The sequence below is a fragment of the Parafrankia colletiae genome, assembly GCF_001854655.1.
Taxonomy (GTDB): domain Bacteria; phylum Actinomycetota; class Actinomycetes; order Frankiales; family Frankiaceae; genus Parafrankia; species Parafrankia colletiae.
The window spans coordinates 346,029-403,699 of sequence record NZ_MBLM01000002.1; the positions used below are offsets into that span (position 1 = coordinate 346,029).

General features: G+C 72.5%; 47 protein-coding genes (2 of these 47 cut by a window edge). 27 read left to right on the plus strand and 20 right to left on the minus strand.

Annotated elements, in window-relative coordinates:
- The 7 genes from CC117_RS01535 to CC117_RS01565 all read right to left on the minus strand — a co-directional run.
- Positions 1-275, minus strand: the 5' portion of a protein-coding gene (locus CC117_RS01535) for a recombinase family protein (RefSeq protein ID WP_084131232.1). The gene continues 1,129 nt to the left of window position 1, outside the view; only the first 275 of its 1,404 coding nucleotides appear in the window; the start codon lies at positions 273-275; its stop codon lies beyond the left edge, outside the window.
- A 351-nt stretch (positions 276-626) separates the two neighbouring features.
- Entirely contained in the window at positions 627-1,490 is an 864-nt protein-coding gene (locus CC117_RS01540) for a L,D-transpeptidase (RefSeq protein WP_071081892.1), read from the minus strand.
- Positions 1,491-1,506: 16 nt separating this feature from the next.
- Positions 1,507-1,962 carry a hypothetical protein gene (locus CC117_RS01545; RefSeq protein WP_071081893.1) on the minus strand — a complete coding sequence of 152 codons (456 nt, stop codon included), beginning with the start codon at positions 1,960-1,962 and terminating at the stop codon, positions 1,507-1,509.
- Positions 1,963-2,358: 396 nt separating this feature from the next.
- Complete coding sequence (locus CC117_RS01550; protein WP_071081894.1) at positions 2,359-3,408, minus strand: CobW family GTP-binding protein; 1,050 nt, start codon at positions 3,406-3,408, stop codon at positions 2,359-2,361.
- A gap of 26 nt (positions 3,409-3,434) precedes the next feature.
- Positions 3,435-5,564, minus strand: a complete 2,130-nt coding sequence (locus tag CC117_RS01555) for a protein kinase domain-containing protein (RefSeq protein WP_071081895.1) — start codon at positions 5,562-5,564, stop codon at positions 3,435-3,437.
- A gap of 74 nt (positions 5,565-5,638) precedes the next feature.
- A complete protein-coding gene (locus CC117_RS01560) occupies positions 5,639-6,748 on the minus strand; it encodes an SDR family NAD(P)-dependent oxidoreductase (protein WP_071081896.1) in 1,110 nt (369 codons plus the stop codon).
- Positions 6,748-7,173, minus strand: coding sequence for a nitroreductase/quinone reductase family protein (locus CC117_RS01565; RefSeq protein WP_018640323.1), 426 nt, complete (start codon positions 7,171-7,173; stop codon positions 6,748-6,750). Before CC117_RS01565 ends, CC117_RS01560 begins: the two co-directional genes overlap by 1 nt.
- Before the next feature lie 203 nt (positions 7,174-7,376).
- Here CC117_RS01565 and CC117_RS01570 point away from each other — a divergent pair, with 203 nt between their 5' ends.
- The 4 genes from CC117_RS01570 (at position 7,377) to CC117_RS01585 (ending at position 12,744) form a co-directional block, all read left to right on the plus strand.
- The gene (locus CC117_RS01570; protein ID WP_071081897.1) at positions 7,377-8,954 is read left to right on the plus strand and encodes a kelch repeat-containing protein; all 1,578 of its coding nucleotides are present in this window, start codon (positions 7,377-7,379) and stop codon (positions 8,952-8,954) included.
- Positions 8,955-9,083: 129 nt separating this feature from the next.
- Entirely contained in the window at positions 9,084-9,761 is a 678-nt protein-coding gene (locus tag CC117_RS01575; RefSeq protein ID WP_071081898.1) for a DUF6629 family protein, read from the plus strand.
- A 14-nt stretch (positions 9,762-9,775) separates the two neighbouring features.
- A complete protein-coding gene (locus CC117_RS01580) occupies positions 9,776-12,241 on the plus strand; it encodes an alpha-amylase family glycosyl hydrolase (protein ID WP_071081899.1) in 2,466 nt (821 codons plus the stop codon).
- A 38-nt stretch (positions 12,242-12,279) separates the two neighbouring features.
- Positions 12,280-12,744: an NUDIX domain-containing protein gene (locus CC117_RS01585; RefSeq protein ID WP_071081900.1), complete on the plus strand. Its 465-nt coding sequence runs from the start codon at positions 12,280-12,282 to the stop codon at positions 12,742-12,744.
- A 31-nt stretch (positions 12,745-12,775) separates the two neighbouring features.
- Here CC117_RS01585 and CC117_RS01590 read toward each other — a convergent pair whose 3' ends face one another.
- The gene (locus CC117_RS01590) at positions 12,776-14,032 is read right to left on the minus strand and encodes an ABC transporter substrate-binding protein (protein ID WP_084131238.1); all 1,257 of its coding nucleotides are present in this window, start codon (positions 14,030-14,032) and stop codon (positions 12,776-12,778) included.
- Positions 14,033-14,561: 529 nt separating this feature from the next.
- On the opposite strand from CC117_RS01590, the gene CC117_RS01595 reads away from it, so the two are divergent.
- Positions 14,562-15,005 (plus strand): nitroreductase family deazaflavin-dependent oxidoreductase, encoded by a 444-nt coding sequence (locus CC117_RS01595; protein WP_071081901.1) that lies wholly within the window; start codon positions 14,562-14,564, stop codon positions 15,003-15,005.
- 16 nt (positions 15,006-15,021) lie between these two features.
- Here the strand turns inward: CC117_RS01595 and CC117_RS01600 are convergent, their stop codons facing one another.
- Positions 15,022-15,903, minus strand: coding sequence for a LysR family transcriptional regulator (locus CC117_RS01600; protein ID WP_071081902.1), 882 nt, complete (start codon positions 15,901-15,903; stop codon positions 15,022-15,024).
- 343 nt (positions 15,904-16,246) lie between these two features.
- Between CC117_RS01600 and CC117_RS01605 the strand changes: the two genes are divergently transcribed.
- From CC117_RS01605 to CC117_RS01615, 3 genes are read left to right on the plus strand one after another with little or no spacing between them, the layout of a single operon-like run.
- A complete protein-coding gene (locus CC117_RS01605) occupies positions 16,247-17,068 on the plus strand; it encodes an alpha/beta hydrolase (RefSeq protein ID WP_071081903.1) in 822 nt (273 codons plus the stop codon).
- On the plus strand, positions 17,065-18,930 hold the full coding sequence (locus tag CC117_RS01610; RefSeq protein WP_071081904.1) for a rhodanese-like domain-containing protein: 1,866 nt from the start codon (positions 17,065-17,067) through the stop codon (positions 18,928-18,930). Before CC117_RS01605 ends, CC117_RS01610 begins: the two co-directional genes overlap by 4 nt.
- Positions 18,927-20,303, plus strand: coding sequence for an FAD-binding oxidoreductase (locus tag CC117_RS01615; RefSeq protein WP_071082053.1), 1,377 nt, complete (start codon positions 18,927-18,929; stop codon positions 20,301-20,303). Before CC117_RS01610 ends, CC117_RS01615 begins: the two co-directional genes overlap by 4 nt.
- Positions 20,304-20,407: 104 nt before the next feature.
- Here the strand turns inward: CC117_RS01615 and CC117_RS01620 are convergent, their stop codons facing one another.
- From CC117_RS01620 to CC117_RS01635, 5 genes are all read right to left on the minus strand, one after another.
- Positions 20,408-20,719 carry a hypothetical protein gene (locus CC117_RS01620; protein WP_071081905.1) on the minus strand — a complete coding sequence of 104 codons (312 nt, stop codon included), beginning with the start codon at positions 20,717-20,719 and terminating at the stop codon, positions 20,408-20,410.
- 381 nt (positions 20,720-21,100) lie between these two features.
- Positions 21,101-21,262 (minus strand): hypothetical protein, encoded by a 162-nt coding sequence (locus CC117_RS37800; protein WP_198541683.1) that lies wholly within the window; start codon positions 21,260-21,262, stop codon positions 21,101-21,103.
- A gap of 251 nt (positions 21,263-21,513) precedes the next feature.
- A complete protein-coding gene (locus tag CC117_RS01625; protein ID WP_071081906.1) occupies positions 21,514-22,878 on the minus strand; it encodes an NtaA/DmoA family FMN-dependent monooxygenase in 1,365 nt (454 codons plus the stop codon).
- Positions 22,875-24,101, minus strand: coding sequence for an LLM class flavin-dependent oxidoreductase (locus CC117_RS01630; RefSeq protein ID WP_241829726.1), 1,227 nt, complete (start codon positions 24,099-24,101; stop codon positions 22,875-22,877). Before CC117_RS01630 ends, CC117_RS01625 begins: the two co-directional genes overlap by 4 nt.
- Positions 24,095-25,225, minus strand: coding sequence for an LLM class flavin-dependent oxidoreductase (locus CC117_RS01635; RefSeq protein ID WP_071081907.1), 1,131 nt, complete (start codon positions 25,223-25,225; stop codon positions 24,095-24,097). Before CC117_RS01635 ends, CC117_RS01630 begins: the two co-directional genes overlap by 7 nt.
- Before the next feature lie 203 nt (positions 25,226-25,428).
- On the opposite strand from CC117_RS01635, the gene CC117_RS01640 reads away from it, so the two are divergent.
- From CC117_RS01640 to CC117_RS01650, 3 genes are all read left to right on the plus strand, one after another.
- Positions 25,429-26,298 (plus strand): alpha/beta fold hydrolase, encoded by an 870-nt coding sequence (locus tag CC117_RS01640; RefSeq protein ID WP_071081908.1) that lies wholly within the window; start codon positions 25,429-25,431, stop codon positions 26,296-26,298.
- 10 nt (positions 26,299-26,308) lie between these two features.
- Positions 26,309-27,625 carry a DUF427 domain-containing protein gene (locus CC117_RS01645; protein ID WP_084131333.1) on the plus strand — a complete coding sequence of 439 codons (1,317 nt, stop codon included), beginning with the start codon at positions 26,309-26,311 and terminating at the stop codon, positions 27,623-27,625.
- Positions 27,626-29,058: 1,433 nt separating this feature from the next.
- A complete protein-coding gene (locus CC117_RS01650; RefSeq protein ID WP_241829753.1) occupies positions 29,059-30,033 on the plus strand; it encodes an HNH endonuclease signature motif containing protein in 975 nt (324 codons plus the stop codon).
- Here CC117_RS01650 and CC117_RS01655 read toward each other — a convergent pair.
- From CC117_RS01655 to CC117_RS01665, 3 genes are read right to left on the minus strand one after another with little or no spacing between them, the layout of a single operon-like run.
- Positions 29,997-30,830, minus strand: a complete 834-nt coding sequence (locus CC117_RS01655; protein WP_071081910.1) for an enoyl-CoA hydratase-related protein — start codon at positions 30,828-30,830, stop codon at positions 29,997-29,999. The two genes, CC117_RS01650 and CC117_RS01655, sit on opposite strands and share 37 nt — an antisense overlap.
- 50 nt (positions 30,831-30,880) lie before the next feature.
- Positions 30,881-31,891 carry a DUF2889 domain-containing protein gene (locus tag CC117_RS01660; RefSeq protein WP_241829727.1) on the minus strand — a complete coding sequence of 337 codons (1,011 nt, stop codon included), beginning with the start codon at positions 31,889-31,891 and terminating at the stop codon, positions 30,881-30,883.
- A 50-nt stretch (positions 31,892-31,941) separates the two neighbouring features.
- Positions 31,942-32,949: an LLM class F420-dependent oxidoreductase gene (locus tag CC117_RS01665; protein WP_071081912.1), complete on the minus strand. Its 1,008-nt coding sequence runs from the start codon at positions 32,947-32,949 to the stop codon at positions 31,942-31,944.
- Between the two features lie 196 nt (positions 32,950-33,145).
- On the opposite strand from CC117_RS01665, the gene CC117_RS01670 reads away from it, so the two are divergent.
- The 3 genes from CC117_RS01670 to CC117_RS01680 all read left to right on the plus strand — a co-directional run bounded on the left by CC117_RS01670 (position 33,146) and on the right by CC117_RS01680 (position 35,331).
- Entirely contained in the window at positions 33,146-33,823 is a 678-nt protein-coding gene (locus tag CC117_RS01670; RefSeq protein ID WP_071081913.1) for a DUF308 domain-containing protein, read from the plus strand.
- 137 nt (positions 33,824-33,960) lie between these two features.
- Positions 33,961-34,773, plus strand: a complete 813-nt coding sequence (locus CC117_RS01675) for an enoyl-CoA hydratase-related protein (RefSeq protein WP_071081914.1) — start codon at positions 33,961-33,963, stop codon at positions 34,771-34,773.
- 99 nt (positions 34,774-34,872) lie between these two features.
- Positions 34,873-35,331 carry a hypothetical protein gene (locus CC117_RS01680; protein WP_071081915.1) on the plus strand — a complete coding sequence of 153 codons (459 nt, stop codon included), beginning with the start codon at positions 34,873-34,875 and terminating at the stop codon, positions 35,329-35,331.
- A gap of 18 nt (positions 35,332-35,349) precedes the next feature.
- Here CC117_RS01680 and CC117_RS01685 read toward each other — a convergent pair whose 3' ends face one another.
- Positions 35,350-35,865 (minus strand): MarR family winged helix-turn-helix transcriptional regulator, encoded by a 516-nt coding sequence (locus CC117_RS01685; RefSeq protein WP_071081916.1) that lies wholly within the window; start codon positions 35,863-35,865, stop codon positions 35,350-35,352.
- Between the two features lie 94 nt (positions 35,866-35,959).
- Here CC117_RS01685 and CC117_RS01690 point away from each other — a divergent pair, with 94 nt between their 5' ends.
- From CC117_RS01690 to ftsH, 10 genes are all read left to right on the plus strand, one after another.
- A complete protein-coding gene (locus CC117_RS01690) occupies positions 35,960-37,528 on the plus strand; it encodes a serine/threonine-protein kinase (RefSeq protein WP_071081917.1) in 1,569 nt (522 codons plus the stop codon).
- Positions 37,529-37,560: 32 nt separating this feature from the next.
- Positions 37,561-40,200 carry a bifunctional acetate--CoA ligase family protein/GNAT family N-acetyltransferase gene (locus tag CC117_RS01695; RefSeq protein ID WP_071081918.1) on the plus strand — a complete coding sequence of 880 codons (2,640 nt, stop codon included), beginning with the start codon at positions 37,561-37,563 and terminating at the stop codon, positions 40,198-40,200.
- 243 nt (positions 40,201-40,443) lie between these two features.
- Positions 40,444-41,232 (plus strand): SDR family oxidoreductase, encoded by a 789-nt coding sequence (locus CC117_RS01700; RefSeq protein WP_071081919.1) that lies wholly within the window; start codon positions 40,444-40,446, stop codon positions 41,230-41,232.
- Positions 41,233-41,406: 174 nt separating this feature from the next.
- Entirely contained in the window at positions 41,407-41,598 is a 192-nt protein-coding gene (locus CC117_RS01705; protein ID WP_321572567.1) for a hypothetical protein, read from the plus strand.
- A 257-nt stretch (positions 41,599-41,855) separates the two neighbouring features.
- Complete coding sequence (locus CC117_RS01710; RefSeq protein ID WP_071081921.1) at positions 41,856-43,088, plus strand: metallophosphoesterase family protein; 1,233 nt, start codon at positions 41,856-41,858, stop codon at positions 43,086-43,088.
- Entirely contained in the window at positions 43,088-46,915 is a 3,828-nt protein-coding gene (locus CC117_RS40205; protein ID WP_071081922.1) for an AAA family ATPase, read from the plus strand. Before CC117_RS01710 ends, CC117_RS40205 begins: the two co-directional genes overlap by 1 nt.
- A 155-nt stretch (positions 46,916-47,070) precedes the next feature.
- Positions 47,071-47,934, plus strand: coding sequence for a prephenate dehydratase (locus tag CC117_RS01720; RefSeq protein ID WP_071081923.1), 864 nt, complete (start codon positions 47,071-47,073; stop codon positions 47,932-47,934).
- 6 nt (positions 47,935-47,940) lie between these two features.
- A complete protein-coding gene (locus CC117_RS01725; protein WP_071081924.1) occupies positions 47,941-48,771 on the plus strand; it encodes a PhzF family phenazine biosynthesis protein in 831 nt (276 codons plus the stop codon).
- Between the two features lie 75 nt (positions 48,772-48,846).
- Positions 48,847-49,131: a DUF2277 domain-containing protein gene (locus CC117_RS01730; RefSeq protein WP_071081925.1), complete on the plus strand. Its 285-nt coding sequence runs from the start codon at positions 48,847-48,849 to the stop codon at positions 49,129-49,131.
- Positions 49,132-49,297: 166 nt separating this feature from the next.
- On the plus strand, positions 49,298-51,277 hold the full coding sequence (ftsH, locus tag CC117_RS01735) for an ATP-dependent zinc metalloprotease FtsH (protein ID WP_071081926.1): 1,980 nt from the start codon (positions 49,298-49,300) through the stop codon (positions 51,275-51,277).
- A 51-nt stretch (positions 51,278-51,328) separates the two neighbouring features.
- Here the strand turns inward: ftsH and CC117_RS01740 are convergent, their stop codons facing one another.
- Positions 51,329-52,540, minus strand: a complete 1,212-nt coding sequence (locus CC117_RS01740; protein ID WP_071081927.1) for a metal-dependent hydrolase family protein — start codon at positions 52,538-52,540, stop codon at positions 51,329-51,331.
- 326 nt (positions 52,541-52,866) lie between these two features.
- On the opposite strand from CC117_RS01740, the gene CC117_RS01745 reads away from it, so the two are divergent.
- The 3 genes from CC117_RS01745 (at position 52,867) to CC117_RS38500 (ending at position 56,040) form a co-directional block, all read left to right on the plus strand.
- Positions 52,867-54,279 (plus strand): aldehyde dehydrogenase family protein, encoded by a 1,413-nt coding sequence (locus CC117_RS01745; RefSeq protein WP_071081928.1) that lies wholly within the window; start codon positions 52,867-52,869, stop codon positions 54,277-54,279.
- Positions 54,280-54,382: 103 nt separating this feature from the next.
- Positions 54,383-55,699, plus strand: a complete 1,317-nt coding sequence (locus CC117_RS01750) for an FAD-dependent oxidoreductase (protein WP_071081929.1) — start codon at positions 54,383-54,385, stop codon at positions 55,697-55,699.
- Positions 55,700-55,845: 146 nt separating this feature from the next.
- Positions 55,846-56,040, plus strand: coding sequence for a hypothetical protein (locus CC117_RS38500; RefSeq protein WP_241829728.1), 195 nt, complete (start codon positions 55,846-55,848; stop codon positions 56,038-56,040).
- Positions 56,041-57,149: 1,109 nt separating this feature from the next.
- Here CC117_RS38500 and map read toward each other — a convergent pair.
- Positions 57,150-57,671, minus strand: partial view of a type I methionyl aminopeptidase gene (gene map, locus CC117_RS01760; protein WP_071081931.1) — the 3' portion only. Its footprint extends 261 nt past the window's final position; the window shows 522 of its 783 coding nt (coding positions 262-783); the start codon falls outside the window, past its right edge; it ends in the stop codon at positions 57,150-57,152.

A 57,671-nucleotide genomic window follows, 5' to 3' on the forward strand; every position in this document is an offset into this window, starting at 1 on the left:
TCCTTCGGCTGACGCATCAACCGGTCCGGATGGTAGGCAATCACATGCCGGACCTTGCGCCCCCGCACCACGTCCAACAGGCGATCCCACCCCGGACGCTTCCGGTTCCGCTGCCACGCGGACCGGTTCGGGTCAACGAACACATGTTCGGGGCTGACAACCAGCCCCAGCCGCGCGGCAACCTCCCGCGCGATCTCCCGCTGACGATCCACACCGGTCTGATCGTCATCCTTGATGTGCGAGATCCGGCAGTAGATCGCGGCAGACTCGCCCACCCACGGCCGCCGCTGATCATCGCCATGGCCACCTGCCCGACGCGCGCGCAAGCGAGCACGAACCGCCCGCCCCCGCTCGGTTCCTGACTCCTGATCACCCATGCGCCGTAGTGTATGAATGCACTTTCAGCCCCCCGAGCCCCCACATCCGCGACTGACCTGCGGGCCAGTGGTGTCCGGGCGAGGTCAGGGCTACGCGTGTTCGCGGCTGCGCGTGTTCGCCGACCCGAGGGGCGGCTTCCCGAGGGCCCTCATACCTATCGGGGGGCCAAGCCCCCCGAGCCCCCACGGGGCCGACGCGTCGGCAGGCCGGGATCGGGCCGCAGCCCCTGGGGCCGGGTGGGCCGTCGGTCAGATGGTTGATCCGGAGCGGATCGTGATGGGGGATCCGGCCGGGACGTCGCGCAGGCGTGCGAGGTCGGCGCGCTGCAGGCGGACGCAGCCGTGGGAGACCTGGGCACCGTCCCGGCCGATCGCCGCCTCGCTGCCGAGCGGGCCGTGGATGCCGACGATCGCGTCACCGGACGAGTCCCAGTCGGTGATCGTGGTCGAGTGGGCCGAGGTGACCAGGACGAAGTCGCCGTAGCCGGGGTCGGGTGGCGGGGCGAAGAACGCGACGAAGTACTCGCCGGCCGGGGTCGGATGGTCGTCGACCCCGATCCCGGCCGGCGCGTCGAGCACCTGTACCTCGCGGTCGTAGAGCCGCAGGCGACGCTCCCTGAGGTCGATCTCGATGCGGTGCGAGCTGGTGACGAGTGCGGCGTCGGTGGAGCGGATCCAGGCCACCGACTCGTTCGGCCGCTGCGCCAGCCGCACCCGCAGCCAGCCGGGCTGGCTCTCCAGCACCGGCAGCGCGGACGAGGCGCCACGCCAGCGGCCGGGCACCGTTCCGCGGCGCGGCCCGCCAGGGGTGTCGAACGCGGCGCTGTCCCCGCGCAGCTGCGCGATCGGGGTCAGCGCGACGCCGCCGGCCGCACGGCCGGGCCGGCCGGTGGGGGTGGCTGCGCCGCCGCGCGGTGACGCGGGGCCGTTCACCCCGTCCCGGGTCACGGCGAGGACGAGCGCGGCCACGCCGGATCCCAGCGTCACCGCGGCCGCGCCGCCGAGCACGACCGCCCGACGGGTCACCGCCGGGCCGGACGGCCCCGCGGCGACGGGGGGCTCTGCGGGGCCGGAAGGCTCTGCGGGGCCGGGGCCGGGGCCTGCGTCATGCACGGCTGGTCCGCCGGACTCAGTCGAACTGCACGTTGCGGATGACGCAGCGCAGGTCGTCCCGACCCTCGGCACCGGCGACCGACCAGTCGGCGGACGAGCCTGGCCGGACACCCGGCACCTTGACGATCCTGGTGTCGATGGCCGTGCTGCCCTCGTCGGTGACGAAGTCGACGACGATCGAGTAGGCCCGCGGTTTCTTGCCCCGGTTGTTCACGGTGCCGTCGAACAGCCACTCGCCGTCGTCGCTGCGGTCACAGTCGCCGGCGATGGCCTCGGTGCGCGCGCCCTTCTCAGAGTCGTAGCCGGGGAGGCCGGCGGAACCTGCAGCCTTCGGGGCCGGTGGCGGGCTCGACGGCGAGTCGCCGGAGGAACAGGCGGCCAGCCCGCCGATCGACAACAGTCCCACCGCCGCCACGGTGATGGTGAGTACCGAGGACCGCGGTCGACGGCCCCGTGCCGATGTCCCGCTCATCCAGTGCTCCTTAAGATCCGCTGGTGGCGCACCCGCGCCGGGACGTCCTTCGAAGAAGTCCCGGGACGGGCATTATCAGGCCACAGATACTACTTAGGGTGACGGCTCGCCGAGCACTCAGTCACACTGACCAGTTCACTACCGATCGGGCTGGTCCCGACTGGGGGCAGAGCTCCCCCCGCCGCCGGCACCACCCGCGCCGACACCGACTCCCACAGTGACCGCGCAGCCGCCGACGACCGTGTCACCGCGGCCCGGTCCGCCGTCACCGTCGCCGTCACCGTCGTCACATACGTCGCGGTGCAGGCGGTCCGGCCTGGTCCCGGCCCCGGCTCGGACGGTTTGTGTCACGAGCCGCCGGCAGTACCCGGCTCGACGCTCCGGGTGCTCAGGTGCTCAGGTGCTCAGGCGTCGGTGCCGGGCGAGGCGGCGGACGCCCTCCACCGCAGGGCGGTCGGCGCAGGGATGCAGGGCCGCCTCGAGACGGGCGCGGACAGTCGCCTGGTCGAGATGCACGCCGATCGCGACCAGTCCCTCGGAACCGGCCGCCGCGACGCCGGGCCGCACGGTCGCGGCCATGACGTGGACCTGCCGCCCGACGATGTTGACCACATGGCCGCGCAGGCTCCGCCCGGTGTTCACGGTCACGGTGCCCTTGAGCCGGTAGACGTCCGCGGGAGGGTCCTCGATCAGGTCGGCGAGCCGGCCGGGATCGACCGGGCCGGTGGCCGGCACCGTCACGGCGTCGACGCGCGGATGCGGCCCGTGGTCGTGGTCGTGGTCGTCGTCGTGATCGTCGCGGGCCAGCGCGGCGAGCGGCAGCTCGTCGACCGGGTCGTGCGGGGTGGCGGCGTCGAAGACGAGCTGCGGGTCGACGCGGCCGTGCGCGGTGTCGACCACGTGCACGTGCGGGTTGCTCTCGCGCACCCGGGCAGTGATCCGCGCGACCGTGGTGGCGCGATCCGCCGCCGGGAGCCGGTCGGTCTTGTTGATCACAACGAGCGAGGCGGAGGCGAACCGGGCGGGCGGCAGGCCGCCGGTGTCGACCGTCGCGAAGTAGGCGGCGGCGTCGACCACGTCGACGAGACCACCGGGACGCACCCGGGTCACACCGCTGTAGCCGATGAGTCTGGCCAGTGCCGGCGGGTCGGCCACGCCGCTGGCCTCCACGATCACTGCGTCCAGCCGCAGCCGCGGGTGGGTCAGTTTCTCCAGCGCCGCGTCCAGGCCGTCCGTGTCCGTCAGACAGCACAGGCAGCCACCCGCGATCGAGGCCGGCTCGTCCACCTGGCCGCTGACCAGCAGGGCGTCCACGTTGATCGCCCCGAAATCGTTGATGACCACCCCGAGGCGTGCTCCAGGCGCCTGAAGCAGCCGGTTGAGCACCGTCGTCTTGCCCGCGCCCAGGTACCCGGTAAGCGCGATCACCGGAACCCGCACCGCCATCCCCGCCCTCCCTGCCTTCCTCGTCGTCACGGACTGGCGGCCCAGTGGACGGGCCCACTGGCAGGTCGTTGGTCGAGTTCGCGTTCGCCCGTGCGGTCCGGGTTCATCACCCAGACCGGGCCGGACGCCGCGAAGAAGTCGGTGTGTCCGGCGTCCCGGACGAAGACGAGAGCGCCCTGGGGCGACCAGGTGGGATGCCAGGATCCGGGGCCGGCGGCCTGCCGCAGTCCGCTGCCGTCCGGTTTCACCAGGTAGATGCCGCCGCTCGACAGGCCGAAGGCGATCATGCTGCCGTCGGGAGACCAGGCCGGTTCGACCGCGCCGGCACCGGGCACCGGCGATCCCGTCAGCTTACGGACGGCGCCGTCACCGACCGACAGGATGTACAGCGCCTGGTCGCCGCCGCGGCGCAGCACGATCGTGTCGGGCTGGGACCAGGCCAGGTCGTACGCATCCGTGAGGTCGGCCAGCAGGCGGCGGCCGGAGCCGTCGGCGTTGACCGTGAAGACCCCGCCGGTGTTGCGGGTGTAGGCGAGGGTGCGGCCGTCCGGGGAGAACACCGGGCTGTCCGACGAGCTGTCCGGTTCGTCGGTGATCTGCCGGGGGTCGGAGCCGTCCGGCCGGACGCTGATGATCTCGCCGTCGACGCCGGAGTAGGCGACCCGTCCGGCGTCCGGGGACAGGGTCGGGCTGTCGCCCGTGCCGATCTGCCGCTCGCCGCCGCCGGGGTCCACCACGAAGATCGGGCTGTCGTTGATCGGGCCGCCGTCGTGCCGCCTGAACACCCGCCAGCCACGTGCCTCGGCCAGCGAGCCGTCGCCGACCTGCAGCAGGACGGTGCCGCCCCGCTCGACCCGGGTGCCCGCGACTGGTTCGGTGCCCAGCACCCGGCCCCGCTGACCCAGGCCGCTCGGCCGGGGAACCCGCTGCACCGTCAGCCCGGCGCGCTCCAGCCCGGTGGCGATCTCGTCGGCGTCCTGCTCCCGGTAGTCGGTGAGTATGACGGCCGACCCGGGCCCGCGGCCCGGGTCGGCCGTGGGGCCGCCGGATCCGGCCGTGACCGGCCCGCCACCCCCGCCGGCGGGCGGGCCGGCGTCGCGCTGGCCGAACGGATCCAGCAGCAGCGTCGTGGTGACGGCGGCGGCCAGYAGCGCCAGCGAGCCCAGCGTGACCAGCAGGGCGACGACCGGGCGCCGCGACCACCGGGCCGGTGCCGTGGCACTGCCCGCGGCTTCCGGCGTCCGGGTGGTGCCCGCCGCCGGCGACGGGGTGAGAGGGGGCGGCGGCGGGTGTGAGGGCGGCGGTGGAGAGGCCGGCGGGACGACGCGGTGGCCGCCTTCGGCCAGGCGCAGCAGGAGAGCCGCCGCGGTGGGACGGGCCGCCGGGTCCTTGCTCATCGCCTGCCGGACGAGCGGAAGCAGTGCCGGGTCGAGACCGGTGAGGTCAGGCTCCTCGTAGACCACCCGGAACAGGATCACCGGCGTGGCGGCCTCTCCGTACGGCATCCGCCCGGTCGCGGCGAAAAGGATCACCCCACCCCAGGCGTAGATGTCGGCGGCAGGCGTCAGCGGACGTCCCAGCGCCTGCTCGGGGCACATGAACGCCGGGGTGCCCAGGATGCCGCCCTCGCGGGTGTACAGGGATGTCGTCTCCAGCGCACGGGCGATCCCGAAGTCGATGACCCGGGCGCCGGACGAGGACAGCAGGATGTTGCCCGGTTTGAGATCCCGGTGGATCAGGTTCGCGCTGTGGATCGCGGTCAGTGCGCTCGCCACCGCCACCGCCAGCCGCTCCAGCTCGGACGGGGACAGCGGGCCGCCGCGGCGGACGTGGTCGGCCAGGGTGGGTCCGTCGATGAACTCGGTGACCAGGTAGGGCTCGGCCCCGTCGGTGTCGACGTCGAGCACCTCGGCGGTGCAGAACCGGGCGACCCGGCGCGCCGCCTGCGCCTCGCGCAGGAACCGGGCACGGAACTCCGGATCCCGGGCGAACTCCCGCCGGATGGCCTTCACCGCGACCGGGCGCCCGTCGCCGCCGCGGCCGAGGTAGACCGTGCCCATCCCGCCGGCGCCGAGCCGACCCACGAGCTCGTACCCGCCGATCCGGGTCGGGTCGGCCTCCTCCAGCGGCGCCACCCGGGCAGGGACGTCCGCCATCAACGCTCCCCACCTTGTCCGCCGTGGTCAGAGTCCGCCGGAGTCAGAGTCCGCCGGAGTCAGGTCCGCCGTGGTCAGCCATTTCCCAGTATGCCGGCCCGGCGCCGGGCTCGGCGGGCCGGTTTCTCGCCGGGTGCCGTGACCGGCGCCGGAGTCTGGGCTCCGTCCGCGCCCGGGCCGACGCCGAAGTCGTAGGTCACGCCGCTGAGGCGCTCGGACTCCCGCCACAGTCGGCGCTGCTGCTCGGCGTCGCGGGCCCGGGAGCTGGACCGCGCGGCGGCGGGCAGGCCGGTGCTCCCGAACCAGCCCGACGGTCCGTAGTAGTCCCCGCCGCGGGCCGTGGTGTCGGTGGCGGCGCGAAGCGTGGCCAGCGCCCCCATCTGCGGACTCTGGATCAGCCACGACATCACGGGCGCGGCGCGGACGCCGAGGAACACACGGGCCGGCGGGGCGAGGTTGCGGGTGAGGCCCGTCCGGGCGATGCCGGGGTGGGCCGCCACTGCGAGGGTCGGGGCACCGGCAGCGGCCAGCCGGCGGTGCAGCTCGAAGGTGAACATGAGATTCGCCAGCTTCGACCGCGGATAGTGCAGCCGCGGCCGCGACGGGAGCCGGCCACCCGGCCCCGCGGACCGGGGTGCCTCCGGGGAGACCCGCGGAGCCGGCAGGCGGGCCAGCCCCTCCAGGTCGGCCCGGCCGACGAGGTGGACCAGGCTGCTCACCGTGACGATCCGGGACCCCGGGCTGGCCAGCAGCCGGTCGAGCAGGAGACCGGTCAGCGCGAAATGCCCCAGGTGGTTGACGTAGAACGTCGGCTCGATGCCGGCGGCGACAGCGGCAGCGGCGGAGAGATCCCGCTGCGGTCGCATCAGTCCGGCGTTGTTGATCAGCAGGTCGAGGCGGGGGTGGGCCGCGCGGAGCCGCCCGGCCGCGGCCTGCACCGACGCCGGCGAGAGGAGGTCCAGCTCCTCGATCCGGACGTCGGCATCCGGCACGCCCTTCCTGATCCGTGCAGCTGCCTGCTCGGCCTTCGTCAGGTCACGGCAGGCCAACACGACCGTCGCGCCGCGCTCGGCGAGGACCGCCGCCGTCTCGAAGCCGAGGCCGGAGTTCCCGCCGGTGATCACGGCCGTGCGACCCCGCTGGTCCGGCACGTCGGCGAGCCCCCAGCCGGCCTGGGCGCGCATCAGCGCGGCTCGACCAGGACCAGCGGGATCACCCGCTTGGACCTGGCCTGATAGTTCTCGTACCAGCGGGTGTCGGCCACCCGCGGCCACAGCCGCTCCCGCTCCGCCGGCGTCGCGACCCGGGCGTGCATCGGCTGCCACGCACCACCCCGGAGCCGGACGTCGACGTCCGGATGGGCGCAGACGTTGTGGTACCAGTCAGGGTGCCGGTCATCACCGGCGCGCGACGCGACGAGAACGATCGCTCCGCCGTCCCGCAACGGCGAGGTGAGCATGATCGTGTGCCGGTTGCCGCTGCGGCGCCCGGTCGTCGTGAGCTCCAGGACGGGCATGCCGCCGGCGCGCCAGCCAAGCCGGCCGCGGGTCGCCTTCGTCAGGAGTCTGTGCGTCGCGTTGAGGGCCTTGAACCCGCGCTCGCTCACCATGCCTGGAGCCTACGGCGCAGGTGGGAGCACCGATTGTCGCGTGGCCGTCGCAGGCACCCGCCTCGGGTGACCCACCGAAGTCACGCACAGGAATGACTACTCTCCGGAGCACCGGGAAGACCGTGCGTGCCTGTCACGAGTGTCATCGCGACGACGTCCACCCAACGGTCCGGTCCCGCTCGGGGCCTCGGAGGGGGAAACCCATGAGCTGGTCACGAACATCCCAGCGCTGTGCCTCACGCGCGTTCGTGCTGACCGCCACACTGACAGCAGCCCTGGCGATGCCGGCGCTGCTCGCCCCGGGCGCGGACGCCGCGCCAGGCGCCACACCCACCCGGTCGGCGACCCCGACGGCATCGCCGACCACCAGCCCAACGCAGTCGGGCACCCCGACCGCCAGCCCGACACAAACAGGGACTCCGACCGCCAGCCCGACACAAACAAGCACTTCGACCGCCAGCCCGACGCAGTCGGGCACCCCGGCGCCTGGCGGGGCCGCCGGCGCCACTCCTGGCAGCGCGRCCGGCAAATGCCCCACACTGCCGGACGTCTCCGGGCCGCTGCGCAGCTGGGACGCCGTCGCCGACCTCCCGGAGGCACGCACGCACCTCGCGACGACCACCGCCTGCGACGGCCGCATCTTCGCCCTCGGCGGCGAGACTTCCGCCGGCGCCGGCGGCGCGGGCTCGACGGCGACACCGTCCGCCACGCCGTCGGCGAGCCCGACCGCGACCTCCCCCACGGCCACCTATACCCCGACGGCCACCCCCATCACGCCCACCGGCTCCGCCAGCCCGGGCGAAAGCCCCGGCGTACGCCTGACGCCGGCCGCGTACAACAACGGCGGCCTGCCGACCGAGACACCCGACGACCTCTCCGCCGGTGTGCCGGGCGGGACGTCCCCCACCAGCACCACCAGCCCCACCAGCTCTGCCAGCCCCACCAGCTCCGCCAGCCCGACCAGCTCCGCGTCGGCGAGCCCGAACGGCGGCGCGGGCACGCCGGTGAGCACCGTCCAGGTCTTCGACCCGAAGGCCGGCACCTGGTCGGACGCACCGGACCTGCCGACGGCGCGCAGCCATCTGGCCGCCGCGACCGATCCGGACGGCAGGATCTACGCCATCGGCGGCCGTACTGCCGGTAACGGCGGCAGCGGCGGCAGCGCGACGGACACCGTCGAGGTCTACACGCCGTCGAGCGGCGACTGGACGACCGCGACGTCGCTGCCGAAGCCGATGGCCGACCCCAGCGCCACCCGCGGCACCGACGGGAAGATCTACGTGCTGGACGCCACGACACTGGCGATCTACGACCCTGCCAGCAAGGACTGGTCGACGGCCGCCGCCCCGCCGTCGGCGAACGCCGCTCCCGTCCTGGTGGGCCTGCCGGACGGGCGGATCCTCGCCGCGGGCGGCGTGGAGGGCGGCTCCGGCAAGCACCCCTCGTCCGACGCCTACGCCTACACGCCGGGCTCCGGTGGGTCGGGTGGCTCCTGGGCGGAGGTCGCCAGCCTGCCGACCGCTGTCTCCGACGCCGCCGGCGCGACCGGCCCTGACGGTCGTGTCTACATCGTCGGCGGCCAGGACGGCGACGGGGACGCCGTCGGCAGCACCCAGGTGTTCACCCCGGACGACGACAAGTGGTCCGCCGGCCCGAGCAGTGCGCTGGCGACCCGGACCGGTCATGGTGCCGCCACCGGTGGCGACGGCCACGTCTACGTGACCGGTGGCTCCTCCGACTCCGGCGCCCCGCTGGACACCACCGCGTCGCTGAGCCAGTGACCCGACCGAAGACGCACATCGAATGAAATAAGATCCTCTGTCGGCGCTGTTCCCTGTGGATGTCCATGGGGGACAGCGCCGACGCGCATGCCGGCCGCCGCCCCGCCGCCTGCTGCTGCCGGAGGGACGATGTGCTTCGCACCCGAGGCGGATGTCGTGGCGGCCGTCGCGATCGGCGCGGTGGGGGTCGACGCGCTGCGCCACGTCCGCGACCGCGCTGCCTGGCCGCTCGCGGCGCTCCCGGTCCTGTTCGCGGCGCACACGCTGACCGAGGCGTTCGTCTGGTGGGGGGTGCGCGGGGATTTCGTTGATCCTGGGGCCAGTGCGGCGACCCGGTCCGCCGCCACCGCGGTCTACCTGGCCTTCGCCTTCGTGATCCTGCCGGTGTACGTACCGGTGGTGATGCTGGCGCTGGAGCGCTCCCCGGCCCGGCAGCGGGCCGGCGCGGCGGTGCTCGCCGCGGGCGTGGTGTGCGCCGCCTGGCTGGCGGCCGCGCTGGTGACCGGGCCGGTGCGGGCACGCGCCGACGAGCACCACATCACCTACACGGTGGACCTGTGGGCGGGCAGCGTCCCGATCGCGCTGTACCTGGTGAGCACCTGCGGGGTGCTCCTGCTCTCCGGCCAGCCGTTCCTGCGCCGGTTCGGCGCGGTGAACCTGGTCGCGGTCGCCGCCCTCGCCTGGGTCTCGACCGCCGCCGTGACCTCGCTGTGGTGTCTGTGGGCCGCGGCGACCAGCGTGTCGATCGCCTGGCACCTGCGTGCCCGGGCCGGCGCTCCCGGACGTCCCAACCTCGCGGACAGGTGACATCCTGGACAAAGATGACGACAGAGCACGGCACCGACCCGCACGCGTCGGCCCCGCACACATCGGGCACCGTCCGCGTCGACTTCGTCTACCTGACAGGCACCGGACGGCCCATCGCGGACGAGGCGCTGCTGGTCGGCAGCTGGGACCAGGCCGGCCGCCCCGCCGTGGACTGGTCGTCCACCCCGATGGAGCGTTTCACCGCCCAGGACGGCTGCACCGCCTTCCGCGCCTCGGTCACCCTCGACGCCGCCACCGCGTGGACGGCCGACTGGGGTGTGACGCTGCTCCGTCCCGACGGTTCGCGGGTGTGGGGCATCCCCGCCGAGGTCGCAGACCCGCAGGCCACCACTCAGGTCCGCCAGATCCGGATCGCGCCGGACGGCGGGCCGGTGGCGCGGGCCGAGTTCCGGCTGGCCAGCCACCGTCACAACGGGGCGCGCCGCGTCATCCAGGGGCCCGGTGCGGAGGAGCGGATCCGGTTCCGGGTGTGGGCGCCACATGCCCGCTCCGTGGAGGTGGCCTTCGCCGGGCCGGGCGGCTACATCGCCGACGACGGCCACGGCGAGGACGAGCTCCTCACCCGGCTGCCGATGCGCCGACTGCCGGACGGCTGGTGGGAGGCCGCCGCGCCCGGCTTCGCCGACTGGGTCGGGCGCTGCTACGCCTACCGGGTCGTGCGCGACGACGGGTCGGTGGCCTGGCGGTCCGACATGTACTCGCTGCGCCAGGGCGGCACCGGCGACGTCGACCCGTGCGGTGCCCGCTACGGCGGGCTGGCAGCAGACCTCGACGGGGCCGTGAGCTGCTCGGTCGTCGTCGACACCCGCGAGGACGCGCGGTTCTGGGCGGACGAGTTCGACCCGGCCCGGCCTGTCCCACGCCGGGTCGAGGACCTGGTCATCTACGAGCTGCACGTGGGCGCACTCGGCTTCGGGCACACCGGCGCCGGCACCTTCGCCGACGCCCTGGCGTTCCTGGGCCACCTCACCGAGCTGGGCGTCAACGCCGTCGAACTGCTCCCGATGGCCGAGTTCAGCGGGACGCGGTCCTGGGGCTACGGCAGCTCGCACCTGCTGGCCGTCAAGCAGAGCGCCGGGGGGCGCGAGGCCCTGCGCGGATTCGTCCGGGCCTGCCACCAGCGCGGCATCGCCGTCCTGATGGACGTCGTCTACAACCACTACAGCCCGAACGCACAGCGCAGCGCCTGGCAGGTCGACAGTGTGGCGCCGAGCCGCAACATCTACTACTGGTACGAGGGCGCCGAAGCCGACCATCCGCACCCGGACGGTGGCTATCTGGACAACATCTCCTCCGGCTGGGCGCCGCGTTACCGCGACGAGAACGTCCGGGCGCTGTTCATCGCGAGCGCGGCGGCGCTGCTCGACGAGTTCCACATCGACGGGCTGCGGGTGGACCAGACCACCTCGATCCACGCCTACAACAGCCTGCATGCGGATGGCACCGCCGTTCCCGCGGCGAACATCGCCGGCCGCAAGTTCCTGCGCGAGCTGTGCCAGACGCTGCGCATCATCGACCCGCGGGTGATGCTCGTCGCCGAGGACCACTCCGGCTGGGCGGAGGTGACCAGGCCCGCCGAGGCCGGCGGGCTCGGCTTCGATGCCCGCTGGTACGCCGGCTTCTACCATCACCTGATCGGCGACGGCAGGAACGGGCACGGCCACGCCCGGCTGTTGCACACCGCCGGCAGCGGCCAGGGCGGTCCGCTGGCGATGGGCCAGTTCGCCACCGCACTCACCGCGGCGACAGACCACACAGTGGTCTACACGGAGAGCCACGACGAGGCAGGGAACGCCGAGCAGTCGGCCCGCAACATCCTCATCGCCGTCGACCACGCTCCCCTGCACGGCGAGACCGCCTGGTACGCGTACGCCCGCCTGCGCTGCGTCGCCGCACTCGCCCTGCTCTCCCCCGGGACCCCGATGTTCCTGATGGGCGATGAGCTGGGCGCGGCCAAGCCCTACCTGCATGACCGGTTCGCCGAGGCCAAGGAGGATCTCGCCGGGCTGCGGGCCGGCCCCGGTGCCGGGCTGTTCGCCTGCTACCAGGCCCTGGTCACGCTGCGGCTCACCCAGCCGGCGCTGCGCTCCCGGGCCGTGCAGATCGTCGGCACCGACGACGCGGCCCGGGTCCTGGCGTTCCGGCGCTGGGCCGGGGACGAGGAGTTCCTGGTGGTGGCCAGCCTGCGGGACGAGCCGGCCCCGGGGTTCACCCTGTCCCACCCGGCACTGTCCGGCCCGCGCTGGCGCCCGGTGCTGACCACCGACGCCGCACCGTTCGGCGGGCGGGCCGCCGGCACGGGCGGGCGGGCACTGTCACCCCGCGGGGACACCGTCCGGCTCGACCTGCCCACCCTCGCCGTCCAGGTGTTCCACCGGCGCGAGCGGCGCGGCCTTCTCGGCTGGTTCGGCCCGCGCGGCCGGCGCGGCCGGGGCGGCCGGGGCGGCTCCCGCCGATGAGGGCCCCCCGCGCGGGCCGGCCGGGGGAAGCTGGGCAGATGGAACGCTTCGTCTTCTGCTCCCGCGGCTGCCAGCACTGGGGCGCGCTCGGCGCGGCGGGTGTACTGCTGCGCGCGGCCGCCGCGGACGCCGCGGACGAGCCGCAGTACCTGCTCGTCCTGCGCCATCCACGGTCGCACCAGGGCGGCACCTGGGCGCTTCCCGGCGGCGCGCTCCTGCCCGGCGAGTCGGCGCTCGACGGCGCGCTGCGGGAGGCGGAGGAGGAGCTCGGGCCGCTCCCGCCGCACGTCCCCCGCGGGCTCGCGCCCGCCCATGAGTACGTCGACGACCACGGGGCCTGGGCCTACACCACGGTCGTGCTGAACGTGGAGACCGCGTTCGAGCCCGCGGCGGCCAACTGGGAGACCGCCGACTGGGCCTGGGTGTCGGCCAGCCAGGCGCTCGCGCTGCCGCTGCTGCCGGCACTGCGCGCGGCCTGGCCGGCCCTCACCATCCCCCGCTGACATCCCCCGCTGACGCTGCCCGCGCCGGGGCTCAGCCCGCCGCACGCAGCGGTTGCCCGCAGATCGGGCCGGTACCAACCGGCTCGAAGGCGTCACCGGCGGGTGAGAGGCGGACGAAGTCGGTGCACGGGTCCATCGCCCGCTCGGATGCCGAGAAGTCGATCTTCTGGTTGAGCAGACCGGCACCGTCGTAGGAGGTGATCCCACGCATGCCCTGGATGAACGACGCCCGCGTCGGGCACCCGTCCTGCGTCTCCAGACCGCGTACGAACATGTCCGCGGCGATGTAGCCGTAGATCGAGCTGAGCTGGGTGGCCGGCTGCATCTCCGGCGCGTAGGTGCTCATCGCCGACAGGTAGCTGGTCTGGGCGGGCAGCTTCCGCTCGATCGCGGTGAAGCCCACCGGAGCGTAGGTGCCGGCCAGCGCGCGGGCGGTCTCGGTGTTGAGCAGGCTCGCGTTGTAGGCCATGGGCGAGACTGCCACGGTGAACGGGCGCCCTGCCTCCGACGCCTTCGCCAGCGCGCCCGTGTAGATGTCGAAGAGGGTGAGCGAGATGATCGAGTCCGCTCCGCTGCGGACGATCCGGTCCACCAGCTGGGGGCTGTAGGTCGTGGCGTTGGTGTCCATGTACGCCACCCGGACGCCGGCCGCCTCCAGACTCCTGCGTGCCGCCTCGGCGTACAGCCGGGCCGACGTCGTGATCGACGTGGCGACGACCRCCGCGCTGGTGCCGCCCTGGGCGCTGACGAAGGTGCCCAGTGTCGTCGTCGCGTCCGAGTCGTCCAGCTGGTAGGCGAGCGGGAACATGTTGCTGTTGTCGGCCCAGATCGGCTCGTCCGCGACCCCCAGGACGGGAACGCCCTCCTCGTGGAGCAGCCCGGCGGACTCCTGGGAGTACGCCGTGTACTCCAGGACGGCGAACACGTTGTCGCGGAGCAGGTCACGAGCGGCCTGCACGTTGCCGGCCGGGGTGAACTTGTCGTCACGCCAGACCGTCGTGATCTGCCGGCCGTCGACGCCACCCGCGGCGTTCGCCGCCTTCAGACGGGCCTCGACGCCGAACCGGTAGCCGGTGAACTCCGGCGAGAGCAGGCCGGTGTCCGGGTACAGGATCCCCACCGTGACCTGGTCGTCCGTGACTCCCGGCGAGCAGGTGTCCGCCGTCGCCTCGACGCTGGTGGACCCCCCGGAGCCGCAGGCGGTGGCCATGACGGTCGTCATCACGGCCGTCACCACCGCCGCGCCGGCCGACTGCCGCCGACCGAACCTCTTCCCCAACACCAGCACAGATCCACCTTCCAGATTCCGCATCGTCCAGGAAAACGGACAGCGTTGCCCTCACCCGCGCGCCAGCCCGCACCAGATGCGGGTGAGAGAGCAGGAAGGTGCGCGTCCGGGCAGGCCCCGAGGCCTTGTCGACCGGGGCCGCCAACAGCTGGCAGAACGAACATACCGACCACCCGACTGCCCTCGACCGGACGGCCTCACCTAGCCGACCGGCAGGCCAGCCGGACCGCGACACCCACTCGGGCGGCCCCCTCAACCCCACCCAGAACTCACTAAAAGATCACAAGAAACACCATTGCTCGCAAACCTCATCGCCGCGTTGGCATCTCAACGCCAACCAGCGGAACTCCCACAACGGCCGTACCGCCCGGCCAGCACCCGACGCAGGCCGGGAGTAATGCGACATGCATCACCCGACAGCTCCCCCGTGGCCACACGACGGTCACAGCGGCGTACGAAGCCGACACTCCACGGGTTTCCCGTACGCCGGACGGGAAGGGGCTTCCTACCAGCGGTGTTGACTCACTGCATGCCGTTGACTGGTGAATACGAACCGAGCCCGAGCGAGTGGGTGCGCAAGCAGGTCGAGGAGTACGAGAGCTCCGGAGGGACCCACGGGACGGAGCTGCGCGGCGTCCCGGTGATCATCCTGACCACGGTCGGCGCGAAGTCGGGCAAGATCCGCAAGAGCCCGTTGATGCGGGTGGAGCACGACGGCCGCTACGCGGTCGTGGCGTCCCTCGGCGGCGCGCCGACACACCCGGTCTGGTACCACAACGTCCTCGCCCAGCCGCTGGTCGAGCTGCAGGACGGCCCGACCCGGCAGGACATGACCGCACGCGAGGTGACCGGGGAGGAGAAGGCGCTCTGGTGGGAGCGCGCCGTCGCGGCCTGGCCCGACTACGCCGAGTACCAGAAGAAGACCGACCGGGTCATTCCCGTCTTCGTGCTGGAGCCCGCCGGCGGCAGCTGACACCCGGCGGGGACGGTCAGGCCGGCGCCCGACTCGCCGCGAGCGTGTCGGCGACCGCCGCGGCGACCAGACGCGCCAGCCGCGGTGAGGCCCCGCGACGAAGGCGGACCTGCATCGGCTCCGGGGCGACCGCCGGCAGGTCCGCCCGCCGCTCCAGGCCCTGGGGCGGCGGGCCGACGTCCGCGAGCAGGGCCACCCCCACCCCGGCCCGGGCCGCGTGCAGCACCCCGGCGAGATACCCCGCCTCCCCCACCACCGACGCGGCGCGGCCGGCCCGGGCGAGGGAGGTCAGGGCCTGCGTGCGGATGGTGCACGGCTCGTCCACGGCGACCAGGGGCAGCGGGCGTTCCGGGGGCGGCACGTCCCAGCCAGGGGCCGAGTACCAGGCCAGCGGCAGCTCGCCCGCCGCCTGGCCCGCCGGGCCGCTGGCCGTGCCGACCAGGACGGCGACGTCGAGCGTGCCCCGGTCCAGCGCCTGGACGAGCCGCGCGCCGCGGTCGATACGGAACCTGATCTCCGCCCCCGGGAAGCCCTCCGCGAGGGTCTCCATCACCCGGGGGATCAGGTGGTCGGCGGCGTGCTCGGTGGAACCGACGGCGAGGGACGTCTGCGGGACGGGGGCACCGACCCCCAGCAGGTCGAGGGCGTCGTCGTGCACGGCGAGGATCCGCCGCCCGGCGGAAAGCAGCAGCTCGCCCTCCGGCGTGAGGCGGGCACCCCGGCCGGCCGGCTCGACCAGGGGCCTGCCCACGACCTTCTCCAGCCGGCGCACATGCTGGCTGACGGCCGACTGCGACACGCTGAGCGCCTCCGCGGCGCGGCGGAATCCTCCGCAGTCGGCGATCGCCACCAGGCTGCGCAGCGCAACCAGATCGAGCACAGGGGACACAGCAGCCATAATAGATGATCTATCACGATTACTGATCGTTTCGATCACAGAGCCACGCTTTACAGCCGCGATATTTCCAACCATCCTGATGGACATGCCGGGAAGAGCCCACCGGAGCAGGAGCGGGCTGTTGACGGGGAGCCCCGTCACCCACCTGACCCGCCGCCGGGTCGTCGACTTCGGTCGTGTCAGCTCGACCTGCTGTCGCGTTTCCTGAGTGCTCCGCGCACCCGACCGCGACCGCCCTCGACGCCGCCGCTGCTGCTCTCCCCTGTTCTCGGCCCCGGCCGGTCCGGGGTGCTGCCGCCTGCCCGGCGACGCCCGATCTCTCCCCACGACAGGACAGGCACCGATGACCTCCTCTCCGTTTGTCCAGGAAGCTCCCTCCGCCGCGGTCAGCGCGTGGGACAATCCGCCCGCGGTCGCCCCGCGCGGAACGGTGATCCTCGTCGCCGGCCGCGGGGAGCACCCCGGCGTGTACGAGCGGTTCGGTACCCGCGTCGCCTCCGACGGTTACAAGGTCCGCGTGGTCGGCGACCCCACCGCGGACGAGGCCGGTGTCCGGGCCCGGGTCCGCGAGCTGCTCGACGACCCCGACCTGCCGGGCCCACGGGTGCTGGCCGGCTCCGACGCGGGTGCGGCCTTCGTCGCCGCGCTGGCCGCTGCCGGCACCGGCGCGCAGAACCCCGTCGACGGCCTCGTCCTGGCCGGACTCCCGACCGGGGAGCACGCCGCCTCCGCCGGCAGCTGGGACAGCGAGCTCGCCGAGCGCACTGCCTGCCCCACCCACCAGTCCCGGCTCAGCAACGACCCGCAGGTCCGGCGCGGCTCGCTGCTCACCCCCGTCCCGGCCGACTGGTTCGCGGCCGCCGACCTCGGGCGTGTCCAGGTGCCGGTGCTCGCCGTCCACGGCGCGGCCGACCTGGTCAGCCCGGTCCGCGCAGCGAGGGAGAGCGTCGCGAAGGCCCCGTCGGCCGAGTTCGTGACCATCGCCGGCGGCCGGCACGACGCGCTCAACGACGCCACCCACCGCACCGCCGCCGCGGTCGTCGTCCTCTTCCTGGAACGCCTGCGTGACCTCGCCCTCGCCGCCGGCGAGCAGGGTGTGCCGGCGGCGCTGGCCGGGGTGACCGACCGGAAGCTCCCGGCGATCGCCGCCTGGGCGACCGCATGACCAGCAGGTACGTCATCATCGGCGCGGGCGCCGTCGGTGCCACGGTCGCCGCCCAGCTGTACGAGGCCGGCACGGACGTCGTCCTGGTCGCCCGCGGCGCCCACCTGGAGGCACTACGGGCCAGCGGGCTCCGTTACATCCGTCCCGACTCCGACCGGAAGATCCCCGTCCCGGTCGCCGGCGGCCCGGAGGACATCGACCTGCGGGCCGGCGACGTCCTGGTCCTGGCGACGAAGTCACAGGACTCGGAGGCCCTGCTGGCGGCATGGGCCTGGCGCCCCGTCGCCCCGTCGGGGACCGCCGCCGAGGCCCTCCCCGTCGTCCTCCTGCAGAACGGCCTGGAGAACGCCCGCACGGCGCTGCGCCGCTTCCACACCGTCGTCGACGCCGTGGTGATCATTCCCTCCTCCTACTCGACGCCCGGCGAGGTGGTCAGCCCGTCCGCGCCGCTCGTCGGAGCCTTCTACCTCGGGCTCGCCCCGCGCGGCACGAGCCCGGTGGTCGACCGCATCGCCGCCGACCTGCGCCTCGCCGCCTTCGCGGTGCAGGTCGTCCCGGACGTCGACCGTTGGAAGGCCGGCAAGCTGCTCGGAAACCTCGGCTACAACCTGGACGCCGCCTACCGGCCCGGCCCGGCCCGCGACGCCCTCGCCGAGGCGCTCGTGGCAGAGGCCCGCCAGGTGTTCGCCGAGGCGGACGTCGAGGTCACGGAGGTGATCGGCAACAAGGCCGCGCTCGACCTGTCCGGCCTCGTCCACCACGAGATCGCCGGCCACGCCCGGCAGGGCAGCTCGACCTGGCAGAGCCTGGCGCGCGGCGGCTCCGTCGAGTCGGACTTCCTCAACGGGGAGATCGCGCTGCTCGCCCGCCTGCACGGCACCTCGGCCCCGCTCAACGCCGGTGTGCAGCGCGACATCGCCCGGGTCGCCCAGGACGCGGCCGGCCCGGGTCTGCTCGGCGAGGACGCCGTCCACCGCCTGCTCGCCTCGGCGCGGCCGGCCGCCGGCTCCGGCGCCGACGTCGGCGCCGACGTCGTCCTCGTCGACGCGGCCACGCTGCACGCTGAACTCGTCGCGGAACAGCCACCGGTCCTGCTGGACGTCCGATGGGCCCTCGGCGACCCGCACGGGCAGGACCACTACCTGGCCGGGCACCTGCCTGGCGCTGTCTACGTCGACCTGGACACCGAGCTGGCCGCCCCGCCGACCCCGCAGGCCGGGCGCCACCCCCTGCCGACCGTCGCGGACCTGCAGGGCGCGGCGCGGCGGTGGGGCGTGCGCAACGACCGGCCGGTCGTCGTCTACGACGACAACGGCGGACTGTCCGCGGCCCGCGCCTGGTGGCTGCTTCGCTGGGCCGGACTCACCGACGTCCGCATCCTCGACGGTGCGCTCACCGCGTGGCGCGAGGCCGGGTACGCCCTGGTGCCCGGTGCTGTCACACCCGTGCCGGGTGACGTGGTGCTCGGTTCCGGTCACCTGCCCACCCTGGACGCCGACGCCGCGGCCCGGGTCGCCGGCGGCGGCATCCTGCTCGACGCCCGCGCCCCCGAGCGCTTCCGCGGCGAGGTGGAACCGGTCGACCCGCGCGCTGGCCACATCCCCGGTGCGGTGAGTGCGTCGACCGGTGACAACCTGGACGCCCGCGGCCGGTTCCGCACCCCGGACGAGCTGCGGGAACGCTTCGCGGCCTTGGGGACGACCGCGGGCGACCGGCCGGTCGGGGTCTACTGCGGCTCGGGCGTCACCGCGGCGCACGAGGTCGCCGCCCTCGCCATCGCCGGGGTCGCGGCCGCGCTCTACCCGGGTTCGTGGTCAGCCTGGTCGTCCGACCCGAACCGTCCCGTGGCCACCGGGCCGTGACGGACGTCCGACCGCCACCACTGCCGGACGGGCAGTGGAGCCGACAGGATGCGGTCGTCGACGCACACCGGCTCGACCGCTCCGGCTGGCAGCCGGAAGGACGCCCGCTCGGCGTCGCCTTCGCCCACAGCACCGACGACGTGCGCGCCGTGCTGCGCCACGCCTCCAGGTACGGCATCCCGGTGACGGTCCGGGGGGCCGGTACCGGTCTCGCCGGCGGCGCGGCCGCGCCGGACGGTGCGCTGATCCTCGACCTTCACCGGATGAACCACATCCGCGAGCTCTCCAGGACCGACCAGGTCGCCGTGGTCGAGCCCGGGGTGATCACCGATGACCTCGACCGTGCCGCCCGCGCGGTGGGACTCACCTACTCCCCCGACCCCGCGAGCTCCGCGATCTCCACGATCGGCGGCAACATCGCGACCAACGCCGGTGGGCTGCGGTGCGCCAAGTACGGCGTGACCCGTGAGTCGGTGCTGGGCCTGGAGGTGGTGCTCGCCGACGGCGAGATCATCCGTACCGGCCGGCGCTCCGTCAAGGGTGTCGCCGGCTATGACCTGACCAGCCTGTTCGTCGGGTCGGAGGGAACTCTCGGGGTGGTGGTCGGCGCCACCCTGCGGCTGCGGCCGGCGCCGGTCGGGACAGTCACCCTGGCCGCGTTCTTCGACTCCTTCGGCGCGGCGGTCGACGCCGTCACCGGCATCGCGGCGGCGGGGATCGTCGTGGCCATGGCGGAGCTGCTCGACGGCCCGACCGTCCGCGCCGTCGACGCCGCGACCGGCGGAAACCTCGCCCTTCGTGGGGAGACCCTCCTGCTGGTCCAGACCGACGGCCCCGGGGCGGGCCGTGAGGGTGACGCCGCCGAGGAGATCCTGCGCGGCAGCGCCCGGGACGTGCAGCGCTCGACCGATGAGGAGACCACCCGGCAGCTGCTGGCCGCGCGGCGGGYCGCCCTGCCGTCCCTCGAACGCCTCGGCCGGGTCCTGATCGAGGACATCGCGGTCCCCCGCTCCCAGCTGGCGCAGGCCGCGGCCCGCGTCGCGAAGATCGGTGCGGACACCGGCGTGCAGATCTTCACCATCGCGCACGCGGCCGACGGCAACCTGCACCCGATCATCGTGGTGGGCCGACCGGACGTCGATGGGCCCGGATCCGGGTCGGCCGCGATTCCCGCGGCGGCCTGGCACGCCGCCGAGCGGATCTTCCAGACCGCGCTGGAGCTCGGCGGCACCGTGACCGGCGAGCACGGGATCGGCGTGCTCAAGCGCCACTGGCTCGGAACCGAGCTCGGCGAGACGAACCTGCACCTGCAGCGCCGACTGCGCCGCGTGTTCGATCCGGCCGGGATCCTCGCGCCCGGACACGGCCCGTAGGTCTCGGCCGGACCAGGTGGCCACCCGCACTGCACGACTCGCTCGCCGCGGGTGGCCACCGGCCCTGTCACACGCTCAGCACAAGCGGTGTGGCTGGAGAGAGGCTATGCGCCGAAGCGCTGCCCCTGGATCCCCTGGAGGTTCTGGATGCCGATGCCCTGCCCGGCGCCGACGCCAGCCAGCTCCTGGAGACGGTTCTGGACGTAGCGCTCGCTGTGGTGGGTCTTGTCCGCGATCCGCGCGACCAGGTCGTTCACGTTGGTGGCGGCGTCGAGGTCAGCGGTGCTGACCTGCCCGAACTGGTCCAGGATGCTGTAACGGATCTGGCGCCAGTTCTGGCGCAGCTGACGCTCGATCTGCTGCTCGCGACGCTGCCGCTCCTGCTGCTGCTCCTGCCGGTCCTGCACCTGCGTCATGTTCCTGCCTTCCTGTCAGCGACTCATTTCCAAGATTGCTTCCGAACGCGCCGGACAGCGCGGCGAACGTTACCGCACCACTTGGCTGATCGCTTTGTAAGGCAAGGCCCGTGGAATGTTCTCCGGTTTCTACCGAAGAGGCCCCAGGAAAGCGGACAAAACAGCGAAGAAGTTTCTCCAGCTGGTCGCCGGGAGCTGCGGGCTGATCTGAAGTAGCGTTCCCCCCGCGCTTCTCCCGTGCCGACTCGAACAGGAGATCGAGAAGAATGGATCAGCAGCAGCACCAGCACCAGCACGTCGGGCGAAACCGTCGCCAGGAGCTGGCCGGCGCCGCTGCGGACGCCAGCCCCGCTTACCCCTTCGGAACCCGGTAGCCGCAGGTCACGTCGTGCCGAGCAGCACCCGGATCTCGAGAAGCCCGTCAATCAGCTCGCTCGTGGTCGCATCCCTTGGAAGCTGACGCAACTCCTCAAGCATCGCGTCCGTCTCCTCAATAGTCGGGATGCCATCGATCGACGCCGCCAACTCGACAATCGCGGCCATGTTCCTCCAACCGCCGGATCCGCGGCACGCCGCGGACCGTCTCCTCACGACAACAACAGGATGTCCGAATATACCTGCCGCAAGGTGACATTCCCGTTAACTAGCCATCGAGGTGATCGTCCTCCGGTCTCCCTCCGCCGGCTCCTGCCACTCAGCGTCAGAGCCCGGGTCGGTCAGGTGCACGGAAAAACGGTACGCACACACACGGCGTGTGCACCGTGATAGATACCCCGCCGGCCCGCAGCCAATCTTCAGAGCTGGCGGCCAGCGCCTGCGCCGGTCCGAAGGCCGAGATGGTCGCGAAGCGTGGTCCCCTCGTATTCGGCGCGGAACACACCGCGTTCCTGTAGCAGCGGCACGACGGTGTCGGCGAACTCGTCCAGCCCGCTCGGGGTGATATGCGGCACGAGGATGAACCCGTCCGCCGCGTCCGCCTGGACGAAGCGGTTGATCGCCTCCGCGACGGCTACCGGGCTGCCGACGAAGGTCTGCCGACCCGTCACCTCGATGATCAGCTCTCGCGTGGTCAACGTCCGCTGCTCCGCGAGCTCACGCCACCGTCGGGCGGTCGCAAGCCGGTCCTCGTACATCCGCACGCTGGCGCGCCCCTGGGCGATCGTGTGCTCGCCGGGGAGCGGATCGACCTCGGGCAGCGGACCTTCCGGATCGTGCTTCTGCAGATCGCGGTTCCAGACCTGCTCCAGCAGCAGGATCGCGGTGGCCCCGCTCACCTGCTGGCGGCGCACCTCCGCGGCCCGCTCCTGGGCATCGGCGTCGGTGTCACCGAGTACGAAGCTGGCCGCCGGCAGAACGAGGAGGTCCTCCGGCCCGCGCCCATACCGGCCGAGCCGGCGTTTGACGTCGGCGTGGAACGCCCGCCCGGCGTCGAACTCGCTGTGCCGGCTGAAGATGGCGTCCGCGGACGAGGCGGCGAACTCCCGGCCCGCGTCCGAGTCGCCCGCCTGGAAGATCACCGGGCGGCCCTGCGGTGAACGCGGCACCGTGAACCGGCCACGGATGTCGAAATGGGCATCCGTGTGCTCAAACGATCCCGCGGCCGGGTCGGCGAGGAAGACACCCGACTCCTTGTCGGCGATGATGTCATCCGCCTGCCACGAGTCGAACAGTTCCCAGGCGGTCCGGAGGAACTGTTCGGCCCGCCCGTAGCGCTCGCCCTCCGGCAGGAAACCACCCCGCCGGAAGTTCTCGCCGGTGAACGCGTCCCAGGAGGTGACGACGTTCCACGCTGCCCGGCCGTCCGAAAGGTGGTCGAGGCTGGCGAACTGCCGGGCCACTTCGAACGGCTCGTTGAACGTCGAGTTGATGGTGCCGGCCAGCCCCAGTCGGTCCGTCACCGCCGCCAGCGCGGCGAGCACCGTGAACGTGTCCGGACGTCCGACCACGTCCAGGTCATGGATGCGGCCTCGCTGCTCCCGCAGCCGCAGGCCCTCGGCGAGGAAGAGGAAGTCGAACTTCGCCCGTTCCGCCGTCCGCGCGAAGTGGACGAACGACGCGAAGTCGATGTGGCTGCCCGAGCGCGGGTCCGACCACACGGTCGTGTTGTTGACCCCGGGGAAGTGCGCGGCGAGGTGGATCTGTTTGACCGGCCGGCTCACCGCACACCGCCCGTGGGGGCGTAGCGGTTGGCCGGGCGGTCGAGCCCCAGCCGGCCACGCAGCGTCGCAGCCCGGTACTCATCACGGAAGAGACCACGGCGACGCAGCTCCGGCACGAGTCCACGGGTGATCGCCCGCAGGTCCGTGGGAAGTACCGCCGGCCGGAGCTGGAAGCCGTCGATCCCGGAGTCGGCCCACTCCGCCAGGAGATCGGCGAGTTCCGACGGGGTGCCCACGAAGATCTGCGCGTCCGAGCGGAACTCCCGTTCCGGGCCGGACCGTTCGTCGAGACGTTGCCTGCGCTCAGCCGCCCGGCCACCGTCCTCGTCCAGAAACACCACGAGATCGGCGAAAAGCCGGGCTTCGGTCTCGGGTCGCCCCGCGGCAGCCCACTCGGCCCGTACCAGCGCACTGATCCGGGCCGCATCGCGCGCGTCGCGAGGTGTGACATGCACAAGATCCGCTGCTCGCGCCGCGAACCGGTACGGGACGGTATCGTGCGCGAGCGCGGTCACCAACGGCTGCCCCTGCGGCGGCCGTGGCACGATCGACGGCCCGCGCACCGTGAACCAACGTCCCGCGAAGTCGATGTAGTGCAGCTTCTCCCGGTCGATGAACCGTCCGGTGGCCACATCGCGGATCTCGGCGTCGTCCTCCCAGCTGTCCCAGAGGCGACGCACGACCTCCACGTAGTCCGCGGCCTCGTCGAAGAGCTCGGCCGCCGACTCCGCTGACCATCGGCCCGGCAGGTCGCGCCGCCCGAAATGTGCGGCGACGTCACCCGAGGCGGCGATCCTCACCCTCACCCCTGCCCGGCCGGCGCTCGCGAAGTCAAGCGTCGCGATGGCCTTGGAGATGTGGAACGGCTCGGTGTGCGTCACGACGATCGTCGGCACGAGACCGACACCTCGGGTGAGCGGAGCGACCCGGGCGGCGATCAGCACCGCATCAAGGCGGCCCCGGACCTCGTCGACCCGTCCGTCGGGTTCGTCGGGCTGGCCCCCGGCGGCCCGACCGGAGGACTGCAGCGCAAGCGTGTCCTCGATCGTCACGAAGTCGAGCCGCCCATGTTCCGCCTCCTGGACGAGCTCCGTCCAGTAGCGGCCGGAGAACAGCTCGCGCGGCCGGGCCTCGGGTTCCCGCCAGGCGGCAGGATGCCATCCGCATCCGTCCAGTGCGACGGCCAGCCCCACTCCCTCGACCACCACTCCCTCGGCTACCACTGACGCGACCACGCTTCAGCGAGCAGTTCGTAGGAACGCACCCGATCCGCGTGGGAGTGGGTGATGGTGGTGATGAGCAGTTCGTCCGCTCCCGTGACATCCCTGAGGACTCGCAGCCCGCGCACGACCGTCTCCGGCGAGCCGACGAACTGGGTGTCGAGGCGGTCCGCCACCGCGGCCCGCTCCCTGTCGGTCAGCACCATCGTGTCGGCCTCTTCCGGACTCGGAAACGGAATCGCGCCGCGACCCGTGCGGATACTGGCGACCCATGGCCCGTACCCGCTGGCAAGCCTGCGGGCGGTCGCGTCGTCCGGGGCCACCACAACATCGGCCGAGACCATCACCCAGGGCTGTGAGAGCACGCCCGGTCGAAAGGCCTTCCGGTAGGCCTCGACCGTGTCAAGCACGGTGGACGGCACCACGTGGTAGTTGGCTCCCAGCGGCAACCCGAGCTGACCCGCGGTACGTGCGCTCTCCCCCGCACTCGCGGCAAGGATCCAGATCTGAAGATCGGCACCGGCCGCAGCCGGCGCGGACACCGTCGTTCCGTCCGCCTCCTGATAGGTACCCGCCAGAAAGGCCTGGACATCCCGGACGAGATCGTCATAACCGTCGTCGGGAGCGTCTCGGAAGCCGACGAGCTGGAGCTGCCGACTCAGCCGCTCGATGTCGTAGGCGACCGCTGGCGGCGCGGGGATCAGCAGGCCGTCGACCACCCGCGATCCGGGTTTCGCTGCTTCCTTCGCCGCCTCCTTCCTCGTCGACCCGTTCGCCGCCGACGGCGCGACCCTGTCCTTGAGCCGACCGATGCTGGACCGGCCAAGTCCGAGATCGACTCGACCGGGGTGCAGATGCGCGATCGTCCCGAACTCCTCGGCGATGACGACCGCGGTGTGATGACCGGTCTGGACGGCCCCGGAGCCGACCCTTATGCGTTCGGTGGCCGCCGCCACCAGCCCGATCAGAACAGCAGGCGCGGCGGAGGCCACCCCCGGGGTCAGGTGATGCTCGGCCAGCCAGTACCGGCTGTAGCCGAAGCTCTCCGCGCGGCGCGCCAGATCAATCGTGTTACGCAGGGCCTCGGGCGCCGATGCACCGGAGGCAAGCGGCGCCAGATCCAACACGGAAAGCGGAACAGGGCCAGGTGAAGACAACGGGCCACCGCCCTTCAGTTACCCTTGGTAACTACACTTTGTCCAGCTAAGTAGTGAAGATACGATCCGGAGCGTACGACGTCCAGTGCCGCGGCCCCGCGGCGCTGGGAACACCGGACGGATACGGATCGTCGTTCAGTGAGCGAACGTCGTCCACGAAGCGGGGATCATCGATGCCGTACTTCGACCTTGGGGTCGAGACCAGGCTGTTCTTCACCGATGACCCCGCGGAGGACAGCGCCGGTGAGCAACCGCCGCTGGTTCTGATCCACGGCTGGTGCTGCGACTCGCACGACTGGAACTACCAGATCCCGGACTTCGTCACTCGGCACCGCGTGATCGCGGTGGACCTGCGCGGCCACGGACGATCGTCCGGTTCGAAGGGCCTGCGACCACGTGTGCTCGCCGCCGACCTCGCCGCCCTGCTCAGGCAGCTGGGCATCACTCAGAGCACCGGCGGTGTCGTCGCGGTTGGACACTCACTGGGTGCCATGGTCGCCAGCGCGCTCGCCGTCGAAGAACCCGGACTTGTACGCGCCGTCGTCGCAGTCGAACCCGCGTACGGCATCAGCGACACTGACGCCGCCCGATCCGAGCAGTCCTTCGGCGATCTCGGCGCTCCGGGCACTCAGGAACGACTCCTGCGGTACCTGCAGGCCCTTGCCGGCCCCGACTCACCCGCCCATCTCACGACCTGGCATCGCCGGCGTGCCCTGGCTGTCCCGGCCGCTGTGGCACGGGCCGCGCTCTTCGGGATGTGGCTCGATGCGGACCAGTTCGGCCAAAGGGACCAGAGCACCGACTATCTGGGCAGGCGCACCTGCCCGGTCCTGGCCGTCTACTCCGAGCAACAGGCCGAACGGGCCGCGTGGGAGCGAGGTGTCGTCACGGGTCCGTTCGACGAGGTCCGTCAGCTGCCGGGAGGTCACTGGCTGCATCAGGAGCGACCAGAGGCCTTCAACGCCCTCGTTCTCGACTGGATCGCCCGACTGTCGCCCGCCGATCTCTCGTCCCGGCCACGACCGGGTGTTAGCTTCCTGTGACGTGCAGCCTGTGACCTCCGACGTCGCGTCGGATAACGAACCGGCCTTAACACACGAGTCCTGCCGCTACCTGGCACGGGCGTGGTGGGGCGAAACCCTTGTAGCCGAATCGGCGTCCGCCGTCAGGGTGCAGGAGGCGGCCGATGTACCGGTCCTCTACTTTCCTCGCGCCGACGTGCGGACCGACCTCCTGCTGGACGAGGGCCACTCGGCCGTCTGCCCGGTCAAGGGCGAGGCGCGTCTGTGGACACTCGAGGGAAAGATCACCACCGGGTCCACCGACTGGCATGATCCCGCGGGAGTGTCAGCCGTGGACGGTCGGGACGCTGTCTGGGAATTCACCCAGCCTGGTTCCGRCCTGGACTGGCTGGCCGGTCTGATCGCCTTCGACCACGACCGCATCCGGGTTGAGCTGGTGGATGCCGTTCCCGGCGAGGCCGACGGCGACATCACGATCAAGCGGTTTCCCACGTGGGGGGACGCCGCGGATCTCATCGACATCATGAACGTGCGGCCGGCCGGCGACCGCCGATACGTGAGTACCGCACTCGCGGACCCTCGACGCCCTGTCGTCGAGGGCAGTCAGATGCTCGGACAGGCCGTGGTCGCAGCGGGTCGGCACGCACCCGACCGGCGCGTCGTGTCCGCCCACATGGTGTTCTATCGAGCTGCGGACGCTCGGGAGCCGCTGGAGTTCGAGATCGACGAACTCAGCGCAGGACGGAGCTTCTCCACCCTGGCAGTACATGTGTCGCAGGGCGGAAAACGGCGCGCCAGTGGCACCCTGCTCCTCGATGTCACGGCACCGGACGTTGTCCGCCACTCAGCCGCGCCGGAAGCGTGCGCTGGGCCGTATGACAGCGAGCCGTGCGACATGTCGGTCACCGGTCGGGACATCCGCATGGTCGACGCGGCGTACACAGATGACCCGGCCGCGCCGGTGGGGCCACCGGTCATCGACGCCTGGGTCAGGTTCCGCGACGTTCCCGACGACCCGCACCTCCACGCAGGTCTGCTCGCTCAGTTCACGGGCCACATATCCATCGCCGCTGCGCTTCGTCCGCATGACGGCGTCGGCCAGCGCCAGGCTCACCGCACTCTGTCGATGGGCATAAACGCGATCGGCATCTCCTTCCACTCCGTGGTTCACGCCGACCACTGGCTGCGCTATCACCACCTCTCCACCTTCGCCGGCGACGGAATGACCCACTCCGAATGTCGGGTGTACAACGAGGCAGACGCTCTGATCGCCTCGTTCACCGTGGATGCCATGCTTCGTGGGTTCGCCCAGGATTCTCGCGCGGTCGACGGCAGGATCGCACTGTGAGTCCGACCACCGGCAGGGGCCCGTTGTCGGCACGACCGGCCGGACGTTTCAGCGCACTCGTTCCGAGTCCGCTGGGGTACGTCGTACCTTTCCAGCGCCGCGTGCGCGGTCGTTCCGGCGGACACACCGTCGTCGACAGCGAACGGACCCTGCTTGTTCACGTCCAGGGACAACCTCCGATGTATGCCTTTCCTGCAGAGGATGTCCAGGTCCTGGACTGCGAGCCGGAAGCAAGCGTTTCAGGCCACGTACGAGTTCCCTGAAACTCGGTGGACGAATGGCACGAGGAATAAGAGCAGGTATTCGGGCATCCACGCAACCCGTCGAGCACAACCTCCCAGCACCCACCTCAGCTTTCCGGGAGGACACAGACCCACCCCCGGGGTCGTGATCCGAAGATCCGATCTCCCGAGCTCCGACCACCCCACGACGGCACACTCGACAGGTTCGCTTCCACTCGGCTCCCATCCGCCGTCACCCCGGGCGAATCCGCCCTCGTCATGGATCTAGCACTCCACCGAACCGGTGCCGACAGAAAGTCAAAACCTCCGCGTGGGGGGGCCGCCCTCCCCCGCGACAGGACATCTTCCTGGCACCAGAAACCAGGGGTGGGCTGACGCATCGGTACGCCAGCCCACCCCGGCACCCACAGATCTTCACACTGTTGATTTAAGAAACTTCAGGCGCGCCCGAAAATTCGCTGACTGTACTCGGATCGGCCGACCAGCTTCCGCCGCGACGAAAATAAGGCCGGCACCCCGATCTGGTCAAGCTCGCCTACCCCAGGCCAATCCGCCCAGCTCAGACGATGCATCGCCCCGGAGCCGACCGACACATCAATTCATACAACCACCCAAATCTGCAGGCCATCCGCAGCGAACTGCGGGGCCGCAGGCAATAGCTCTGACGGATTCGACCATCAGAAGACACGCCCGTAGTCTCTCGTCCCGAAGTCTTGCCTGGACGGCACGCCTCGACTACTTTCGAACACACATTCGATTCAAGTCCGGTTTCGAGGCGGTGGTCATATGCAGGAGGTCGACGTCTCTCTTGCCACGTCGTCAAAGCTTTCCGCCGAGCGGCAGACCACGGCACTCGTCCGCGCGTTGCTCGACGCGTTCGTGGACCTGACCGACCACACCAGCGCGTCCGCCTTGAGTTCCCTCGCGAGCACTCCCATCCGAGGAGAGAGAGAAGAGCGGAGCCAGGCCCCATCGCGGTCCGCCACCCAGCGTTTCCGCGACAGCATCGCCTGCTACCGAGCCAAGGCCATGCTGTTGGYCTGGACGCAGGCCGCTCTGATCCAGGATCTCGCCAATCTCGCGACAGTCACCGCCGACAACCCCGCGCCGCCGATCCCGGGTGACCCGATGCTTCGTCCCGAAGATGTCGCGATCGAGATCGGAGTGTCGTCCACCACCGCAGCGCGGGACATGACCTTCGCGCGCGCCGCTGTCGACCGGCTTCCTCGCGCGCTCAGTGCCCTGCGTGAAGGCAAAATCGATCTTCAGCGGCTCCACTCGCTGGAGAACGCCACCCGGCCGCTTGACGACGCCCTCGCCTCGGATGTCGAGCGCAGTGCTCTCGCCGGCGGCCCACGCTCCACCCGCCGAGCCTTCACCGACGCCTGTCGACAGATCGTGCACACGCTGGACCCCGAGGGGGCGGCCGCCCGCTCCCACGTACGCAGAGCTGAGAGGCGTGTGCGGGTTTCGACGGGCGAGGATGGCATCGGCAGGCTGACGACCGTCATGCCAGCTGACGAGGCCGAGGCCTGCTTCCGGCGCGTCGACCGCATAGCGCGAGGCATCACCGCTCGGGGCGCCGACAGCGACGAGCGCACCGTCGATCAGATTCGGGCAGACGTGGTCGTAGATCTGCTGACGGGCCGCGCGGAGCACGCAGCTCCACTCGCATGCGAGATTCAGGTCATGGTGCCCGTCACCGCCCTGCTCGGCACTACGTCCACACCCGGCGAGATCCCGGGTATCGGCAGCATCCCCGCAGCCGTTGCGCGCGAGATGGCCAACCGCCCGGGATCAACCTGGCGACGAATCCTCACAGATCCTCGCGGCCACCTTGTTGAGGTTGCCGACCGCCGGCACCCGTCYCCGGCTCAGGCTCGCCATGTACGGGCACGCGACCAGACCTGCCGTCACCCCGGTTGCCGCCGGCCGGCAGTCTCCTGCGACCTCGATCACACGGTTCCCTACGCCCAGGGTGGGCCCACCAGGACCTGCAACCTGGGGCCTCTCTGCGAGAGGCATCACGGCGGGCGGCACCGCGGCGGGTGGAAGATCTGCCAGCCTCGGCCCGGCGTCTTCCGATGGACGACCGGTCTCGGTCACTCGGTGACCGTCACGGAGACGCTCTATCCCGGCGTTGTCGTCGAAGGGAGGTCCGGATAGACCGGTAGCCGCTTCTCCGCCCGAGCTGTGATCGACTCGTTGACCTCGCCGGACTGGAGTGCGCCAGCCTGCCAGGTGGCCATGTAGGTCAGCGCATCCGACACGGCGTGGTCACGCGCGTACAACAGCATCTCCTTGCTGCCCCACACAGCGAGAGGGCTGTTGGCCGCGATCTCCGCGGCGATCTCCCCCACCCCGCGGAGCATGGATTCCTGATCCGGGAAGACCTCGTTCACAAGGCCCACGGCCAGAGCCCGGCCGGCCGGGAACCGACGCCCCGTGTAGACAAGTTCCCGGGCGACCCCGGCCGGAATCAGCTTGGGAAGACGCTGCAGCGTCCCAAGATCAGCRGCAATTCCGATCTTTGTCTCCTGAACAGTGAAGAAGGCGTCCTCGGTCGCGTATCTCATGTCGCAGGCGGTCACCAGGTCGAGTCCGCCTCCGATGCATCCGCCCTGCACGGCGGCGAGCACAGGAAAACGAGTCCGTTCGAGTACTGTCAGGGCGTCCTGCATCCTGAGGACCAGAGCGCGACGGGCAAGGTTGACCCGGGCCGGTTCCCCCGCCGCGAAGAGCTCGGTGTCGCCGAACGCGGAGAGGTCGAGACCGGCGGTGAAGTGCCGTCCGGTTGACGCTATGACGAGTGCACGGACACCGCCGTCCGCGCCGAGGTCAGAGACAACGGCGGGAAACTCGTCCCAGAAGTCGCGCCGGAGGGTGTTGAGCTCGTCGGGACGAGACAGCACGAGCCAGGCGACGTTGTCGACTACGTCTATCTCGAAGTTTCGGCTTGCCACGAGGTACTCCCGAGGACAGTGGGCACGAGTGGAGCGTGTCCCACTCTCCCCTATCGGAGCGTGTCCCGCTGGGCGGGAGGCAGCAGGGACACAAGTTCGGGAACACCGACGAGCGACCGGAGCGTGTCGTTGAGATGGGTGCAGGTGCTGGTCCCCTGCAGATCCGTCCGGACCATCTTTCGAGCGTCGGCGACAGGTGTGCCAGTAAGCCGGGATGCGCTGGCAGCCGCCAACGGGCATTCCACCCAGGGCAGCGCACGCGGTACCGAGGAAACCTCTACGAGAGTCATGGTGGTGAGGTCCAGTCGGCCGGCGACGGTGTACTCGTGGATGACCGTCTCGGGTCCACCGGCGGCCTGGTAACTGTCCCGGAAGAGAAGATCCAGGTCGCAGCTGCCCGTTTCCGCGCTGCGCGTGACGTCGAGGCGCCGGTGCCGGCGCATGCCGTGCGGGGGCARCTGGGAGGTCTCATGCCACGCCAGGGGGTCATCGGGTCGAGTCAGAGGAGGTGCGATCGGGCCGGTGACCGTGGGCACCATGCCGTCCTGTTCGATGGCCGAGATGAGAGTCGCGCCCCGTGCCCACCCGGCGCACTGGTCCGTCTGAGCCAGGAGCATGCCTGTGGCACGGGGAACGAGGCCCATCCGGCCAAGGGCGTAACCGGAGACGAGGGCGCTCACCGGCGCGTCGTCCAGCATGGCTTCGAGGAGCGGCTGGGCCGCGTGGAGATCGGGTGCGGCCTGTGCGATGCGGCGCCGCAGTCCCGCGGTGGTACCCGTACCGACCAGACTTTGGAGCTCGGGGACGGCCGGGGTGGTCTCGATACGCAGAAGGTTCCGCTGCCCGTCAGGCGCGATCTCCAAGGTGAAACGTGCTTCGGCGGCCACCTCGGATGCCCCGTCGACGCCCGTGATCAGATCGCGGCCCTTCCCGACCAGTCTCAGGTTCCCCTGCGCACCGTCCGGACGCAGTGCGTCGATCGTGATCGTGCGCCGGACGGAGCCGGGAGGGCGGGCAGGACTGCCGGCGGTCGGCTCGTGGATGCCGTGCCGCGGATGCAATGGCGGCTCAGCCGGCGGTGGATCGACAAACTGCCAGCTGGACGTCATTGTCAGCTCGCGGCGTCGAGGACAGCCGGCCAGTGTGCCTGGTCCGAGCCGCCCGAGTCGTAGAGCGTCGTGCGAGCGTAGATGTCGCCGATCTTGGCGCGGAGTCCCCGACCGACCTCTTCGGGTGTGCCGACCACGGAGAACTCTCCCAGAATGTCGTCCGTGATCAGGCTGGCCATGTCATCCCAGCGGCCCTGCTTGGACAGCGTGGTGAGCTCCGGCTGGACCTCACCCCAGCCGTGCATCTCGAAGACGGGGCGGTAGGCCGGGGTTGATCCGTAGAAGGCGATCTGCTTCTTGGTCGCCGCGACCGAGCGTTCCATCTCGGCCTCCGTCCGGCCGAGCGTCACAAAGGAGGGACCACAGATCGTGAAGCCCTCGAGATCATCTTTTCCGGCCCGGGCCCGGCCGCGCAGCAGTGCCGGAATCGTCACTTCCTCGATGTAACGGACGGTGGTGAAGGGATGCACGATAAATCCGTCGGCGGCTTCACCTGCGACTTCGGTCATGCCCGGACCGACCCCGGCGAGGTAGATCGACGGGGGGCCGAAGGCCTGGGGCTTCGGGGTGAAGAAGGGCGTCATGAGGGTGTGCGTGTAGAAGTCGCCCCGAAAGTCGAGCTTGGTGCCGTTCTGCCAGGAGTCCCAGATCGCCCGGATACCGAGGAGGAGTTCGCGCATCCGCGGTGCGGGGTGGGACCAGGGCATGGAGAAGCGCTTCTCGATGTGCGGCTTGATCTGGGAGCCGAGACCCAGGACGAAACGGCCCTCGCTGTACTGCGCCAGGTCGTAGCCGAGGTTGGCGAGGGTCATCGGAGTCCGCGCGAAGGCGATGGCGATCGAGGTCCCGACGGTGATCGACGCGGTGGCGGTCGCGGCCTGCAGGCACTGCATGAAGGGGTCGTGCCGGGTCTCTCCGACCCAGGCGCCGCCGTAGCCCTCCTTCTCGACCCGGGCAGCGTCGGTCGACGTCACGGCGATGTCGTCCGACAGGGTGTAATCGATCTTCAACGCATCTCCTCGCCGCGGCCCCCAGCAGACCTACGGTCTCCAGGTTGGYGCCAGCCGGCCGATGGGGGCAACCGTTCGCAGTACCACCGGAACCAGGACGACAGAATGGGTTGATCTAGTGACGCAGGGTATGAGATTCCCGCTACCAGGGCAGTCCTGAGGAGGACAGTCAACCACCCGCTGAAGGGATGAGTTCATGACTGCATCAAGCGACGCAGGCGGGATCGCCGCGGTCGAGGCGAAGGCCGGCCCGGCGCTGCTCGTCGTGGGCGCTGCCTGGGTCCTGCTGGCACTGGCCATCCCGATGTTCGGGCTGACGACAGGCACGTCGATCGCCATCCTTCTCGGGATCACGCTCCTCCTTGGAGGTCTGAGCGAGCTGGTGGCGGCAATGGCCTCCGGCACTGGCTGGCGCCCCACACATGCGCTCCTCGCCGTGATGCTCGTCGCGGGCGGGATCGTGGCACTCGCCTGGCCGGGGCCCACAGTGACGGTCGTCTCCCGCATCGCCGCATGGGCGCTTCTGGCGCTGGGGATCCACGCGCTGGCCACGGCCTTCTCGCAGCGCGACGCGGCACGGGCCGGGACGTGGTGGGTTCCGCTGGTGATCGGCACGTTCTCGCTCAGCATCGCCTTCTGGGCGTCGGCGCAGCACCGTCCGAGCTACACGCTGGCGGTTCTGTGGGTTGCGCTGACCGCGCTGGTCATCGGCCTGACCAAGTTCGCCACGAAGCTGCGGTCCGCTGGCGGCGAGGAGCCGCGGATGGATGCCCTCACCCGCTCCGGTTTCAGCGGCCGGGCCACCACGGAGGCCGCACGGGGGCAGGCACGGGGGCAGCGGCGTGAGGAGGCCTCGGGCCGTGGCCGCATGTGACCTGGTGACGCGGAGCGGGGCGACCCGGCCGGGTCGCCCCGCTCCGCGTCACATGTCTGCGCACCGGCTCACGGCGGTCGCCTAGGCTCCTGGACGACACAGGGCAGGCGGGTGACTCGACGACGGAGGCGGGCAGCGTGACGACGGACACGGATGACAGCGAGATCCTGACCGAGGTCCGCGACGGGGTCGCTGTCATCACCTTCAACCGTCCGAAGGCGCGCAACGCGATCACCGCGACTATGGCCCTTGCCTACGCCAGGGCGCTGCGCGCGGCGGATGACGACCCGCAGGTCCGGGTGATCGTGGTCACCGGAGCGGGCCCCGGCTTCTGTTCCGGCGCCGACCTGGAGGTGCTGCGCGGTGGCGCCGAGACGATCAAGAAGTTCGTCCCGGCCCGGGATGACCTGCCCTCGCTGACGCTGCGCCTGCGCAAGCCGGTGATCGCTGCCATCAACGGGGCGGCGGTGGGTATCGGATTCGCCTACATGCTCGGCAGTGACATCCGGATCGCCGCCGAGTCGGCGAAGCTCGCGACCGCGTTCTCGAGGCTCGGCCTCGCGGCCGAGTACGGGGTGTCCTGGCTGCTGCCTCGTCTCATCGGCCTGCCGGCGGCGATGGATCTTCTGCTGACCGGGCGCACCGTCGGCGCCGAGGAGGCCGCGCAGATCGGTCTCGTGCACAGGGTGGTCCCGGATGGTGCGGTTCTGGACGCCGCGCTCGCCTACGCCGCGGACCTGGTGGCGAACTGCTCGCCGTTCTCCCTGGCGACGATCAAGAAGCAGGTCTACGACGACCTCGACCGTTCCCGCGATGATGCGCTGACGGACACACTGCGTCAGATGGATATCGCGTTCGAGGGTCCCGGGCTCGCGGAGGCGCTGACCGCGCGGACGGAGAAGCGGCCAGCGGTGTTCGACGCGCTCGGTCAAGGGTCCGAGGTCCGGTAGCGGCGGTCCGGAGGGYGCGGGCCGGCGGCACTCCCGTCACAGCCGGCCGGGATGTCCCGGGGCCTACCGTGAGGTACCCCCGCATCCCAGGACGGACACGTGACCACCTTTCTGCTGAGTGCCCACGTTGTCGTCGCGATCATCGCGATCGGCCCGGTGACCGTCGCCGCGAGCATGTTCGCGCCCGCGGTCCGGGCTGCCCTGCGCGACCCTGACGATGCCCGGGCGGCGGGCGTGGTGAGCACACTGCACCGCATCTGCAACGTGTACGCGGCCATCGGCATCACTGTGCCGATCCTGGGTTTCGCCACCGCGGCGAGCATGGGGGTGCTCGGCGACCCCTGGTTGCTCACCTCGATCGCGCTGACGGGCGTGGCGGCAGGTGTTCTCGCCCTCGCGGTGCTGCCGGGTCAGCAGCAGCTCCTCGACGTGATCGACACCCGGGCCGCCGCGGTGAGCGCCCGCAACGTGGCTGTCGCCAGTGGACTGTTCAGCCTGCTGTGGACCGTGGTCACGGTGCTCATGATCGTCCGCCCGGGCTCGACCACCGGCGTCTGAACGCGACGGCGCGACGGCTCAGCGGGGCCGGGGCGGAGCGGTGTCGAGCCGGCTGAGGATCTGGCCACAGATGGCGCTGAGCTGATCGAGCTGGTCGCGGGACAGCGCCTCGATCACCAGGTCCCGCACGGTCTCGACGTGGCCTGGGGCGGACGCCGCGAGTTTCTCGAAACCCAGGTCGGTCAGGGTGGCGTTGGTGACCCGGCCGTCGGCCAGGCATGGGGTGCGGCGCACCCAGCCCCTGTCCTCCAGGCGTTTGACGGCGTGCGACAGTCGGGAAAGCGACCCGCAGGTGAAGTCGGCGAGCCGGGCCATGGCCAGCGTTCGGTGCGGCGCTTCGGACAGGCCGACGAGGACCGAGTACTCGAAATGACTCAGGCCCGCGTCCTGGCGTAGCTGGGCGTCAAGCGCGGCCGGCAGCCGGGTCATCACTCCGATGAGCCCACGCCAGGCGGTACGTTCACTGGCCTGCAGCCACCGTGGCTCCGCCGTGACCGGCCGGCCGTCGCGCCCCGGGTCTCTGCCGCCATCCATACGGGCAGCCTATGATTCCCGTCGGCATTCCCGCGATTTGCCAGTACCTTTCGGCTGAACCCGACCGCCGGAGATCCGAGAGGAGCAGGCACGTATGAAATCCCTCGGCTCCGACGACCCGCAGGCAGCGGGCGCCTATCGACTGCTCGGCATCCTCGGGTCCGGCGGGATGGGCCGGGTGTACCTCGCCCGCAGCCCGGGTGGGCGCACGGTCGCCGTGAAAGTGATCCGGCCGGAGTTCGCGGGCGACCCGGCGTTCCGCGCCCGGTTCCGGCGCGAGGTCGAGGCGGCCCGGCGGGTCAGCGGCCGGTGGACGGCGCGGGTGCTCRACGCCGACGCCGACGCCGACGCTCCGTACCTGGTCACGGCCTACATTCCGGGGCCGTCGCTGCTGGACGCGGTACGCCGGCACGGGCCGTTGCCCCCTCGGACGGTGCGGGCGCTCGGCGCGGGCCTGGCCGAGGCTCTGGAGGCCGTGCACGCCGCGGGTGTGGTCCACCGGGATCTGAAGCCGTCCAACGTGCTGATCACCGTGGACGGCCCCACCGTGATCGACTTCGGGATCGCGCGGGCGGTCGACGCGACCGTGCTCACCCAGGCGGGAGCCCTGATCGGCTCGCCGGCGTTCGTGTCGCCCGAGCAGATCACCGGTGGTGAGGTCGGGCCGGCCAGTGACGTGTTCGCGCTCGGCTCGGTCCTCGCTTTCGCCGCCACCGGGGCCGGCCCGTTCGCCGGGGCCGGGACACCGGCGGTGATGTACGGGATTCTCACCGCCGAGCCCCAGCTGGCCGCCGTCCCACCCGACCTGCGCGGAACGGTCGAGGCCTGCCTGCACAAGGCACCGCAGGGACGTCCCCGGCCCGCCGAGATCCGCCGGGCACTTGCCCCGGACGGCACCGGGGCGGCGGCGTTGTGGGCGGACTGGCTGCCGCCGGACCTGGTCAGTGGGCTGGTCCGGCAGGCAGTGGACGTCCTCGACCTCGACACCGGTGACACCGGCGTCACCGGCGTCATCGCCTACAGCCCGCCGCCCGTCCCGACGAGGGCCGGCGGTGACCGGCGGGCGCTGGCCGTCGTCGCCGCGGTGGGCGCACTGTGCCTGACGATCATCGTCACGGCCGTCGTTCTTCTCGGTTCGCGGGGTTCGCGGGGTTCCGGGGACGGTGCCGCGGAAGGAACCGGGCTGGCGAGCTCCGCCCCGCGTGCTCCCATCGACGACTCAGGCGCCACCACGACCCGGCCCGGGGAGCTGCCCGACGGCTACGCCGGGTCGTGGGAGGGGCGCATCGTCTCCCGCCTGGGCGTCGCCCAGAACATGGTGATCACGCTGCAGCCCGGCGGCACCGGCCAGACCATCGGGCACTCGGAGACCACGCTCCTCGGCCTCGAGGCCCTGGGCGGCGCGGGCAGCACCGGGATCCGGTGTGTCGGCGACCAGGAACTTGTCGGTCTGAGTGAGCCCGCGTCGGCCGGCGCGCCGCCGGCGGTCGTGCTGCGGGACATCCCCGGCACGGGCGACAATCCGACTCTGCTGCCCGGTGTCTCGCTGTGTACGAGCGGGGGGACGAGCCGGCTGTCGTTGTCCGCCGCCGGAGAGCTGGTTTTCCAGTCGGAGGAGGACGACGCGGGCCGGCCGACCGGCACGCTGCGTCGCCGGGGCTGATCGCGGGAGAACGCCGTCCGGCAGGAGGAGCAATGAACGACTGGGAGGCCGACGCCGTCCTCGCCGACGGTGCGACCGTGCAGCTCCGGCCGGTATCGGATGCCGACCTCGCCGACCTCGCCGCGCTGCGCGCCGGCCTGTCCGCGGCGGAGGCGGCAGGCCTGCCCTGGGCCGACAGCCCGACCCAGACCCAGGCCGATCCGGGCCGGTTTGCCGTGGTGGCCCTGCTCCGGGGACACCTGGTCGGCGTGGCCGAGTACGAACGCCTCGCCGGGACGGACCAGGCCCGCGTCGGYCTGCTCGTGGAGCGGGCGCACCGGCGGCGCGGCCTCGGGCCGCTGTTGCTCGAGCACCTGACCGCCGCGGCCCACGACCAGGGCGTCCGCCAGCTGGTCGCCGACCTGCCGGCGGACAACACGCAGGCACTGGAGGCCTTCCGCGCAGCCGGCTTCGTCCACGCCGCCGGTACCGCGGGACCCGTCAGGATGATGTTCTCGACGGCGCAGGCACCGCGTGCCCGTGGGATGTCGCGGGCGCTGGAGCAGCGGGCGGAGGCACGGAGTATCGCCCGGCTGCTGGCACCGCGGACAGTCGCGGTGCTCGGTGCGAGCCGCCAGCCGGGCGCCGCCGGTCACGAGGTGTTCCGCCGGCTGCTGTCCAGCGACTTCCATGGTCCGGCTTATCCGGTCAACCCGGCGGCCCGGCAGGTGGCCTCCGTGTATGCCTATCCCGATGTGCGGGAGATCCCGGACGCGGTCGACCTCGCGGTGATCGCGGTGCCCGCCCCGCAGGTCGTCGACGCGGTCCGCGCCTGCGCGGAGAAGGACGTCCGGAGTCTGATCGTCGTGTCTGCCGGTTTCGCCGAGGCGGGCCCGGAGGGCCGTGCGCGGCTCGCGGAGGTGACCCGGCTGGCCAGGGTGTCCGGGATGCGCCTGATCGGCCCGAACGCGATGGGCGTCATCAACACCGATCCGGCGGTCCGGCTGCACGCCACCTTCGCCGTCGGTGAGCCGGCGGCGGGCCGGGTCGGCGCGTTCACCCAGTCGGGCGCGCTGGCCGGCACGTTCCTCACCGAGTCGGCACGGCGGGCGATCGGGCTGTCGACCTTCGTCTCGACCGGGGACCGTTCGGATGTCTCCGCCAACGACGTCCTGCAGTTCTGGCAGTCGGATCCGCGCACCGACGTCGCCCTGCTGCACCTGCAGAGTTTCGGCAACCCGCGCAAGTTCGCCCGGATAGCCCGGCGGCTTGGGCGGAGCAAGCCGGTGGTGGCGCTCAAGAGCGGCGGCCGCTCGGCCGACCCGGCGCTGGACGCCCTGTTCACCAGCGCCGGCGTCATCCGCGTCGGCACGCTGGGGCAGCTGTTCGACCTGGCGGCGCTGCTGGCCACCCAGCCGCTGCCCGCCGGGCGGCGCGTCGGCGTCGTCGGGACGTCCAGCGCGCTGGCGGCACTCGCCGTGGACGCCTGCCGCACGGYCGGGCTGGACGTCCCCGTCTTCGGCCCGGCGACAGCCGCCGCGCTGCGGGAGGTTCTCGGCAGCGACCCGGAGCCGGCCAATCCGGTGGACCTCGGTGCCATGGCCGCCCCGGAGCGGTTCGCGGGGGCGCTGCGGGCCGTCGCCGGGTCCGGCGAGGTGGATGCCGTCCTGGTGCTGGTCACACCGCATCCTGCTGTGGACGAGCTGGCCCGCGCCGTGCGCGGGGTGGCCGCCGCCGGCCGGGTTCCGGTGGCTGCCTCGTTCCTCGGCCATGACGGGATTCCGGCCGCGCTGGCCGCCGGGGACACAGCGGCGCCCGGCCGCGGCTCGGTGCCCTCGTTCGCCTCCCCCGAGTCGGCGGCCTGGGCGATCGCCCGCGCCGCCGACCACGCGGCGTGGCGCGACCGGGAGCAGGGCACTGTCCCCGCCCTCGACCGGCTTGACCTGGATCGCAGCCGCGCGGCGCTGGCGGGCGCGGCGATGGACGGCAGCTGGCTGCCGTCGGAGCGGGTGGACGAGGTCCTCACCGGCGCCGGTCTGGCGGTCTGGCGGAGCGAGCGGGTGACGTCCGAGCACGAGGCGCGGGCCGCCGCCGAGCGGATCGGCTGGCCGGTGGCCCTCAAGATCGCCGACGAGCGGTTCCGCGGCCGGCTGGACGTCGGCGCGGTGCGTCTCGGGCTCGCGGGGCCGGGGGCGCTCGCCCAGGCGTGGCGCACGATCCGGTCGGCGGTCGGGCCGGGCGACATGCTGGTGCAGCCGATGGCCCCGGCCGGTGTCTCGACTGTGGTCCGCATGACGCAGGACCCGGCGATCGGGCCGTTGCTGTCGCTGCGGCTCGGCGGGGCGGTCGCCGACCTGCTGGTCGACCCGCTGGCGCGGGCGCTGCCGCTGACCGACCGGGACGCCGCCGAGCTCGTGCGGGGCATCCGCGGTTCGGTCCTGCTGGTCGGCGGGGGCGGCGGAGGGGGCGGGACCTCGCCGGCCGACGTCGCCGCGCTGGAGGATCTGCTGCACCGGCTGGCCAGGCTCGCCGAGGAGGTGCCGGCGGTGGCGGAGGTGCTCCTCGACCCGGTTCTCGTCGGTCGCTCCGGGGTGGTGGTGCTCCATGCAGGCGTCCGCCTGCTGCCGCCGGAGACCGACCCCGAGTCACTGCCCCGCCGGATGACGGGAGCCGGTGTCGACTACTTCCGGTGACGCCCTTCGCCGGACCGGTCAGGCCGGGATCCCAGGCGGGCCCGCGGACGGACCACAGGACGAGCCCGAGGACGGCGGCCCGCCACCCGCCGGCGGCCGCGTCCGCTCACGGTTCCCGCGAACGCCCCGCGGGCGACGCCACCGGCACCGCCGCTGACACCCGCCGCTGACATCCGTCTCCGTCACCCGCCATGCTGGTGACCGGATCAGCCGGCGACCGGCCGTGTGGCAACGGAGGAAAACATGGATCTCGAACTTGCGGGCCGGGTCGTGCTGGTCACCGGCGGGTCCGAGGGCCTCGGCGCGGCACTCGTCCGCATGCTGGCGGCCGAGGGCGCGCGGGTGGCGTTCTGCGCCCGCCGAACCGACGGGCTCGACCAGCTGGCCGCCGAGCTCACGAAGGCCGGCGCCGACGAGGCGAACCTCCTCCCGGTCGCCGCGGACGTGACCCGCCCGGACGACCTGGAGCGCTTCACCGGGCTCGCGGTCGGCCGCTGGGGCCGCGTCGACGGCCTGGTGAACAACGCCGGGCGCAGTGCCGCCGGCCCGTTCGCGGCACAGACCGACGAGGTCTGGGAGGCGGACATCGAGCTCAAGGTGCACAGCGCCGTCCGGCTGACCCGTCTGGTGCTGCCGCACCTGGTGGCCGCGGGCGGCGGCAGTGTCGTCAACACGCTCGCGATCGCGGGGAAGGCCCCCGGCGCGGGGTCGACACCGACCTCGGTGTCCCGGGCGGCCGGGCTGGCCCTGACGAAGGCGCTCTCCAAGGAGCTGGGCCCGGACGGCATCCGGGTGAACGCGGTGCTCGTCGGCCTGGTGGAGAGCCACCAGTGGGAGCGGCGGGCGGCCGACCTCGGCGTCGACGTCGACGACCTCTACGCCGATCTCGGCCGGAACTCCGGCATCCCGCTCGGCCGGGTCGGCCGCGCGCAGGAGTTCGCCGATCTGGTCGCCTTCCTGCTGTCGCCCCGGTCCGCCTACATCTCCGGCACCGGCATCAACCTGGACGGCGGGCTGTCCCCCGTCCACTGACCCGGGCGTCGTCCCGTGCGGCTGCCGCACGGCGCCGGCGGATTGGCCCGGATGCGTGGGTATGGGGCTCTGACCTGCACAAACGACGTCGTCACGAAATTCGCATGCTTAACACGCACCCACCCGGGAAGYAGGAGGAAGCGAGCTACGCGATCACACAACTCCCCCCGGAGGATGACAGTGAGCCTGATCAACAGCCTGCTCGAAGGACTCGACGCCAACGACCGCGAGCGGACCGTCGGGCTGATCAAGACCAACATCGCCGCGGATCTGGAGAACGTGGCCGCCGGCGCGGGCCCGGCCCGGCAGGTCGACGTGGGCACCCGTTCCCGCGCCCGCCGCTCGGGTTCCACCTCCGGACGCTGACGGCACGGCGTCCGGCCGGCACGGGCCGCATCTCCCGTGCCGCTCCGGTCGGCCAACGGCACAGAAATTCCCCGATGTCCGACGTTCGTCCGGCGTGGACAGTTCGAGATGCCCGATTGCAGTACTAGGTTCTGGACGTTCGGCCGTGCTGATGGAGCTGGCGGCCGACCGCGGCTCGCGCCCGACAGCGATCCGCGCCACTCGACCGGAACCGCGCATCACCCGCTGCGCGGGGGCCTCCCGACGCCCGAGGGAAGATGCGCCTCGTTCACGCCGCTGACATCCATCTCGACAGCCCGCTGCGTGGGCTGACCCGGCTCGGCGACAGCGACCTCGCCCACCTGCTCCGGCAGGCGACCCGGCGGGCGCTGGCCAACCTGGTGGATCTGACGCTCGCCCGGCGGGCGGACGCTCTGCTGCTCGCCGGTGACATCTACGACGGCACCTGGCGTGACTACGCGACCGGGCGGTTCTTCGTCGAGCAGATGGGCCGGCTGCGGGACGCGGGCGTCCCGGTGTTCATGATCTCCGGCAACCACGATGCCGAGAGCGAGATCACCCGCACCCTGACGCTCCCACCGAACGTCACCGTGTTCCCGTCCGACGAGCCGGGCACCCATGAGGTGGCCGACCTCGGTCTGGCGGTGCACGGCCAGAGCTACCCGACCGTCGCCGTGCACGACAACCTGGTCCGCCGCTATCCCGACGCCCGGCCGGGCCTGGTCAACGTCGGCCTGCTGCACACGGCGGCCGACGGGGCCGAGGGGCATGACAACTACGCCCCGTGCTCGGCGGACGACCTCACCAGCACCGGCTACGACTATTTCGCGCTCGGACACGTCCACACTCATCGCGTGGTCGCGGCTGGCGAGCACGTCGCCGCGTTCAGCGGGAACCTGCAGGGCCGCACGCCGCGGGAGACCGGCCCGAAGGGCGCACTCGTCGTCGAGATCACCGGGGACGGGCCGGCCCAGGTCGAGCATGTGCCCTGCGACGTCGCGCGCTGGGAACGGATCGCCGTGGACGTCACCGGGTCGGACAGCCTCGACGACGTGCTGGCGCTGCTGGGGCGGGAGCTGCGGACGGCGCGGGCGTCCGCCGGTGACCGTCCCGTGGTCGCACGGGTGGTGCTCACCGGGACGTCACGGGCCGCCGCCGAGCTCGCCGACGCCGAGCGGCTGCGCGAGGAGCTGCGGACCGTCGCCGACGGCATGCAGGTCTGTCTGGAGAAGATCGCCGCCCGGGTGGCCGACCCGGCGTCCGGCGGCGGCGTCGATCCGGAGCTGGTCGCCGCGGTACGGGCTGCCACCGAGGCACTCGGCGCCCGGCCCGACCAGCTCACGCCGTGGATCACCCCGCTCGACCGTGAGGTCGGACGGCTGCTGCGCGGGGCCGGCCTGCTTGACCTCGGTGATCCCGGTACGCGCGCCGACCTCGTCCAGCGGGCCGGCGCCGGCCTGCTCGCCAGGCTCGCCGGAGGTGACGCCTGATGCGGATCCGCGCCCTGGGCCTGGAGCGGTACGGCGCGTTCGAGGACCGGCGGATCGAGTTCGGCTCCGGGCTGACGCTGGTCGTCGGCGCGAACGAGGCCGGCAAGTCCACCACCCTCGAGGCCCTGTCCGACCTGCTGTGGACCTTCCGCGGCACCCGCCAGAGCTTCCACTACGGCCTGGGCGCGCTGAGCCTGACCGCCGACCTCGAGTTGCCCGAGGCTCCCCCGGCGGGGCCGGCGGAGGCGGCAGGGCCGGCAGCCGGCACGGCACGGCTTGAGGTCAGGCGGCGCAACGCCGGCCTGCAGACGGTCGCGGACGGCGCGGCGTTCACCTCCCCCTGGGGCGCCGGCGGCGCCGAGGAGCGCCGCCGCTGGCGCCGGGCGTTCGGGCTCTCCCACTCCGAGCTGCGCGACGGCGGCACCCGCGTCTTCGAGGGCAGCGGCGATCTCGCCGAACTCGTCTTCACCGCGCGCAGCGGCCGGGCCGTCCGCGGTCTGCTCGACGCACTCGGTGCCGAGATGGACGCCCTGTACAAGGCGCACCGCAACAGCCGGACGGTGAAGGTGCGCACCGCGCTGGCGGACTACGAGCAGCGTGCCGAGCAGGCGGCGTCGTCGATGACCCGCGCGGCGCATGTGGAGGATGCCCGCCGCGAGCTGGCGCTGCGCCACCGCGACGCCGAGGCGGCTGCCAGAGCGGCCCGGACCGCCACCGCGCACCGCGACCGCCTGGAGCAACGGGTGCGCGCCGCCGCGCACGTGCGGGCTCTCATGGCACTGCGCGAGCGGCAGGCCGCGCTGCTGGCCGCCGGCCCCACGCTCACCGCCGACCAGGCGGCGGCCTTCGACACGGGCACTGCGGAGATCACGGCGGCGACGGCGGAACTGGACCGGCTGACCGCCGAGCTGCACGACCGCGAGGCCACCCGCGCCACGTTGACGGTCGACGAGCGGGTTCTCGCCGACAGCGACGCCATCACCCGGCTCGACCGCGTCTGCCTAGCCCGGCTGGACGACGACCGCCGGGCCCGCGAGCTGGCCGACGGGGCGGCCCGTCAGTCGGACCAGGCCCGCGCGCTCCTGCTGGGGCTGGTCGGGCCGAACGACGAACGGGACACCGCCGGGCTTCTCGATCATCTGCATGTCCCGCGGGACGTCGCTGCCCAGGTCGACGCGCTCGCCGCCACGATCACCGACGTCTCCGACGAGCTGCGCCGCGCCGAGGAGGCGCTGACCGCCGCTCGCCGCAGCCACGGCGCGGCCACCGACCTCGCTCCCGGGCCGGATCCGGCCGCCGTCGGGCAGCTCAAGGCCGTCCTGGCCGCAGTCGGCAGCGAAGGGTCGGCATCCGTGCTGACCAGGGAGGCCGTCGGCGCGGCGGCCGAGGCGGTCCGAAGCCGGCGGGAGGCACTACGCCGTGCGGGCGCCCGCGACCTGGACGGCGCGCCGCCGGTGCTGCCGAGCCGGGCCGAGGTGCGCGCGGCAGGCAGGCGGCTGGACGCGGCCGAGGCGGAACTGGCCCGGCGCGAGGAGGAGCTGGTCGGTGCTACCCGCGACCTCCGCCTCGTCGACAGCCGGCTGGCCGAGGCCGACCAGCAGGACCTGCCGGACCAGGCCACGCTGGAGCAGGCTCGCACCGTCCGCGCCCAGCTCTGGGAGCTGCTCGTCGCCGCGGCGGACGCGGGGGCGGACGCGGCCGATGCAGGGGGCGCGGGGGCGGCCGGGGGGGCGTCGCCGCAACGGGCCCGAGAGCTCCTCCCGGTGCTCGCCGCGGGGATCGCCCGGGCTGACGAGGTCGCCGACCAGCTCATCCGGCACGCGGACCTCGCCGCCCGGCGGGGGCAGCTGCGTCGGGAGGCCGCCGTCGCCCGCGACCGGGTGGCGGCCGCGCTGACCGCCACCGCTGCCGCGGCCGACCAGGCCGGCGAGACGCGTGCCGGCTGGGAGGGCCTCTGGGCCGCTGCAGCCCTCGCCGTTCCGGACCGGGAGGACGTCGACGACGTCCAGCAGGCAGCGGAGGAGGCCCACCGCGCGCACGCGGACCTGCTCGCCGCGCAGGAACGTCTCGCCGGACTGGGCGACCAGGCACGGGCCCAGTCGGTCGCGCTCGCCGAGGCACTCGCCCAGGTCGGCGCGCCGGCGCCCGCCGCCGACCTGGACAGCCTGCTCGGGGCAGCGGCCGCCATGCTCGCGGAGGACGACCGGACCCGGGAACAGCGGGCCGCCGCACTGCACCTCGGGCGGGTCGTCGAGGAGAAGGAGCGGGACCGGGAGAAACGCCGGGAGGAGCTGCGCGGCGCCGAGGAGGAGTGGCGTGTCCTCGTCCGGCGGGCCGGGCTGGCCGATGTCACCGACCCGCGGGGTTGGACGGAGCGGCGCGCCGTGCTCGCCGAGGCCTCCGCCCTGCACGACCAGGCGCAGCGGGCGCTGCGCGACTCCGCGCAGGCCGCCGGGCGCTACGACGAGTTCGCCGCCGAGGTCATCGGCCTCGCCGCCCGCCAGGGCCTGCATCCGGACCGCGGGGCCGAAGCGCTGGCTGCGCTGGTCGACCAGCTCAGCTCCCGGTTCCGGGCCAGCGCGCAGGACCAGGCCCGGGCCGCCGAGATCGACCAGGCCGTCACCGGGCTGGCCACCCGCGCCGACGAGGCCGCCCGGGCTCGTGACGATGCCGCGGCCCGGCTCGACGCGCTGGGTGCCCAGGTGGTGCTGGCGCCGGGCCAGACCCTCGCCGACGCGGCGGCACGCCACCGTGACCTCGCCGCCGTCGCCGTCGAGCTGGCCTCCGTCGATGTCCTCCTGCGCGCCACGGCGCCCGCCGACGAGCCCGACGATCTTGTCTCCGAGCTGGCGGGACGAACGGACGCCGATCTCGAGGCGGACCTCGCCCGCGCCCGCGACGACCACGAGCGGGCGGCCGCCGCCGACAAGGATGCCTGGACGTCGGTCGGCACGGTCGAGAAACACCTGCGCGACCTGGAGGGCGGCGCGAGCGCCGGGGAACTGCACGCCCGGGCCCAGGAGTCACTGGCCCTGGTCGCCGAGACAGCCGAGCGCTACCTCATCGCCCGGATCCAGCACGAGACCCTCGGCCGGGAACTGGAGGCGTACGAGCGCCGCCACGCCTCTCCGCTGCTCGCGGACGCCGGGCGTCTGCTCGAACGGCTCACCGGCAGCCGGTATGTGGCGCTGCGGGCCGTCGACCGCGGGGACGGCGCCCGGACGCTGCGGGTCGTCCGCTCGGACGAGCAGGAGCTCGGGCCGGGCGAGCTGTCCGAGGGGACGGCCGACCAGGTCTTCCTGGCCCTGCGCCTGGCAGCCATCGACCAGCTCCAGCAGGAGCGGGTGGACCGCGGGGAACCGACGCTGCCGGTCGTCCTGGACGACATCCTGATGACCTTCGACGACGAGCGGGCACTGGCAGCACTGCGGGTGCTGGCCGAGTTCGCCCCGCGCTGGCAGATCATCCTGCTGACCCATCACAAGCACCTCACCGACCTGGCCCGGACGGTCGTCGACCAGCTCCGCGACGACCCGCCGTCCGGTGAGAGCCTCGTCACGATCACCTGTCTGCCGGGTCCGAACGCGCTCGCCGCCGCGCGCCTGCCGGAGCAGATCCGGGCCGCGGCCGGCGGCCCGGTGTCAGCCGGGCCCGCCGCCTGGGCGCCGCCCGTGCCCGCGGAGGGGGGCGGCCCGGGCAGCGGCCCGGCCGGCCGCGACGCGGGCAGAATCCGGGTCTGGGCCCGGCGCAACGGCTACGACGTGGGCGACCGTGGCCGTATCCCCCGGGAGATCGTCGAGGCGTTCGAGGCGGCCCACCCGGCCTGAGCCAGCCCCGAGTCCCGGGCCCGGCTCGGCCCGAAGCGGGCCCGAAGCCAGCCCGGACCGGCTTCGGGGCCGCCGGGCGCCGGTGCGCGGCCCGGTACCGTCGGAGGCGGCGGGAGGACCGCCTGACAAGAACCGACCGAAGGCAGGAAGCCGCGATGACCGGGCGCCAGAAGATCGCATACCAGGGCGAGCCGGGGGCGAACTCCCACATCGCCTGCCGCGACGTCTACCCGGATTTCGAGGCCGTGCCGTTCCGGACCTTCGAGGAATGCTTCACCGCGCTGGAGGACGGCACCGTCGGGCTGGCGATGATCCCGGTGGAGAACTCGACCGCCGGGCGGGTGGCCGACATCCACCATCTGCTGCCGAACTCGGCCGTGCACATCATCGGCGAGTACTTCCTGCCGGTGCGCCACCAGCTCCTCGGCCTGCCGCAGGCGACCATGGACGACCTCAAGACGGTGCACAGCCACCCGCAGGCGCTGGCGCAGTGCCGGAACGCGATCCGCGGGCTGGGGCTCACCGCGGTTCCCGCGGCGGACACCGCCGGCAGCGCGCGCGAGGTGGCCGAGTGGGGTGACGTGACGAAGGCCGCGGTCGCCTCCCGGCTGRCCGCCGAGGAGTACGGCCTGCGGGTGCTGCACGCCGACCTCGAGGACGAGGAGCACAACACCACCCGCTTCCTCATCCTCTCCAACGAGCGACTGCGCGCCGCGTCCGGCGTCGGGCCGATCGTCACCACCCTCGTGTTCAAGGTGCGGAACATGCCGGCGGCGCTCTACAAGGCGCTGGGCGGGTTCGCCACGAACGGCGTCAACATGACGAAACTGGAAAGCTGCATGATCAGCGGCGAGTTCGTCGCGACTCAGTTCCTCRCCGACGTCGAGGGCAGCCCGGAGGATCCCGCGGTCGAGCGGGCGTTCGCCGAGCTCRCCTTCTTCGCCGACTACCGCATTCTCGGGGTCTACCGGGCCAGCCGGTACCGCGAGCGGTACAGCCAGCTCCCGCAGGGTTCCTGACCCGGCATGCGCCGTGCCTTCCAGCAGGTCGACGTCTTCACCGCCCGGCCCTACCTCGGCAACCCGGTCGCGGTCGTCCTGGACGCCGACGGGTTGTCGACCGCGTCGATGCTGCGGTTCGCGGCCTGGACGAACCTCTCCGAGACGACCTTCGTCCTGCCGCCGACGACTCCGGCCGCCGACTACCGGGTCCGCATCTTCACCCCGACCGCCGAGCTGCCGTTCGCCGGCCATCCGACGCTGGGCACCTGCCACGCCTGGCTCGCCACGGGCGGGCTGCCCCGTGACGGCGGACGGATCGTCCAGGAGTGCGACGCGGGCCTGATCACCGTGCGCCGTGACGAGCCGTCGGGGCTGGCCTTCGCCGCGCCGCCGCTGCTGCGCTACGAACCGGCGGACGCCGAGCTGCTGCTGCACCTCGCCGAGGTGCTCCGACTGGCCCCCACCGACATCGTCGCCGCACAGTGGGTGGACAACGGGCCCGGCTGGGTGGCGGTCCTGCTGGACTCGGCCGACGCGGTGCTGGCGCTGCGCCCGGGAGCGGTCGACCTCGCTGTCGGTGTGATCGGGCCGCACCCGCCCGGAGCGCCGGCCGCCTTCGAGGTGCGGGCGTTCACCCCCCAGATCGCGACAGTCGAGGACCCGGTGACCGGCAGCCTGAACGCCTCCCTCGCGACCTGGCTGTTCGACACCGGCGGCGCGCAGGACGCCTACACGGCCCGCCAGGGCACGGTCCTCGGCCGCGAGGGGCAGGTGCGGCTCTCCCGTGACGCTGACGGGACGGTGTGGGTCGGCGGCGACACGGTGACCTGCATCCGCGGCGACGTCGCACTCTGACGGGCGGCACCCGCGCCGCGGCCGCCCCGGCCGCCGGGCTCCGATCCTGTCGGACCGGGCGCCTACGGTGGAGGCATGTGCCGCAACATCACCGAGCTGCGCGGGTTGCAGCCGCCCGCGACCGACGACGAGGTCGAGGCTGCCGCCCGGCAGTTCGTCCGCAAGGTCAGCGGGCTGCGCCAGCCACCTCCCGCGGCGGCCGGTGCGTTCGAGGCCGCCGTGACGGAGGTCGCCGCCAGTGTGCGCCGGCTGCTGGGCGAGCTGCCCGAGCGCCGCCAGCCGCCCGGCACGGTGCCGCCGCTGCGCCGGCCGGAGGTGCAGGCCCGTATCCGGGCGAGGGCGCAGGAACACCACGGGTGAGGGGACGATAGCCGGGCATAGTGGTAGGAAGGCTGCCTACCCGCAGTCACGGTGATGCGGTGCTTCTCGACGCCGAGGCCTGTCATGTCGGTGGGCCCGTGTCGGTGTCCCCTCAGCGGTGTCGGTGCTTCGTCCCCGGGCAGCCGGCGGAAAGTCAGGAGGACCGGTGATCTCCCGGGTCGTCATCAACAGTGATCATGTCTCGGCGCCGGCGAGGTCCGGGCCACCGAAGGACACACCGCCGAAGCCCGCGCCGCCGCCGATGCCCGGCTGGCGCCGGTTCCTGATCCCGCTCGGGGCCCTCGTCACGGTGGCGCTGCTGTTCGGCCCGGCCCTGGTCGCCGGCCAGCCCGACGCACTGCCGTACTCCGAGTTCGTCACCCGGGTCGACGGTGGCCAGGTCCGCTCGGTCACGGTCGACGACCAGGGCGGGGTCGAGGGCACGCTCACCGACGGGAAGGACTTCACCACCCGCATCCCGACCGCGCTGGACACCGCGGCGCTGGCGGGCCGGCTCGCCGCTCACAAGGTCGAGATCACCGCGACGCGGACAGGCACCTCCTTCCTGTCGGTCGTGCTGAGCTTCCTGCCACTGCTGCTGCTCATCGGTTTCTTCGTGTGGTCCGGCCGGATGGCCCGGCGCCAGCTGGCCGGCGGCGGCCCGCTCGGCATGTTCGGCCGCTCCCGGGCGAAGGTCACCGACGTCGTGCGGCCGGAGACCCGCCTCGCCGACGTCGCCGGCTACGAGGGCGCGAAGCAGGAGATCGGCGAGGTCGTCGACTTCCTGCGCAACCCCGGCCAGTACCGGGAGGTCGGCGCGCACGGACCGCGCGGTGTGCTCATGGTCGGCCCGCCGGGGACCGGCAAGACCCTGCTGGCCCGCGCGGTCGCCGGCGAGGCCGAGGTGCCGTTCCTGTCCATCGCCGGTTCCGGGTTCGTCGAGATGTTCGTCGGCGTCGGCGCCTCCCGGGTGCGGGACCTGTTCGCCGAGGCGCGCCGGCGGGCGCCGTCCATCGTCTTCATCGACGAGATCGACGCGATCGGCGGGCGGCGCGGCGGCGGGCTGGGCGGCTCCCACGACGAGCGCGAGCAGACGCTCAACCAGCTCCTCGCCGAGATGGACGGGTTCGAGGCCAGCTCCGGCGTGGTCGTGCTCGCCGCGACGAACCGCCCCGAGACCCTCGACCGGGCGCTGCTGCGGCCGGGCCGGTTCGACCGCCAGGTCACCGTGCCGCTGCCCGCCCAGTCGGAGCGGGCCGCGATCCTCGCCGTGCACACCCGCGGCAAGCACCTCACCGAAGACGTCGACCTCACCCGGGTTGCCCGGGCCACCCCCGGCTTCTCCGGCGCGGACCTGGCGAACCTGGTGAACGAGGCTGCGATCAACGCCGTCCGCACCGGGCGGTCCACAGTCAGCGCCGCCGATCTCGACGCCGCCCGCGACCGCATCCTGCTCGGCCGCCGCGATGCGTCGAACGCGCTGCTGCCGGACGAGAAGCAGTCAGTGGCGGTGCACGAGTCAGGCCACGCGCTGGTCGCGGCGCTGTGCGAGGACGCCGACCCGGTGGCGAAGGTGACCATCCTGCCGGCCGGCATGGCACTCGGCGTCACCCAGCAGCTGCCCGAGGCCGAGCGGCACCTTTACACCGAGAACCACCTCAAGGACAGCCTGGCCGTCCGCCTCGGCGGTCGGGCGGCCGAGCTGGTGGTCTTCGGCCACGGCTCGACCGGCGCGTCGAACGACCTGGCCGGGGCGACCGGCCTCGCCACCCGGATGGTGCGCGAGTTCGGCCTGTCCGAGGAGATCGGCCCGGTCGGGTACGCCTCCGACGGGCCCGGGTACCTCGGCGGCGACGAGCTGGTGGCCCGTCCCTACTCGGAGCAGACGCAGCGGGTGATCGACGCCGAGGTCGCCCGCCTGCTCCGCGAGGCCGAGGCCCGCGCCGTCGACCTGCTGCGCATGCACCGCGTGGCGCTCGACGACCTGACCGCCCGGCTGCTCGCGGAGGAGACCGTCGACGGCGCGGTGGTGGAGGCGATCGCCGCGGCCTCGGCTGCCAGTTTCGCCCGCACCCCGGGTGGCACCGGGCCGCACGGCGACGGCCCCGACGGCGGCATTCCGCCCCAGATCTCACTGCAGACCTGACCTCCCGCGCCGCCGCGGTCGCGGTCGCGGCGCGGGCGGATCACCGGCAGGTCAGTAGATGAACTGCTTGCCGCCCTTCATGACGAACGGCACCCGCTGCAGGACGCGGATGTCCTCGAGCGGGTTGCCGCGCACGCCGATCACGTCGGCGAGCAGGCCCTCGGCCAGCCGGCCCCGGTCGGTCACGTCGATCAGGTCGGCGCCGACGATCGTCGCGGCCTGGATCGCCTGCAGCGGCGTCATCCCCCGGTCGACGAGCGCGAGCAGCTCGAGCGCGTTCTTCCCGTGCGGGATCGCCGGCGCGTCACTGCCGACCGCGATCTTCACCCCGGCCTCGATCGCGTTGCGGATCGAGGCCTTCGCCTTCGGGAAGATGAGCGCGGCCTTCSCCTGGATCTCCGGCTCGGAGCTGCGCAGGATCGGCATGTCGTCGATCAGTGCCTGGGTGGCGACCACCCAGACATCGTTCTTGACCAGCAGGTTGATCGTGTCATCGTCGATCATGAAGGCGTGCTCGATGCAGTCGACACCACACTCGACCATCTGCCGCACCGCGACCGAGCCGTGGGTGTGTGCCGCCACCCGCAGCCCCCGCCGGTGCGCCTCGTCCGTGATCGCCGTCACCTCGGCGTCGGAGTAGTGCCGCGCGCCGGAGGGCCCGGTGTTGGTCATCGCCCCGCCGGAGCCGCACATCTTGATGACCTGCGCGCCGTGCTTGATCTGGTAGCGGACCGCCTTGCGGACCTCGTCGACCCCGTTGGCCAGGCCTTCCTCGACGGTCAGTTTCAGCACGTGYGGGGCGAAGGCGCCGAACATCGTCGGGTCGAGGTGCCCACCGGTGGGCGTGATCGCGTGGCCGGCCGGGACGATCCGCGGGCCGTCGATCCAGCCCGCGTCGATCGCCTTCATCAACGCGACGTCCAGCAGGTAGCCGCTGGTCTTGCAGAACAGACCGAGGTTGCGCACCGTCGTGAAGCCGGCCCGCAGGGTGCGGCGGGCGTTCTGGGTGGCGCGCATCATCCGCAGCGGCGGGTCGTCGCGCATCTGCCCGGTCAGATGGTGCTCGCCGGGCCCGCCCATCAGCAGGTTGAGCTCCATGTCCATCAGTCCGGGCAGCAGGATCAGGTCGCCGAGGTCCATCACCTCGCCCTCGGGCTGGCCGCCGAGACCGACGATCCGATCGCCCTCGATCTTCAGCACGCCGGGCCGGGTGATCTCGCCCGTGTCGACGTCGAGCAGGCCCGCGGCCTTGAGCGTCAGCATCCCGCATCCTCCTGGTGAGTGATGGCGTACCCGGCCACGGTGTGCCCCGCGCGCCAGGTGTACCCCTCTATGTCTAACTGAGAATGTCGCTATGTCTAGCGGAGAACGCCGCGCCGCGCATGGCCGCACCCAGCGGATCAAGGCGCTGGCCAGACTGGGCGGAGGGGCGTTCCGGGTGCCCCCGTCGCTCCCCCCGGCCGCGGGTCGGCCGGATCCGGACCGGGTCGCCGCGGCGCCGATCGTGGGAACCTTGACACTCCGACTCCTCTGGCATTAAACACCCGTTCAGAGACATGTCACGCCCAGCACGGACGCGAAGGGGCACGATGACCGACGTCTCGATGATCATTGATGGGGAGCGCCGCACCGCTCCCACGACGTTCGCGGTGGTGAACCCGGCGACGGGCGCGGTGCACGCGCAGGCGCCGGACTGCTCCCGTGACCAGCTCGACGCGGCCTTCGACGCGGCGGCGAAGGCCTTCGCGGGCACCGCCTGGAGCCGGGACGAGGCCGCCCGGCGCACCGCCCTGGCCGAGGCCTCGGCGCTGGTGCGGGCGGCGGCGGACCGCATCGCCCCCGTCCTGACCGCCGAGCAGGGCAAGCCGCTCGCCGCGGCGACGACGGAGGTGCGCGGCGCGAGCTACTGGCTGAAGTACTTCTCCCGGCTCGAGCTGCCGCGTGAGGTCATCCAGGACGACGACCGCGCGTTCGCCGAGGTGGTCCACCGCCCGATGGGCGTCGTGGCCGCGATCACACCGTGGAACTTCCCCGTGATGATGGCGAGCTGGAAGATCGGCCCCGCGCTGCTCGCCGGCAACACGGTGGTCCTCAAGCCTYCCCCCTACACGCCGCGCAGCACGCTGCTGCTGGCCGAGGTCCTCGCCGAGGCCCTCCCGCCCGGTGTGCTCAACGTGGTCTCCGGCGGCGACGAACTGGGCCGGTGGATGACGTCACACCCGGTCCCGCGCAAGATCAGCTTCACCGGATCGGTGCCGACGGGCAAGCACATCGCCGCGGCCGCCGCCCCGGACCTCAAGCGGATCACCCTGGAGCTCGGCGGCAACGACGCCGCGATCCTGCTCGAYGACGTCGACCCGGCCGCGGTGACCGAGAAGATCTTCCTGGGCGCCTTCGACAACAGCGGCCAGGTCTGCTCGGCGATCAAGCGCCTGTATGTTCCCGAGGCGCTGCACGACGACGTCGTCGAGGCACTCGCGGCCCGCGCCGCGGCGGCGAAACTCGGTGACGGCATGGAGCCCGGCACCGAACTCGGCCCCATCCAGAACCGGCCCCAGTTCGAACGGGTCAGCGGGCTCGTCGCCGACGCGATCGCCGGCGGGGCGAAGGCCGCCACCGGCGGCGCCCCCGTCGAGGGGCCCGGGTTCTTCTACCAGCCGACCGTGCTCGTCGGGGCCACCGAGGGCAGCCGGATCGTCGACGAGGAGCAGTTCGGCCCGGCGCTGCCCGTCCTGCCCTACCGGGACGTCGACGAGGCGGTCAGCCGGGCGAACGCGACCAGTTTCGGGCTGTCCGGCTCGGTCTGGTCCGCCGACCCCGACCGCGCCGGCGCGGTCGCCGACCGCCTCGAGTGCGGCACAGCCTGGGTGAACGCCCATGTCGCCCTCGGGCCCCACCAGCCCTTCGGCGGGTCCAAATGGAGCGGCATCGGCGTCGAGAACGGCCCCTGGGGCCTCGCGAGCTACACCGAGACCCAGGTCCGCTACCGCGCCCGGTCCTGACGCCCGACCAGCCTGCCCGGCCCGCCCGGCCGCCCGGCCGGCCGGGCATGCGGTGCCGGCGCCGGCAGCGACTCGGGCGGAGCGGGGCGGGTAGGCAGTCCGCATGACGTGGGACGAAGCCAGCGGCGGCGGGACCTGCCACACCGCGGAGGTCTGTGTCGTCGGCGGCGGGCCGGCCGGGATCATGGCCGGCCTGCTGCTCGCCCGCAGCGGCCTGCGCACCTGCGTGCTGGAGAAACACGACGACTTCCTGCGCGACTTCCGCGGCGACACGGTGCATCCGTCCACGCTGACGCTGCTCGACCGGATCGGCCTGGGCGACGCCACCCGGGCGCTGCCGGGGCGGCGGGTCACCAGCCTGCGGTTCACGTTCGCCGACGGGACGTTCCAGGTCGCCGACTTCACCCGGCTGCGCGGCGATCATCCGTACCTGTACTTCGTGCCGCAGTGGGACCTGCTGGAGATGCTGGCCCGCGCCGGCGCCGAGCTGCCCACCTTCACCCTCCTGCGCGGCCGTGAGGTGACCGGCCTGCTCCGGGACGGGGCGCGGGTCGCGGGCGTCGAGGCACGCGGGCCCGACGGCCCGGAGACCGTGCGGGCCCGGCTGACGATCGGCGCCGACGGCCGCGGCTCCGTCGTCCGCGCGCAGCTCGGCCTGCGGACCCGGCGGTTCGGCGCCCCCATGGACGTCCTCTGGTTCCGCCTCTCCCGGCGCCCGGCCGACGGGGACGGGCTCGGTGGCCTGGTCGGCGCGGGCCAGCTGCTCATCCGGATCGACCGGGGCAGCTACTGGCAGGTGGCCTTTCTGATCCCCAAGGGGGGCTACGGCGCGGTGCGGGCCGACGGCCTCGCCGCRCTGCGCCGCCGGGTCACGGAGATCGCGCCGGTGTTCACCGACCGGGTCGGTGAGATCGAGAGCTGGGCGGACGTCCGGCTGCTCACCGTCCAGGTCGACCGGGTCCGGCGCTGGCACGCGCCCGGAGCCCTGCTCATCGGCGACGCCGCCCACGCCATGAGCCCCATCGGCGGCGTGGGCATCAACCTGGCCATCCAGGACGCCGTCGCGGCGACGCGCCTGCTCGCCGGGCCGCTGGTGGCCGGCCGCGCAGACGGGTCGACGCCGACGCCCGGCCAGCTCGCCGCGGTGCAGCGCCGGCGGACGGCACCCACGGTCCTCACCCAGCTGATGCAGCGCGCCGCCCAGCGCGCCTTCCTCGGCCCGGTGCTGCGGGCCGCCACCCCGCCGCCGGCACCGGCGATGATCCGGCGTGTCGCCGCGAGCCCGGCCGCGCAGGGAGCGCTCGCCCACATCGTCGGGATCGGCATCCGGCCCGAGACGCCGGGACGCCCCACCGGCGGCGACCTGCCCGCCCGGCCCGCCCTGCGCGACCCCACGGCGGGAAGCCCGCGCAGGTTCTGACCCGCGGCTCCGGGCTGACCGCGGACATCTCGCTTTTCCTACGCTCGAATGTCAACCGAACTCCCACCGCTGGCGTCATTACAGGTGACCGCTCCTCCGGCGACCTCACATCGGGAAATCGCCGGCGGCGGCTGGGAGGGATGTGGATGGCGGAACACTCCGCCTCGAAGACGGTGACGCTCGAGCGCTTCGTCGCCACCCGCGGGACCACGATGCTGCGCACCGCCGCCTTCCTCGCCGGCGACCTGCGCGCGGCGATGGACGCTGCGCAGCGGACCAACCGGGAGTCGGTGGAAAGCCTGCGGGTGGAGCCGACCTGCCTGACCATCACCATCTCATGACCGGGAGACAGCAGGACCCATCCATCCGCGTGCCGCCGGATGCCACCTTCGTCCCCAGCACCTACCGGCACTGGGGACTGCCAACGGTCGTGGCCGTCACCGCGGCGCTGGCCGTCGTTCTGGCGGCCAGCACGGTCATGGTGACGCAGCACCGCTCCGCCCGCGAAGCGGGAAGCCACCCCGAGGCTGCCCGCAACGCCCTGGACCAGATCTGGGGTGTGGACGTCGGGTGGATTCCGGCGGGCTTTCACCGGCAGACCCGCGAGGGCGAGTACTTCCGGAACAGCCGAGGCCCACGGCGGGACCATTTCGAGGTCCGGGTGGTCTATGGCGCCACCGAGCAGGCCGCCGTCCCCGTGATCGACCGCTCCGGCGACGCCGCACCGGCCACGGTGGCAGTGACACCAGGTCACGGCGACCACCCTGAAGAAGGTGGGCGGTCGGGACCGGCGACGTACGGGATCGCTGTCCGGCGCGGCCCGTCCGTCGACCTGGCCGCGGAGGCCGCGATGRCACCGGCCGCCGGTTGGGAAGCCGTACAGCCGGCGGCTGTCGGAGCTCACGACGCCGTCCTCCTGCGCACCGAGATCGACGGCCACCCGTCCTACTCTCTGCGGTGGAGCCCCGGTCCCGGTCTCGTACTCAGCGTCGGCGGCGGCCGGGCGGACGACGTTGCCCGGATCGCGGCCAGGCTCCTGGTCAACCCGGTGCCACCGGGACCAGCCGACGTGGCCGCAGCGAGGACGTCGGTCGAAGTCGCGGTGCGGGCCTGCCTCGGCGCGGGGGGAGGAATCCGCGACATCGGTGGGGCCGATGGTCTCGTCGTCGCGCGGGTCAGACCTGTCGTCTTCCTGAACGCGACCGAGGCCATGGCGGGGTACGAGCTGCGGGCTCCCACCGCAGCCACCGGGAACGCCCAGGTCAGCACGACCGTGAGTGGCGTGATGGAGCTCGGGGCGACGCATTCGGGATGGAGACCTCGGGCCTGCCCCGCGCACGGAGCACCGCCGGCCCTGGTCCGCGGGGGCGAAAAGCACCTCCCACCACGGCTGGCGGACGTCGCTGTCAGCTCGCCGAGACCGGTGCGCGCTGCCATTCTCCGAGGGATCTTACGGATGCACCCCTGTCGGCAGGGTGAGGATGTCGGCTCCGTCGTCGGTGATGGCGATCGTGTGCTCACTGTGCGCTGTCCGGCAGCCTGTCGCACTGCGCAGGGTCCACCCGTCGGCGTCGGTGACGAGCTCCGCGGTGTCCGCCATGACCCACGGCTCCAGCGCGAGCAGCAGCCCGGGGCGCAGCCTGTATCCACGGCCGGGCCGCCCGGTGTTGGCGACGTGCGGGTCCTGGTGCATCGTCGATCCGATGCCATGACCTCCGAAGTCGGTGTTGATCGGGTACCCCGCCTCGCGCAGGACGGAGCCGATGGCATGGGAGATGTCGCCGATACGAGCCCCGGGCCCGGCAGCGGCTATTCCCGCGCTCAGTGCGCGTTCGGTCGCGTCGATCATCGCGACACTCTCCGGGGGCTTCGACTCGCCCACGATGAAGCTGATGGCGGAGTCAGCGGCGACTCCGTCCCTGGACACGGCGAGGTCGAGTGTCAGCAGGTCGCCGTCGGCAAGCGAGTAGTC

Bases quoted from the DNA above. Each gene is read 5' to 3' on its own strand.
- CC117_RS01545 (WP_071081893.1), bottom strand. From the start codon at position 1,962: ATGAGCGGGACATCGGCACGGGGCCGTCGACCGCGGTCCTCGGTACTC.
- CC117_RS01550 (WP_071081894.1), bottom strand. From the start codon at position 3,408: ATGGCGGTGCGGGTTCCGGTGATCGCGCTTACCGGGTACCTGGGCGCG.
- CC117_RS01560 (WP_071081896.1), bottom strand. From the start codon at position 6,748: ATGCGCGCCCAGGCCGGCTGGGGGCTCGCCGACGTGCCGGACCAGCGG.
- CC117_RS01565 (WP_018640323.1), bottom strand. From the start codon at position 7,173: ATGGTGAGCGAGCGCGGGTTCAAGGCCCTCAACGCGACGCACAGACTC.
- CC117_RS01575 (WP_071081898.1), top strand. From the start codon at position 9,084: ATGTGCTTCGCACCCGAGGCGGATGTCGTGGCGGCCGTCGCGATCGGC.
- CC117_RS01580 (WP_071081899.1), top strand. From the start codon at position 9,776: ATGACGACAGAGCACGGCACCGACCCGCACGCGTCGGCCCCGCACACA.
- CC117_RS01585 (WP_071081900.1), top strand. From the start codon at position 12,280: ATGGAACGCTTCGTCTTCTGCTCCCGCGGCTGCCAGCACTGGGGCGCG.
- CC117_RS01595 (WP_071081901.1), top strand. From the start codon at position 14,562: ATGCCGTTGACTGGTGAATACGAACCGAGCCCGAGCGAGTGGGTGCGC.
- CC117_RS01600 (WP_071081902.1), bottom strand. From the start codon at position 15,903: ATGGCTGCTGTGTCCCCTGTGCTCGATCTGGTTGCGCTGCGCAGCCTG.
- CC117_RS01605 (WP_071081903.1), top strand. From the start codon at position 16,247: ATGACCTCCTCTCCGTTTGTCCAGGAAGCTCCCTCCGCCGCGGTCAGC.
- CC117_RS01610 (WP_071081904.1), top strand. From the start codon at position 17,065: ATGACCAGCAGGTACGTCATCATCGGCGCGGGCGCCGTCGGTGCCACG.
- CC117_RS01620 (WP_071081905.1), bottom strand. From the start codon at position 20,719: ATGACGCAGGTGCAGGACCGGCAGGAGCAGCAGCAGGAGCGGCAGCGT.
- CC117_RS37800 (WP_198541683.1), bottom strand. From the start codon at position 21,262: ATGGCCGCGATTGTCGAGTTGGCGGCGTCGATCGATGGCATCCCGACT.
- CC117_RS01640 (WP_071081908.1), top strand. From the start codon at position 25,429: ATGCCGTACTTCGACCTTGGGGTCGAGACCAGGCTGTTCTTCACCGAT.
- CC117_RS01670 (WP_071081913.1), top strand. From the start codon at position 33,146: ATGACTGCATCAAGCGACGCAGGCGGGATCGCCGCGGTCGAGGCGAAG.
- CC117_RS01685 (WP_071081916.1), bottom strand. From the start codon at position 35,865: ATGGATGGCGGCAGAGACCCGGGGCGCGACGGCCGGCCGGTCACGGCG.
- CC117_RS01700 (WP_071081919.1), top strand. From the start codon at position 40,444: ATGGATCTCGAACTTGCGGGCCGGGTCGTGCTGGTCACCGGCGGGTCC.
- CC117_RS01705 (WP_321572567.1), top strand. From the start codon at position 41,407: ATGACAGTGAGCCTGATCAACAGCCTGCTCGAAGGACTCGACGCCAAC.
- CC117_RS01710 (WP_071081921.1), top strand. From the start codon at position 41,856: ATGCGCCTCGTTCACGCCGCTGACATCCATCTCGACAGCCCGCTGCGT.
- CC117_RS40205 (WP_071081922.1), top strand. From the start codon at position 43,088: ATGCGGATCCGCGCCCTGGGCCTGGAGCGGTACGGCGCGTTCGAGGAC.
- CC117_RS01725 (WP_071081924.1), top strand. From the start codon at position 47,941: ATGCGCCGTGCCTTCCAGCAGGTCGACGTCTTCACCGCCCGGCCCTAC.
- CC117_RS01730 (WP_071081925.1), top strand. From the start codon at position 48,847: ATGTGCCGCAACATCACCGAGCTGCGCGGGTTGCAGCCGCCCGCGACC.
- CC117_RS38500 (WP_241829728.1), top strand. From the start codon at position 55,846: ATGGCGGAACACTCCGCCTCGAAGACGGTGACGCTCGAGCGCTTCGTC.